The organism is Mesorhizobium sp. ISC15 (genome assembly GCF_037162615.1).
Lineage (GTDB): Bacteria > Pseudomonadota > Alphaproteobacteria > Rhizobiales > Rhizobiaceae > Mesorhizobium > Mesorhizobium mediterraneum.
Map to the genome: position 1 here is coordinate 3,654,314 of NZ_JAVSPX010000001.1, position 57,671 is coordinate 3,711,984.

Here is a 57,671-nt window from a genome sequence, read left to right on the forward strand (position 1 = left end):
GAACACGCCCGCCATGACGTGAAGGCCGAGGACGACGATGTAGACATATTGCATGATCGCTTTTCCTCCTGTGCCCGCCGCTGCCCCAAAGATTGGATATCAAATGATTAGATGTCAATGTATAAGACGTGGGCCAGTTCCATCGACCTTTCCCTTGCTCTAGTGTCGGATCATGACGCCATTTGACCGCCCACCAGTCGGGATGAATCTTGCCCGGACCGCAAAGGTGGTCGCTCAGGCCTTCGATGCAGCGCTGGTCGAGGCGGGCGGCACGCTGCCGGTCTGGGTCACTCTGTTGTCGATCAAGTCGCGCGAACTGGCCAACCAGCGCGAGCTCGCTGGCATGATCGGAATCCAGGGCGCGACACTGACCTATCATCTGAACGCGATGGAGACGCAAGGCTTGCTGAACCGGCGCCGCGATCCGGAAAACCGCCGGGTTCACCAGGTCGAGCTGACCGAGGCCGGCGAGGCGCTGTTCCTGAAGTTGCGCATCGCCGCGTTCGCCTTCGACAAGCGGCTGCGGAAGGGGCTGTCCGACGACAGGCTGGCGGAGTTTGCTGCGGTACTGGCGGCGTTGCGGGCGAATGTTGAAGGTTAGGAACGGACAGGCCTAGGACAATGCCATGCGCGAAATTCAGTTGAAGGATGCCAGTGCTACGCTTTCAGCATTGGTCGATCAGGCGGTCGCGGGAGAACCCGCCATCATCATGCGACATGGCCGCAGGCAGGCCGTGATCCTGTCATTCGAAGAATACGAACGGTTGGCGCGTATGCCGAGCTTCGGACAATTGCTGGCGGCTTTTCCCGGTGATGACGACGATGTTCCGCCTCGTTCCGGCAAGCCGGCTTGCAATACTAGATCATAACGAGGAGAATCTGCTCAGCCGTCATAGCCGGAGATCGCGCCGAAGGTGTAGCGGCGCAGCTTCAGCGCTTTGATCAGGGCCGTCAGGTTCGCCTTGCCGTCGAACACGTTCTGGAACATCTCGTCATGCATCAGCAGGATCAGCTTGCCGGGCTTGACGAAGCGGCCGTAGCCGAACAAATGATCGATCTCGCTGACCAGATGGTCGATGGTCTGCACCGGCTTGCCGCTGTTTTCGTGAACCCATTCATGATCCCAGCCGTAGAGATAGAAGCCAGACGCGGCGACGAACTCATAGTCGGGATCCTCACGGCCCTCTTCGGCCAGTCCGAGTGAAGTGTCGTTCTTCGACATCGAGAGCAGCCTGAACACGTCGCGCCCCGGCAGCCGTGCATGGACCGACGGTTTCAGCCCCAGCGCCGCGTTGGCCCGCAGCATGTCGGCGACGACCCCTTCGGTGTCCCCATAGAAGTGCCGGTAGTGATTGTATGCGTGGCTGTAGCTGTGGTTGCCGATCGTCACCAGCGGCATCCTCTTGGCGCGCTGCACCAGCGCCTTGTTGAGCGCGCTCGCCTGCGCATGCATGCCAACCATAAAGAGCGTCGCCGGAACCTGCTCGGCCTCGAGCACATCGAGAATGTTATTGGTGCCGGTCAGCGGGCCATCATCGAAGGTGAGATAGATGGTGCGATCGGCGGCGCCTGCGGGGAGAGCAAAAAACAGCACGATCAGCACGGCAAGGCGAAGCGGCACCAGCATCCGGAATATCCGTTTCCGATCATGACAAGCGGCCATTTCTGAGGAGGCTTGTCAAGGTTGGCGCCTTACGCCAGGCTTCCCCGTAGCACCGTCAGCCTGGCTTTCTTCGGTGCCCGCGCGACCAGCCATTCGCGTGCCTTGTCCTGCGGCATCGGGAAGGCGATGGAATAGCCCTGCACCTGGTCGCAGCCGATCGCCATCAGCGAGTCGAGCTCGGCTTCGGTTTCGGCGCCCTCGGCGACAATCGAGATGCCGAGGCCACGGGCGAGTTCGGTGATGGCTCTCACGATCTTGGTATTGTCGCCGTTCTCATTGATGTTCTGGACGAAGCGGCGATCGATCTTCAGTCGGTCGATCTCGTTCGGGTTGACGTGGCTGAGCGACGCGTAGCCGGTGCCGAAATCGTCGAGCTCGAGATGGACGCCCGCGGCGCGAATATGCCGAAGCTTTGCCGCGATGCCGGTCTTCTCGTCGTCGAGGATGACGGATTCGACGATTTCCAGCGACAGTTTTTGTGGCGGCAGGCCGGCCTTTTCAAGCGTATCGAAGAGAAACGCGTCGAAATCGGGCTCACGCAGTTCGGAGCCGGACACGTTGACGGCGAGCCGTCCGAAGGCAACACCGGCGCGGTCCCACTCGGCCGCCTCGCTGATTGCCTTGGCGATAACGATGCGGCCGACCGCGGACATGAGGCCGCATTTCTCAGCGACGGGAATGAACTCGCCCGGTGCGATCATACCGCGCTCGGCATGTTTCCAGCGAACCAGCGCTTCGATGCCGCCGATCGTGCCGTTCGACAACGAAACCTGCGGCTGGAAGTAGACCTGGAACGCCTCCTCCGAGATTGCGATCCTGATGTCGCGCTCGAGCTGCTTGCGGTAATCGAGTTCATGCCGCAACTCCTCGGAGAAGAATGAGAGACTGCCGCCGCTTTGCTTCTTGGCGGCGTGGAGCGCGAGGTCGGCATGGACGAGCAGATCCTGCGCATTGTCGGCGTCGACCGGATAGACGGCTACGCCGGCGCTGGCGCCCGGAAGGATGGTAGTGCCCCGAAAAACGATCGGCTCGTTGATCTGCGTCAGCACGCGCCTGGCGACCATGTTGATATCCTCGGTGCCGCCGGCACCATTGAGGATCATCACGAACTCGTCGCCGCCGAGACGCACGCAGAGATCCGACGCCCGGCAGGAATCGCGCATCCGCTGCGCCGTCACCACCAGCACATAGTCGCCGGCAGCGTGGCCGAGAGTATCGTTGATCTGCTTGAATCGGTCGAGGTCGAGCTGGACCGCCGCAAGCCGTTCTCGCCGACGTTGCGCACCCTTGATCAGCGCTTCGAAATGGTCGGTCAGGAAGGTGCGGTTGTGCAGGCCGGTAAGGCCGTCATGCACGGCGATGAAGGCCATCGAATTGCGGGCATCGATCAGTTCGTGCGTCTTGCGCAGAATGGTGTTCGACATCGGCCTGAAGATGAAAAGTGCTACCAGCACGATGACGCCGATGGTGGTGTAGAACAGCGTTCGATGGAGATCGAGAAGTGTTTCCGATCGTGCGTCGGCATGGGCGCTGATGCGCTGGCCGAGTGCCGCATAGCCCGACAGGGTCGCATTGGCGATGGAAGCGTCGAGGTTGACGCGTTCGCCGCCGCCTTTGTAGCCGCCATTGTCGGCCATGCCGAATTGTGATTCAAACGCCGAAACCAGTCGTTCGCCGTTGGCGATGAGCCCGACCGAGAAGTAATCGAGATGAAACGGCTTGGTGAAAAGTACGCTTTCGACTGATTTTGGATCGAACCTTGCCGGTGACGCCGGGTCGGCGACGACCCGCTCGAGCAGAAGGTCGTAGTTCCTCTCGAACTCCGCCGTTGCCTGTTTGAACGCGGTGACCAGAGCCGGTTGTTGGTCACGCGAAGCAGCACCTGCCGCGTTGGCAAGGAAGACAATGCGTTGCGACAGCGTCTTTTGCATGCCGACAATGTCGAGCAGCGTGTCGTTGTGCCGTTGGGCAGCCATCATTTGCTGGAGAAGGATGAAGGAGGCCATCACCATGGCGGCAATGATCAGCAGCGCCAGCCAATAGCCGGCCTTGATCAACAGGACGAGCCTGCCCGAAATGGTTTGCGCCGGTTGCTGCGACATTTTCTGGGGCGGTCCCTCTCGCCGACAGATTTTTGGGTGCGAGAACCATTGGCTTGAAAATGTTAACAGCTTTGGAAGTCGACAGAGCGGCGATAGCGGTAGCGGTGGAAAGCTCGCGAAATGGTTATCGCGTTCTTTCGCGCCGCACACGCATTTGAGCATCCGCCGTTGGCGGCATTCTGGCCACTGGCCGTCGCGTCACCGAAACGGTCGCTTTTGCGGTGGATTTTTCGCCCGCGTGGGGCGACAGTCCATTCAATCTCAACAGGGCCTGGTCATGAGCGCGGCATTCCTCTCCCATATCGATAGCGAGCTTCAAGGGCTGAAATCTGCCGGCCTCTACAAATCCGAGCGGGTGATCACCTCGACGCAGTCGGCCGAGATCGAGGTGGGCGGCGAGAAGGTGCTGAATTTCTGCGCCAACAACTATCTCGGCCTCGCCGATAGTGCCGAATTGCGCGATGCGGCCAAGCAGGCACTCGACCGCTATGGTTATGGCATGGCGTCGGTGCGTTTCATCTGCGGCACGCAGGAAGAGCACAAGCAGCTCGAGGCGACGATTTCTGGCTTCCTCGGCATGGAGGACACGATCCTCTACGGCTCCTGCTTCGATGCCAATGGCGGCTTGTTCGAGACGCTGCTCGGCGAGGAGGATGCGGTCATCTCCGACGCGCTGAACCACGCCTCGATCATCGACGGCGTGCGGCTGTCAAAGGCGAAGCGCTTCCGCTACGCCAACAACGACATGGCCGATCTGGAATCGCGGCTGAAGGAGGCAATGGATTGCCGTTTTCGGCTGATCGCCACCGACGGTGTATTTTCCATGGACGGCATCATCGCCAATCTAAAGGGCGTTTGCGATCTCGCCGAGAAATACGACGCGATGGTGATGGTCGACGACAGCCATGCGGTCGGCTTCGTCGGCAAGAACGGCCGCGGCTCGGCCGAGCATTGCGGCGTCGAGGGCAGGGTGGACATCATCACCGGCACGCTCGGCAAGGCATTGGGCGGCGCATCTGGCGGCTACACATCGGGCAAGAGCCAAGTGGTCGACTGGCTGCGCCAGCGCTCGCGGCCCTATCTGTTTTCCAACACGCTGATGCCGGCGATCGCAGGCGCCTCGATCCGGGTTTTCGAACTGATCGGCAATGGCGATGCGCTGCGTCAGCGCCTCTATGCCAATGCGGCACGCTTCCGGTCTGAAATGGGTAAGCTCGGCTTCACGCTGGCCGGCGCCGACCATCCAATCATCCCCGTCATGCTGGGCGATGCGACACTGGCGCAAGAAATGGCGGCGCGCATGCTGAAGCGCGGCATCTATGTCATCGGCTTCTCGTTTCCGGTAGTGCCGAAGGGCCAGGCGCGCATCCGCACGCAAATGTCGGCCGCCCATTCCAGCGCCGACATCGACCGTGCGGTCGAGGCGTTCGGCGCGGTCGGGCGCGAACTCGGTGTGATTTCCTGAACGGCCGGAACCGAAAAGCGCTTCCGGATCAATAGATTCAAGGGACAAAAGAATGTCGAACATGATGAAGGCGCTGGTCAAGGCCAAGGCCGAGCCGGGCATCTGGATGGAAGAAGTGCCGGTGCCGGAAATCGGCCCGAACGACGTTCTGATTAAAATCAAGAAGACCGCGATCTGCGGCACCGACGTCCACATCTACAATTGGGACCAGTGGGCGCAAAAGACCGTGCCGGTGCCGATGGTGACCGGTCACGAATTCGTCGGCACGGTCGCCGACTTCGGCGCGGCGGTGACCGAGTACAAGGTCGGCCAGCGCGTTTCGGGTGAAGGCCACATCGTCTGCGGCCATTGCCGCAACTGCCGGGCGGGCAGGGGGCATCTGTGCCGCAACACACTCGGCGTCGGTGTCAACCGGCCGGGCGCCTTCGGCGAGTATCTGGCAATCCCTCAGCACAATGTCGTGCCGATCCCCGACGACGTGCCCGATGAGATCGCCGCGATCTTCGATCCTCTGGGCAATGCCGTGCACACGGCATTGTCCTTCGATCTCGTCGGCGAGGACGTGCTGGTCACCGGCGCCGGGCCGATCGGCATCATGGGTGCGCTGGTGGCGCAGTGCGTCGGCGCGCGAAAAGTGGTCATCACCGACATCAACCCGGTGCGACTGGCGCTGGCGAAAAAGCTCGGCGTCCAGCATGTGGTCGACGCATCGAAGGAAAAGCTGCGCGATATCATGCCGGCACTCGGCATGACCGAAGGTTTTGACGTCGGCCTTGAAATGTCGGGCGCCGCACCCGCCTTCCGCGACATGATCGACACCATGAACAATGGCGGCAAGATCGCCATTCTGGGCATCGCGCCGACCGGCTTCGAGATCGACTGGAACAAAGTCATCTTCAAGATGCTGCATCTCAAGGGCATCTACGGCCGCGAGATGTTCGAGACCTGGTACAAGATGATCGCGCTGGTGCAGGGTCCGCTCGACGTCAGCGGGTTGATCACCCACCGCATCGGCATCGACGACTTCCAGACCGGGTTCGATGCGATGCGCAGCGGCAATTCGGGCAAGGTGGTGATGGACTGGTGAGCACCTAATCCTTGCCCAGAGCCTTCTTAAGCGCAACCAGTCCGTTGGTGATCGCGGTGCGCTCGCCAGCGCCTAGTTTTGCCAGCAATTCCCGTTCGAATGCCTTCGCCAGCGGCACCATTTCGCGATAGGCGGCATGGCCGGCCTTGGTCAGCATCAGATGCTCGATCCGGCGGTCTTTTTCATCAGGTGTGCGAGTCAGCCACCGCCGCCGTTCAAGCTCGGCGACGGCGCGCGAAACCTTGGTCTTGTGCATGGCCGACTGCTCACCGAGCGCTGTCGCGGTCATGGTCCCGTGCTGTCCGAGCCCGGCCAGCGTGCGCCATTCGGGCCGCGTCAAGCCGTGGCGATCTTTGTAAATCCTGGAGAATTCGCGGCTGACGGCGTCGGCAAGGCGATAGAGTCGGTAGGGCAGGAAGCTTTCAAGTTCGAGGATTTCCGGTTCGTTAGAGATCTCGCGCTTGGTTGTCATTTTCGCAGTCGCCGCATCTCTTAAGTCAGTTGATGGTTACATTTTCAATGGTTACAAATGAAACCAGTTTGGTCAATCCAGAGCTGCCGCGCGTCCTCGTGGACGCGCAGAGGCCGCTCTGGCACTGTGGATTCGGGAGGAAACCATGGCCTTTTCCTACATGCCGGGGTTCGGCAACGACTTCGAAACCGAAACCCTGCCAGGTTCGCTGCCGCAAGGGCGGAATTCGCCGCAGCGACCGGCCTACGGCCTCTACGCCGAGCAGCTTTCCGGCTCGCCCTTCACCGCGCCGCGCGGCACCAACGAGCGCTCCTGGCTCTATCGCATCAGGCCGAGCGTCAGGCACACCGGCCGCTTCAAGCCGGCGAGTTATCCGCTGTGGAAGAGCGCGCCGAATGTCGGCGATCACGAGTTGGCGCTTGGTCAATATCGCTGGAATCCGGTGCCGATGCCGAAGGAGCCGACCGACTTCATCGCCGGCATGCGCAGCATCACCACCGCCGGCGACGTGCTCGGCCAGACCGGCATGGCCGCCCATGTCTATGTTGCCAACCGTTCGATGGTCGACGATCATTTCTTCAACGCCGATGGTGAGTTGCTGGTCGTGCCGCAGATCGGCAGCCTACGCCTCGTTACCGAGATGGGCGTCATCGAATTGCGACCGGGCGAGATCGCGGTGCTGCCGCGCGGCCTCGTGTTCAAGGTCGAACTGGTCGATGAAACAGTGCGCGGCTATGTCTGCGAGAATTACGGCGCCAAGCTGACGCTGCCGGATCGTGGCCCGATCGGCGCCAATTGCCTGGCCAATCCGCGCGATTTCAAGACGCCTTGCGCCTGGTTCGAGGAGAAGGAGACGCCGTGCCGGCTGATCGTGAAATGGTGCGGGCAGTTCCATGTCACCGAGCTTGATCATTCGCCGCTGGATGTGGTGGCGTGGCACGGCAATTATTCGCCCTATAAATATGATCTTGCAACGTTTTCGCCGGTCGGCGCGATCCTGTTCGACCATCCCGATCCGTCGATCTTCACGGTGCTGACCGCGCCGAGCGGCGAGGAGGGCACCGCCAACATCGACTTCGTCATCTTCCCGCCGCGCTGGCTGGTCGCCGAAAACACGTTCCGCCCGCCCTGGTATCACCGCAACATCATGAGCGAGTTCATGGGCCTGATCCACGGCCAGTACGACGCTAAGGAGGAGGGCTTCGTTCCCGGCGGCATCAGCCTGCACAATCTGATGCTGGCCCACGGGCCCGACGCGTCTGGCTTCGAAAAGGCCTCGCGCGCCGAGCTGAAACCAGTCAAGCTCGACAACACCATGGCCTTCATGTTCGAGACGCGATTCCCGCAGATGCTGACCCGCTACGCCGCCGAGGTTGAAACCCGGCAGGACAACTACATCGACTGCTGGGCCGATCTGAAGAAGCGCTTCAACGGCACGCCCGAGGGCGACTGGTCTTGAGCGCTGATCCAACGCGGTTGGTGCTGCTGGGCTCGAAAGGCGGCCCGGCGCTCCGGCCGGGCGGGCCGTGGCCGAGTTCATCGCTGCTGGAGATCGGCGGCCGCACCATCGTCGTCGATCGCGGGCTTGGCGTGACGCGTGGGCTGGCCGACGCCGGCACCAGCCTGAAGACGCTGGATCTGATCTTCATCACGCATCTGCATTCCGACCATGTGCTGGAACTCGGTCCGCTGATCCACACCGCCTGGACGGGGGGTCTGGCGACACCGCTCACTGTGTTCGGCCCGCCCGGCACCGGCCATTACTGGCAGCGCTTTTGCCAGGCGATGGAATTCGACATCGAGATACGCATCGCCGACGAAGGCCGGCCGGATATTCTCGACATGGTTTCGATCGTCGAGTTCGGCGAAGGCCGGGTGATGGAGGAGCGCGGCCTGAAGGTTTCAGCGCTGCGCGTCGACCACCCGCCGGTGACCGACTGCTTTGCGCTGCGTTTCGAGCATGCCGGACAATGCGTCGTGTTCTCCGCCGATACGGCATTCTTTCCGCCATTGGCCGATTTTGCCAAAGGCGCCGACATCCTCGTCCATGAAGCAATGCTGGAAGAAGGCATCGAGCGGCTCGTCGCGAAAACCGGCAACGGCGCGCGGCTCAGAGAACATCTGCTCGCCAGTCACAGTTTTGCCGGGGAGGCGGGGCGCATCGCGACCAACGCCGGGGTCGGGCGACTGGTGCTCAACCACCTCATTCCGGCCGACGATCCCGAGATCGGCGAGGCCGACTGGATCGCCGCTGTCAGGAAAACATGGGCCGGTGACTTGACGATCGCCCGCGACGGCCTTGTTGTGGCGTTAGGCGGCACCAAAGCCGCATCAGGAGAGGAAACCGCATGAAGCTTGCCACATTGAAGGACGGGTCGCGCGATGGGAAACTCGTCGTCGTCTCGCGCGACCTGACGCGGTTCACCGACGCCTCGTTTCTGGTGCCGACGCTGCAGGCGGCACTCGACGACTGGAGCCGGATCGCGCCGCATCTGGCCGCCATGGCGGAATCGCTGGAGAACAATGCGGTGCCGTCAGCGCGCTTTCACGAGCATGACGCCCATTCGCCATTGCCGCGCGCCTATCAATGGGCGGATGGCTCGGCCTATGTGAATCATGTCGAGTTGGTGCGGAAGGCGCGTGGCGCCGAGATGCCGGCAAGCTTCTGGACCGATCCGCTGATCTATCAGGGTGGTTCCGACAGTTTCATAGCGCCACGTGATCCGATCCGGGCGACCGACGAGGCTTTTGGCGTCGACATGGAAGGGGAGATCGCCGTCATCGTCGATGATGTCCCAATGGGAGCAAGCCTGGATGAGACGCGGGCCGCGATCCGGCTGGTTATGCTGGTCAACGACGTCACGCTGCGCTCCCTGACTGCGCCAGAGCTAGCCAAGGGCTTCGGCTTCTTCCAATCAAAGCCGTCCTCGGCCTTTTCGCCGGTCGCGGTAACGCCGGACGAACTCGGCGATGCCTGGGATGGCGGCAAGGTCAGCCTGCCGCTGCTGGTCGATCTCAACAGCAAGCCGTTTGGCCGGGCGAACGCCGGCGTGGACATGACCTTCGATTTTCCGGCGCTGATCGCACATGCCGCGAAAACCCGGCCGCTGGCCGCCGGCACGATCATCGGTTCGGGCACAGTCTCCAACAAGCTCGACAGCGGCCCGGGCAAGCCTGTCTCGGCGGGCGGCGCCGGCTATTCCTGCATTGCCGAGTTGCGGATGTTCGAGACGATCGAGGCTGGCGCGCCGAAAACGCCATTCCTGCGCTTTGGCGACACGGTGCGCATCGAAATGAAGGACAGAACCGGACATTCGATTTTTGGTGCAATCGAGCAGAAGGTCGAGAAATACGAGAGCTAGGACAATGACAGGCACGTCTTTCTATATGCTGTGCGGTGTCTGGGCCCTGGTCATGCTGGCGATCTTCATCCAGGCAATCCGATTGAGCTACCGTATCGAAGCACGCTCTCCCGACCTGGCCAACCGCAGCGGCTTTCCGCGCAACGCGATGATGTTCCATACCGTAACCAACGCGAACGTGGCGCGGGATCAGGAAACGCAAGCCATGCGGCGGCGCATGAACCGGCTGCTGCTGATCGTTCTCGCCGGATTTGCGCTTCTGTGGGCGGGCGTGTCCTTGGTCCAGTCAGTGGAGTGAAGTCATGGACTTGCTGAACCATTTCCGCCGCATGGCAGCCAACAATCTCTGGTCGAACGACCGGATCTATCGCGCTGTGTTGCAGCTTCAGCCCGGTGAATTCGAGGCCGAGCGAACCAGCTTCTTCCCATCGATCAAGGCAACGCTCAACCACATTCTGGCGGTCGATCATCTCTATCTCGATTTTCTCGAGGAGGGCGGCGTGGGTGCCGCCGCCCATGACGATTTCGTGCCCTTCGACCGAGCGCAGGCGCTGTTTGCCGCCCAAGTTGTGGCCGACCGGCGGCTGATGGCCTTTTGCGACCGTCTATCGGCCGACGATCTCGATCGCCGCGTCATCACCGACCGGCGCGAGGACGGAAGAATACCGGAGCGCATCGGTGACCTGCTCGCCCACCTCTTCATCCACGATATCCATCATCGCGGCCAAGTGCACGCAATGCTGTCCGGCACGTCGGTGAAGCCGCCGCAACTCGACGAGTTCTTCCTCGACTATGACCTGAAGCTGCGGAAAGCGGAGGTCGAGAGGTTGAACCTGGAATGATCAAACCAACGCAACGTCATAGGCTGAAAAATGCCGATCCGCTGTGACCAACGTCAGGCCTTCAATTTGAGCCTGTGCGATGAGCAGACGGTCGAAAGGATCGCGGTGATGGAGCGGCAAATGCTCAAGCCTCGCCGCGTGTAGTTCATTCACACTGAGGATCGGAATGCCGTTCGATCGCAAGATTTCCACTATGTTGCCTGTCAGCGTGACTTTGCCGAGCGATTTCTTGATGGCGATCTCTGCTACCGAGACGGCGCTGACGACCACATCCTCGCCCGCAAGAAAGATGTCGCGATGGTGGTCCGAAAGGCGTGAGTCTGCGTTGAGTACCCAAAGCAGAATATGAGTATCCACCAGATATTGGTGGCTCATTTAGTGTACTCGTCCCATTCGGGACCGAGTTCATCAAAATCATCCGATATCCGAATTTGGCCTTTCAGGGCCCCAAAAAGGCCCTTGCTCCCGCCAGCCCGGGCGGGCGCGCTCAAGGTCGCCACCACCTCTCCATGCCGCGTCAGATGGATCTCTTCGCCGGCCTGGGCGCGTTTCACCAACTCGGAGAGTTGGGCCTTTGCTTTTGCCATCGGAACATTCATGGTCAGACCTCTTATGACCAGAATTTAGGTCATAACTGATCAAACCACAAGGCACCCTCGGCCGAACTGGCTACGCCGCCTTGCCGTCCACCTTGATCACACCGCGCTTGATCTGGTCCTGCTCGATCGATTCGAACAAAGCGCGGAAATTGCCTTCGCCAAAACCTTCGTCGCCCTTCCTCTGGATGAATTCGAAGAAGATCGGGCCGATCACGGTTTTTGAAAAGATCTGCAGCAGGATCTTGGTCGTGCCGCCATCGACCACGCCTTCGCCATCGATCAGGATGCCGTGCTTTTTCATGCGCTCGATCGGCTCGTCATGGCCGTGCACGCGGGCATGGGACATATCATAATAGGTTTCCGGCGGACCGGGCATGAATTTTAGCCCGCTGGCGGCCAGCCTGTCGGTGGCGCCGTAGATCTCGTCCGTGCCGACGGCGATGTGCTGGATGCCTTCGCCATTATACTTCTTCAGATATTCGGCGATCTGGCTGGTCTCGTCCTTGGATTCGTTGAGCGGGATGCGGATCTTGCCGCAGGGCGAGGTGATGGCGCGGCTGACCAGCCCGGTGATCTTGCCGTCGATGTCGAAGAAATGGATCTGCTTGAAGCCGAACAGGTCGCGGTAGAAGTCCCACCATTTGTCCATGTTGCCGCGATAGACATTGTGGGTGAGGTGGTCGAGATAATAGAAGCCGACGCCTTCCGGCTTCGGGTCGCGCGCGCCCAGCCAGTTGAACTCGGCATCATAGGCCGAGCCCTTCTCGCCATAGACCTCGATGAAATAGAGCAGCGAACCTCCGATGCCGACGATGGCCGGCACCTCGAGCGCCTTGTCGGTGCCTTCGTAAGGCGTGGCCCCTTTGGCGACGGCGTGATCGAAGGCATGCCTGGCGTCAACCACCCGCCAGGCCATAGAGGCCGCGCAGGGGCCGTGCTTGTCGGCGAACTTCATCGCATGCGAGCCGGGCTCGGCATTGACGACATAGTTGATGTCGCCCTGCCGCCAGACGGTGATTTTCTTTCTGCGGTGCTTGGCCACCGGCACGTAACCCATGCGGGTAAAAAGCTCGGCGAGCTTTTCCGGTTCGGGATGGGCGAACTCGACGAATTCGAAGCCGTCTGTGCCGGCGGGGTTGGCCTTGCTGATCTTTGCGGGCGGTGCATCGTGCGGGAAGGGACCCATGGCATTGTCCTCCAAAAAGCTTGGCGTGGCCGGAAAGGCCATTTCGGCGCTATTATAGCGCGGAGCAGGTGCATGGTGCTTGCATTCAAACGCTTGAAATGATCAGATTATGCGGGAATTGTGCATGATCGAAGGAAACTTCATGGATAACGCGCGCGTTGATCAGTTTGACCGCAAGATAATGGCTCTACTGCAGAGCGACGCGCGGCTGACCAACAACGATCTATCGGAACGGGTGAACCTGTCGGCGTCGCAATGTTCGCGCCGCCGCCAGAGGCTGGAGGAGGACGGCTATATCAGGGGCTACAGGGCTTTGCTCGACCGCGACAAGCTCGGCTTCTCGCTGGTCAACGTCATCTCGGTGACGCTTGCCACCCACAACCGCGACAATGCACAGCGGTTCGGCGAATTGGTGGCGCGGCTGCCGGAGGTGCAGGAGGCGCACGCGCTGACCGGCGAGATGGACTACATCCTGAAAGTGGTGACGCCGGACCTGAAGTCGCTGTCGGAATTCGTCAACGGCGTGCTTCTGCCGCACGAATCCGTGCAGCATGTGAAGACGGCGATCGTGCTCGAAACGCTGAAGGAAACCGGCGCGCTGCCGATTTAACCCTTCGATTGCTGGATCAGCCCATAAAGGTTGGTGCAGCGTGCGCCGGAACGGCAATAGGCGAAGATCGGGCCTTCGAGTTCGTCGAGCGCCTCGGCTTGATCCTCGACATTCTCATGCGTGATCTGGCCGCTGATGACGGGGATGTAGCGGAAAGCGAGCCCGGCGGCTTCGACCGCCGCCTTGACACTGTCCGCCGAAGGCTGGCCGGGCTGCTCGTCATCAGGTCTGTTGCAGATGACGCTCTTGAAGCCGGCGGCCTTGATGGCGGCGACTTCTTCGGGTTGGATCTGGCCGGAGACCGAATAGTCCTCGCTGATCTGACGATATTCCATGATGGCGTCCTCGCAATGTTCGATGCCTGCTGGCCAGGGGCGGAGTCTTGCCGCTCCCAGGCCTGGGCGGCAATCCGCGCAGAAAGAAATTCCCCTGCGCAGATAGACATTCTCATGCGGGAAATCCAGCCGGGCTACCTAAGGCGCCGTGCGTCCTTTGGATGCGCAAAGGACGCTGTAGCACTTTGTTGCCCGCACGTGCGCAAGCCCCACCGAGCGAACGGCGTCGACCGCTCAGCTTCCGAGGATCGCGCCTTTGATCTGGGCGATGTTGTTGTGCATCAGGTCGATATAGGTCGAGGCGGGGCCGTCGGGTTGCGACAGCGCGTCCGAATAGAGCGTGCCGCCAACCTTGATGCCGGTCTCGCTGGCGATCTGCTCGATCAGCCGCGCGTTGGTGATGTTCTCGATGAAGACCGCCGCCGCCTTGTCCTGCTTCACCTGGCTGACCAGCTTGGCGACGTCGGCAGCGGAAGGCTCCGACTCGGTCGACACCCCTTCGGGGGCCAGGAAGGTGAGGCCATAGGCCTTCTCGAAATAGCCGAAGGCGTCATGCGAGGTGATGACGACGCGTTTCTCTTCCGGTATGGACTGGATTGCCGCTTTCACTTCGCCTTCGACCGCATTAAGCTTCGCTGTGTATGCGGCGGCATTGGCCTTGTAGCTGTCGCAACCCTCAGCGTCGGCCGTGCAGAAGGCATCGGCGATGTTCTTCACATAGATCTTGGCATTGGCGATCGACTGGAAGGCATGTGGATCGGTGTCTGCACCTTCAGCGGCGTCGGCATCGGCGAATTCGGGTTTGAAGTTGATCGGCGTGACGTCCTTGGTCAGAACGGCGATTGTCGCCTTGGTGGCGCTGGCGTCGACCAGGCGCTGCAGAAAGCCTTCGAAATGCAGGCCGTTGACCAGCACCACGTCCGCCCCAGCCATTGCCACCGCGTCCGCCGGGCTCGGCTCGTAGACATGGGCATCGCCATCCGGCCCGACGATGGTGGTCAGATTGATGCGGTCGCCGCCGACATTTTTGGCGAAATCGGCGATGATGGTGAAGCTGGCGACCACTGTCAATGGCTCCGCGAGAGCCGCCGATGCGCCAAAGGCGGTTAATGTTATAACGCTCATTGCCAAAGCGGCGCGGATCGATTTCAGCATGGACGGGTCTCCTTTGTTGGGATCAGGCGGTTCTGTGGCGGTGATGGATGATACGGGCGCGCAGGATGCCGCGCGTGCCGAACAGGATCGAGGCGAAATAGACGACGCCTGCAGACAGGATGATCGCCGGGCCGGAAGGCAGCGACACGTGATAGGACAGAAGCAGCCCGGCGACGCAGGAGGCAAAGCCGATCAGCACCGCCAGCGCGCACATCGGCTCGACGCGCATGGTCCAGAAGCGGGCGGCGGCTGCAGGCAGCATCATCAGCCCGACCGACAGCAAAGTGCCGAGCGCCTGGAAGCCGCCGACAAGATTGAGCACGACGAGGCCGAGGAAGATGAAATGCACCGGGCTGCCCAGCCGGCTGACTGAGCGCAGGAACAGTGGATCGAGGCATTCGGCGACCAGTGCCCGCCAGAAGATGGCGAGGCTGACCAGCGTGACCACGACGATGCCGCCGATCAGTGTCAGCGCTTCATTGTTGAGTGCCAGAACGGTTCCGAACAGCACATGCATGAGATCGACGCTGGAGCCGCGGATCGACACCATCAGCACGCCGATAGCCAGAGAAATCAGGTAGAAGGCCGCCATCGAGGCGTCCTCGCGCTGGATGGTGAAGCGCGAGACGGCGCCGGCGCCGAGTGCGACGATGATGCCGGCGATCAGGCCGCCGATGGTCATCGGCAGGATCTCCAGACCATAGAACAGGAAACCGGCCGCAGCGCCCGGCAGGATAGCGTGGGCCATGGCGTCGCCGGAAAGGCTCATGCGCCGCAGCATCAGGAACACACCGACCGGGCAGGCGCCGAGCGACAGCATCAGCGACCCGAAAAGCGCGCGCTGCATGAAGGCGAAGTCGGCGAACGGAGCGATGAGAAGACCGTAAAGCGTGTCCATCATGCCGCCCTCGGCCCGGAACCGTGCTGATGGTCGTGAGCGTGATCACCGTGCTCATGGTTGTCGGGCTCGCACCAGGGCGCGTTCTCCTCCCAGGCTTCGTGGAAGCGGCGCGCGCGCAACAGGTTTTCCGGCCGCAGCGTTTCCTTGGTCTCGCCCCAGGCGATCGGCTGGCGTGCCAGCAGCAGCGTCTCGGGGAAATTCTGCCGCACCAGATCCAGATCGTGGACGACGACCATGATGGTGCGCTCCTCGCCATGCCAGCGCTTGATCATCGCGATCAGATCGCCGACCGTCTTGGTGTCGACGGCGTTGAACGGCTCGTCCAGCAGGATGAGGTCGGCATCCTGCAGCAGAACGCGGGCAAACAGCGTGCGCTGTAGCTGGCCGCCCGACAGCGTGTCGATCGGGCGCTTCTCGAAGCCGCCGAGGCCGACGGCCATGAGCGCCTGGCTGACCGAATCGCGATCTTCCTTGGTATGGCGGCCGAGCAGCCCGCGCCGTGGCCACAGCCCGAGCGAAACCAGGTCGACAACCCTGGCCGGAAAGGAGCGGTCGAGTTCCGACTGCTGCGGCAGATAGGCGGCGCGCACGCCGGGCGCGCGGACAACCGTGCCGGCCATCGGCTTCAACACGCCGACGATACCCTTCATCAGGGTCGACTTGCCCGAGCCATTGGCGCCGACGACGGCGGTCAGCGATCCCCGGCGGATCGTGCCGTCGAGATGATGGATCGCCGGATGGCTGTTGTAGCCCAGCGTCAGGTCGCGGAAGGTCAGGCAGGTTTTGGTCATGTGACGATCCGTGGGGGCACGACTGGTACGGCGGCGATTGGATATGTGATGTTATTACATTAGTCAACAAGTCAATCGGGCGGAATTGCGGCGACCGAGGCAATTTGCCCTGTGCTCTTTGGCGGTTGGCTCAAGAGGATTCGCTCGTGCAACCTTGCCCCCGGCGAACCGCGACTCTAAAGAGGCGCGACCCACAAAGGAAGGAAACGTCCCATGAGCATTCGTCGCATCGATGTAGGCCCGCGCATGAGCCAGATCGTCATCCACGGCAACACCGTCTATCTGGCCGGTCAGGTCGGCCAGCCGGGCGGAAACGTCGGCGCCCAGACACGTGACATTCTGGTGGCCATCGACGAATTGCTGGCCAAGGCCGGCACCGACAAGACCAAGATCCTGCAGGCGATCATCTGGCTGGCCGACATGAGCACGTTCGCCGAGATGAACGCGGAATGGGACAAGTGGGTGCCGCAGGGCCACACCCCGGCCCGCGCCACCGGCGAGGCCAAGCTTGCCGGACCGGAATATCTGGTCGAGATCATCGTTACCGCTGCTATCTGAGATGCGGCTCTTTACCCTCCCCCTTGAGGGGAGGGTCGGCGAAGTAGTCGGAGCGAAGCGGAGATTGCGAGACGGGGTGGGGTCGGCGAGGTTGCACCGACCCCACCCCGCGTCACAAAATGCCGCCAGGCGGCATTTCCTCCGCGACCCGCCCCTCAAGGGGGAGGGTATTCACCCCTGCGAAGGCGTAAACCGTGCGACCAGCGCGTGGCTCTCGGCCGCATAGGTGAACCGGACATGGGTGACCGGGTGCTCGGCGCTCCATGTCCGTCGCTCGACCACCAGGCACGGCGCACCGGGCCCGATGTCGAGCGCGGCCGCAATGTGCCTGTCGGCGGCGACTGCGCGAATGCGGTGCTCGGCGGCACTCCACGGCACGCGGGCAATCAGCCACGGCCCGGGCGCGATGGCATGAAATTCCTCGTCGGCGGCCTCGGCCACGGCGGCCAGGTTGATCAGCCGCTGTTCGTGGGCGAACGGCCGCTTGCCGGCGAAATGCTGGCATTCCAGCGCCAGCACTGGTCCGGCGGAAGCGAGCTCCAGCAACGCGCGATCCTCCGTAGTGCTGCGCCTTTTATGTCGCGCCACACGCTCGTAGCGATAGGGCAGACCAAGCGCCTCGACCTCGATCCTGATATCGTGGATTTCCAGTACCGCGGCTTGTGACTGCGGCCGCCGGACAAAGCTGCCGGAGCGGCGACGGCGCTCGATCAGCCCGGCCTTGGCAAGCTGCGACAGCGCCTTGTTGACCGTCATGCGCGAACATTTGTACTCGGCCGTCAGCTCGTGCTCGAACGGAATGCGGTGGCCGGGCGCCCAGGCGCCGGACAGGATCCGTTCGCTGATGTCGGACAGGATGCGCTGATGCAGCGAGACAGACTCGCCGACGTCCACATCCACTGCCTCGATTGTGCTCATGCCGAAAGCGCCGTCATCACCTTGCGAAAACGCTCGGCAATGGCATCGCGCCTTGCATGCCTGCCGCCGCTGACCAGTTTCTTGCCATGCACCCAGGCGCAATCGACCTTGGCGCCGTTGGCGAAGATCCAGGCGTCGAGCACCGCATCGCCCGTCTTGCCGGCCAGCGAAGGGTGCTTGCCATCGAGCGAGACGAAATCGGCTGAGGCACCAGCGGCGATCCGCGAGGGGCCAGCACCAAGGGCGGCACTGCCGCCGTCGAGCGCTGCATCGAACAGCGCGCGGCCGGTCGAGCCGCCGGCGACCGCAAGCACATTGCGGGCGTGATGGGCGAGGCGCTGCGAGTATTCAAGCTGTCGCAATTCGTCCGGCAGGCCGATCAGCACGTTGGAATCGGAGCCGATGCCGAAGCGGCCGCCATGTCGTTTGAATAAGGGTGCAGCAAAGGTGCCATCGCCGAGATTGGCCTCGGTGATTGGGCAGAGACCGGCGATTGCCCCGCTTTTCGCCATGCCAATCGTTTCCACATCGGTCATGTGGGTGGCATGGATCAGGCACCAGCGCTCATCGACCTTGGCGTTGGCGAGCAGCCATTCGACCGGTCGCGCCCCCGACCAGGCAAGGCAGTCCTCGACCTCCTTCACTTGCTCGGCGATATGGATGTGGATCGGTCCGCCGGGCACCATTGCCGCGATGTTTTCCAATTCTTCCGGTGTCACGGCGCGCAGACTGTGTGGTGCGACGCCAACGACGCCTTGATTCAAGGCGCGAACGGATTCGCGGCATTTCTCAACAAGCCGCGAGAACCGATTCACATCGTTGATGAATCGCCGCTGGCCTTCATTCGGCGTAGCGCCCCCGAAAGAGGAATGCGCATAGAACACCGGCAGCAGCGTCAGCCCAATGCCGGTGTCAGCAGCAGCGGAAGTGATGCGTTCGGCCATTTCGGCGATGTTGGCATAGGGCTGGCCGTCACGATCGTGGTGGAGATAGTGAAACTCGCCGACGCGCGACAAGCCGGCCTCCAGCATCTCGACATAGAGCTGCGCGGCGACCGCCTCGACCTGATCCGGCGTCATCGACAGCGCGAAACGATACATCACCTCGCGCCAGCTCCAGAAACTGTCGGCTGAAGGGCCACGCAGCTCGGCAAGGCCGGCCATGCCGCGCTGAAAGGCGTGGCTATGCAGGTTCGGCATGCCTGGCAGCAGGATGGCATGGCGTTCGTCGCCGGGCCGAGATGTGGTGTTCGGCTCGACCGTGGCGATGCGGCCATCACTGACGATGATCCGGGCATTGGAATGCCAGCCGTCGGGCAGAAGCACCTGTTCTGCAAAGATCGCCGTCACGTTTTTCTCCAAAATCCCATTTGGCAGTATGATCATAGCACTTGCAGCGCCTTTCAATATGTATATACATAATCGCCATCGATTGAAACGGAAAAGATCATGGCTGGAGAGAGCAAAAGCCGGGCAGGGGAGGTTCGCCTCTGGCGCAATGCGCGTCTGGCGACCATGGTTGAAAGTGCTACCGGACTGGGCATCGTCGAACACGGCGCGATCGCAGCACGCGATGGCCTGATCGTCTATGCCGGCCCGGAGGCCGACATGCCGGCAGCACTTTTCCAAGGCGCCGAGATTGTCGATTGCGAAGGCCGCTGGATCACGCCCGGCCTGATCGACTGCCACACCCATCTGGTCCATGCCGGCAACCGCGCCAACGAATTCGAGATGCGGCTGGCCGGCGCTACATATGAAGAGGTCGCCAAGGCAGGCGGCGGCATCGTCTCGTCGGTCAGGGCGCTGCGCGCTGCCAGGGAGGACGAGCTGGTCGCCCAGTCGCTGCCGCGCCTCGATGCGCTGATCGCCGAAGGCGTCACCACCATCGAAATCAAATCGGGCTATGGCCTCGATCTCGAAAACGAGAAGAAATCGCTGCGCGCCGCGCGGCTCCTGGGCGAACATCGTCCGGTAACGGTGAGGACGAGCTTCCTCGGCGCCCATGCCCTGCCGCCCGAAGCGAAAGGCGACAAGGAAGCTTTTATCGATCTGGTCGCAAAGGAGATTTTGCCGGCGGTCGCTGCTGAGGGCTTTGCCGATGCCGTCGACGGCTTTTGCGAAGGCATCGCCTTTTCGCCCGAGCAGATTTCTCGCGTGTTCGACGCGGCGAAAGCAGCAGGCCTGCCGGTCAAGCTCCATGCCGACCAGCTTTCCAATCTGCACGGCGCCGAACTCGCGGCACGCTATGGCGCCCTGTCGGCCGACCACCTCGAATACACCGACGACGCGGGTGCGGCGGCGATGGCGAAGGTAGGAACCGTGGCGACGATCCTGCCCGGCGCCTATTATTTCATACGTGAGACCAAGAAGCCGCCGATCGGTCTGTTTCGCCAGCACGGCGTCAGGATGGCGGTCGCCACCGATTGCAATCCCGGCACCTCGCCACTGACTTCGCTGCTGCTGACCATGAACATGGCGGCGACTTTATTTGGCCTGACCGTCGACGAATGCCTGGCCGGTGTCACCCGTGAGGCCGCCCGCGCGCTCGGACTTCTCGGACAAACCGGCACGCTGGAGGTCGGAAAATCGGCCGACCTGGCGATCTGGGATATTGGGCGCCCGGCCGAGCTCGTCTACCGCATGGGCTTCAACCCGCTGCATGCCCGCATCTGGAGAGGACAATGAGCCAACTCAAACTCAAGCCGGGCAACACAACCCTGGCCGACTGGCGCGAAATCTATCGTGGCGCCGTGCCGAAGCTAGACGCTGCCTGCCGACCGAAGATCAAGGCCAGCGCCGAAGCGGTTGCGCGGATCGTCGCCAGGGGTGAGCCGGTGTATGGCATCAACACTGGTTTCGGCAAATTGGCCAGCGTCCGCATTCCCGCCGCCGACCTCGAGACCCTTCAACGCAACATCGTGCTGTCGCATGCCGCCGGCGTCGGCGAGCCGATGCCGGTTGCGATCGTCCGGCTGATGATGGCGCTGAAGCTGGCCAGCCTGGCGCAGGGCGCCTCCGGCGTGCGGCCGCACACCATCGAATTGCTGGAGGCGATGCTCGCCAATGACGTCATTCCGGTGGTGCCGGCGCAAGGCTCGGTCGGCGCCTCAGGCGACCTCGCGCCGCTGTCGCACATGACGGCTGTCATGATCGGCGTCGGCGAGTGTTTCACCCCGCATGGCCGCTTCCCGGCCAAGGTCGCTTTCGTCTCGCACGGACTGGAGCCGGTGACGCTCGGCGCCAAGGAAGGCCTGGCGCTGCTCAACGGCACGCAGTTCTCGACCGCCTATGCGCTGGCCGCCCTGTTCGATGCCGAAGTTCTCTATCAATCGGCGCTGGTTGCCGGCGCGCTGTCGACCGATGCTGCGAAAGGTTCCGACGCCCCATTCGATCCACGCATCCATCTCTTGAGAAAGCATCGCGGCCAGATCGAGACGGCAGAGGCGCTGCGCAATTTGATGGCCGGCAGCGCCATTCGTGAATCGCACCGGGTCGGCGACGAACGCGTGCAGGACCCGTATTGCCTGCGGTGCCAACCGCAGGTGATGGGCGCGGCGCTCAGCGTGCTGCGCCAGGCCGCCGAGACGCTGGGTACCGAGGCTAACGGCGTCACCGACAATCCGCTGATCTTCGCCGAGGACGACACCGCACTTTCCGGCGGCAATTTCCACGCCGAGCCGGTGGCCTTCGCCGCCGACATGATCGCGCTCGCCGTCTGCGAGATCGGCTCGCTGTCGGAACGTCGCATTGCCATGCTGGTCGATCCGGCACTGTCGGGCATGCCGGCTTTCCTGACGCCGAAGCCCGGTTTGAATTCCGGCTTCATGATCCCGCAGGTGACGGCGGCAGCACTCGTCTCGGAAAACAAGCAGAAGGCCTATCCGGCTAGCGTCGATTCGATCCCGACCTCGGCCAACCAGGAAGACCACGTCTCGATGGCAGCACACGGCGCGCGCCGGCTGATCGGCATGGTCGAGAATGCGACGGCCGTCATCGGCATCGAATTGCTGGCCGCCGCGCAAGGCTGCGATTTTCATGCACCGCTGGCGTCGAGCGCAGCACTCGAGGCAGTGCGCAGGCTGGTCAGGGCTGAGGTGCCGCATCTCGACAATGACCGGCATTTTCACCCCGACATGGAAAAGGCCATCGCCATGGTGCGCAGCGGCGCGGCAGTGAAGGCGGCGGGCAAGGTGGCGCTGCCGGGAATTGCGTCATGAGAGCGCACACCTCGATAGGTCGCGATCCTTCGCGCCCCTCTCTGTCCTGCCGGACATCTCCCCCACTTGGGGGGAGATCGGATGTCACACCGGCTTTCGCCAATCGCCAAGGTTGCAGGGTTGAGCGGGGCGCCAAAGCTGCCAATCTCCCCCCAAGTGGGGGAGATGTCCGGCAGGACAGAGGGGGGCGCCGTAGAACTCCAACCCGCGGAGATCTCTCATGACGTCATCCTCCTGGCTCACAGTCACTCAGGGCACGGCACCCCTGCTGGTCTCGATCCCGCACACCGGCATCGATCTCGCCGGTCTTGAGAACCGGCTGGTGTCGCCCTGGCTCGGCCGCCGCGACGCCGACTGGTGGATCGACAAGCTCTATGATTTCGCCGAAAGCCTCGGCGCGACCATCGTCCACACCGCCATCTCGCGCACCGTCATCGACGTCAATCGCGACCCGTCGGGCGCCTCACTCTATCCCGGCCAGGCGACGACAGGTCTCTGCCCGACCGAGACCTTCGATGGCGATCCGCTCTATCGCGCCGGGGAAGAGCCGGGACCATCGGAGGTCGACGAGCGCCGCGAAAAATACTTTGTGCCTTACCATGCCGCCTTGCAGGCCGAGATCAACAGGCTGCGCGCCTTGCACCAGAAGGTCGTCCTCTATGACTGCCACTCGATCCGCTCGGTGCTGCCACGCCTGTTCGAGGGAACGCTGCCGGTGTTCAATCTCGGCACCAATGACGGCAAAAGCGCCGACCCGGCCTTGCAGGCGATGGTCGGCCAGATCCTAGCCGAAACCGGCGAGACCTTTGTCATCAATGGCCGCTTCAAGGGCGGCTGGATCACACGCCATTTCGGCCAGCCGCAAAACGGAGTTTATGCGCTGCAGATGGAGCTCTCCAACCGCGGCTATATGCGCGAGCCCGAGGGCAAGGGTGCGCCGGACAATTGGCCGGTATCCTACGATGCCGATTTTGCCGCGCCGATCCGCGTCACGCTGAAAAAGATCCTCGAAAACGCGATTGTCTGGGCACACGGCTGAACGCGCAACGCCGCATCTCATTCGAAAGGGACTGACGCCATGACCGATCCTCGCCACAACATCCGCGAAGTCCGCAGCCCGCGCGGCAGCGAGCTCAACGCCCGCTCATGGCTGACGGAAGCGCCGTTGCGCATGCTGATGAACAATCTCGATCCCGACGTCGCCGAAAACCCCAACGAACTGGTCGTCTATGGCGGCATTGGCCGGGCGGCGCGCACCTGGAACGATTTCGATCGCATCGTCGCCTCTCTGAAGACGCTTGGAGATGACGAGACGCTCCTGGTGCAGTCCGGCAAGCCGGTCGGCGTGTTTCGGACGCACACCGATGCGCCTCGCGTGCTGATCGCCAATTCGAACCTCGTGCCGCACTGGGCGACCTGGGAGAAATTTAACGAGCTCGATAAGAAGGGCCTGATGATGTACGGCCAGATGACGGCCGGCTCGTGGATTTACATCGGCACGCAAGGCATCGTGCAGGGCACCTACGAGACCTTCGTCGAGGCCGGCCGCCAACATTATGGCGGCAATCTCAGGGGCAAATGGATCCTGACCGGCGGCCTCGGCGGCATGGGCGGCGCCCAGCCGCTGGCCGCGGTCATGGCAGGCGCTTGCTGCCTGGCGATCGAATGCGATCCCGACCGCATCGATTTCAGGCTGCGCACCCGCTATGTCGACGAGCGCGCCGACACGCTCGACGAGGCGCTGGAAAAGATCGAGCGCTGGACCAGGGCCGGCGAGGCGAAATCAGTCGGCCTGGTCGGCAACACCGCCGACATCGTGCCGGAACTGGTGCGGCGCGGCGTGCGCCCCGACTTGGTCACCGACCAGACGTCGGCGCATGATCCGCTCAACGGCTATCTACCCAAGTGCTGGTCGCTCGCCGAATGGCGCGAGAAGCGCACCAGCGACCCGAAGGCGGTCGAGAAGGCGGCGCGCGCTTCGATGCGCGAGCATGTCGAGGCGATGGTGGCGTTCTGGAACGCCGGCGTGCCGACGCTCGACTATGGCAACAATATCCGCCAGGTGGCGAAGGAGGAAGGGCTCGAGAACGCTTTTGCCTTCCCGGGTTTCGTGCCGGCCTACATCCGACCGCTGTTTTGCCGCGGCATCGGCCCGTTCCGCTGGGCAGCCCTCTCAGGCGATCCCGAGGACATCTACAAGACCGATGCCAAGGTCCGCGAGCTGACACCTGGCAACACCCATCTGCACAACTGGCTCGACATGGCGCGCGAGCGCATCGCGTTCCAGGGCCTGCCGGCGCGCATCTGCTGGGTCGGTCTCGGCGACCGCCACCGGCTCGGCCTCGCCTTCAACGAGATGGTGGCGAAGGGCGAGCTCAAGGCGCCGGTGGTCATTGGCCGCGATCATCTCGATTCCGGCTCGGTTGCCTCGCCGAACCGCGAGACGGAATCGATGAAGGATGGCTCGGACGCCGTATCCGACTGGCCGCTGCTCAATGCGTTGCTCAACACCGCCTCCGGCGCAACCTGGGTGTCGCTGCATCATGGCGGCGGCGTCGGCATGGGCTTTTCGCAACATGCCGGCATGGTCATCGTCGCCGACGGCACACGCGAAGCGGCCAAACGCCTTGAGCGCGTGCTGTGGAACGACCCGGCGACCGGCGTCATGCGCCACGCCGATGCCGGTTATGACCTCGCCATCGACTGCGCCAAGGAGCACCAACTCAACCTGCCAGGCATCCTCGGCTGAGCCGCGCCTTGCACGTCCTCCGGGAAGCCGAATACCGGTCTATGCCGTGGAAGAATGGCGGCGGGGTGACGACGGAAATCGCCGTCTCGCCCGCAGGTGCTGCGCTCGACGATTTCGACTGGCGCGTCTCCATGGCGCGCGTCGAAAGCGGCGGGCCATTCTCCGGGTTTGCCGGAGTGGATCGAACCTTGGCCGTGCTGGAAGGCGAGGGGATTATCCTTGATATCGCCGGCCACCCGGCGGCTACGGTGACCAAGGCTTCCGCCCCGCTTTCCTTTCCGGCCGATGCGCTGACGCAAGCGGCGCTGATCGCCGGCCCGATCATTGATCTCAATGTCATGACGCGGCGCGGACGGATGACCCACGCTGTCGAGCGCGTGGTGATTTCGGCCCCGACGGACATCCACTCAGTGGCCGATGCGACCCTCATCCTGTGTTTTGATGGCGAGATCACGGTTGCCGGCGCGGCGCCTGTCCGCATCGGACGGCGCGACACGCTGTTGCTCAGGCCGGACGCTCTGAAACGGCGCCTAGAGCCTGCCCGAACGGCGACGCTGTTCGTGATCCGTATCGATCGCGTTGCTGCAAACGATTAACGCCTGTTTCGAAACATGATCGCAGCACCGGCGAAATATATCGTAAGCTCAAGTCCACATCACGAAAAAGCCCGAATCCTTCCGTCGATCAAGTCCCGACGGGAGCGAAGGGGTGAACGTCTGAAAGTTGTGGTGCGAAAACAAACTTTCGGCCCGTGTTTCGATGCAACCAATTGCATTTGAATCGGTTTTAGGGACATTGCCGTGGCGGTGACGCCGCTATGCGTCCCCCATACGGAATTTTCAATGAATATCCAGACGAACCCCACCCAAATGGAAAAGACGAGCGCGAGCTTCCCGGCCATCACAGAAGAGCCGATACGCTCCAATTTCCTGCCGGAAGAGCGCCTGCGCACGCTGGGTACAAGCCTCGCCAAGGGTGACGTCAAGGATCTGTTCGGCCTGGAGCCGTTCGATTTCCAGCCACGCGTCCGCGACAGCGCCAGCAAGATCCTCGAAGTCTACCGCTCGACCAATGCCGCGCAGGCGAGGGGCGAGACGATCACGCCGGCGGCGCAATGGCTGCTCGACAACAACTATCTGGTCGAGGAAACCATCTTCCAGGTCAAGCGCGACCTGCCGCGCCGTTTCTATCGGCAGTTGCCGACCCTGAAGCTGTCCGACGGCGCCAGCGTGCCGCGCGCGCTTGCGCTGGCCTGGACCTATGTCGCGCATTCGGACAGTTCCGTCTCGGCGACCATGTTCAAGGCGATCGTCGAAGGCTTTCAGTCCGTCGAGCCGCTGAAAATCGGCGAACTTTGGGCTCTGCCATCGCTGCTGCGCTTCGTTCTGATCGAAAATCTTCGCCGGATCGCGGTCCGGGTCAATCGTACCCGGCAGATGCGCCAGATTGCCAACGAGGTTGCCGATCGCGTGCTGGCGATCGACGACAACGCCGACCGTCAGGCGATCCTGTCGAACTACGCAGCCCATGCGCAGGACACCACCTTCGCCACCCAATTGCTCTACCGCCTGCGCGACGGGTCGCAGAATGCCGGCAGGGCGCTGGAATGGCTGGAGGGCGAGCTTGAAGAGTCCGGCTCCGATGCCGAGGAAATCATCATCAGCGAGCATCGCACGCTGTCTGGTGGCAATGTAACCACCGGTAACATCATCCGCGGCCTCAGACTCATCAACGATATCGACTGGACGGTTTGGTTCGAAGGCGTCAGCCGCATCGACACCTTGCTGCGCGAGCGCACCGATTTCGCCGCGCTCGATTTCTTCTCGCGCGACCAGTACCGGACCGCGATCGAGGAATTGGCGCGCCGCTCCGATCGTTCCGAATTCCGCGTCGCCGAAAAGGCGATCGAACTTGCCGGCCACGCCGCTGTCGCCGATACTTCCGGCACCGGTCCGACCGCTCACACCGACGTCGGGTTCTTCCTGGTCGGCCCGCGCCGGCTGGAACTGGAAAAGGCGATCGGCTATCGGCCGACCGTCAGCGTCACGACCAAACGGGCGTTCCGCAAAACCGGATGGTTGGGCATTGTCGTGCCGGTGTTCGCGCTGACCGTCCTGCTTCTGCTCGTCTCCGGCAATGCCCTTGCCAATCTCGGCCTGTCCGTGCCGTCGATCGCCTTGATGCTGGCGCTGTTTGCCGTGCCGGCCAGCGAAGGCGCGCTTGCCTTCTTCAACACTGTCGTATCGTTGTTCCTCAAGCCAACGCGCCTCGTCGGCTACGACTACAGACGCGGCATGCCGCCCGAGGCGCGCACGCTGGTGGTGGTGCCGTCGCTGATCGGCTCGCGCGACGACGTCGAGGAAAACATCCGCAACATCGAAGTGCATCACCTGGCCAACACGGCGGACGAAATCCATTTCGCTCTGCTTTCTGACTGGCCGGACTCGAAGACCGAAATCGATGCCGCGGATATTGAGATCCTCCAATATGCTCGCGACGAGATCGCGCGGTTGAACGCCCGCTATCCCAGCGAAGGCGCGCCGCGTTTCTACGTCCTGCACCGCCGGCGGCTCTACAATGAATCCCAGGGCGCCTGGATGGGCTGGGAACGCAAGCGCGGCAAGCTGCACGAACTGAATCTTCTGCTGCGCGGTGACAGCGACACCACCTTCCTGCCGCTGGATGTGCCGTTGCCGGAAAACGTCATCCATGTGATGACGTTGGACGCCGACACACGCACCACCCGCGATGCCGTCGCCAGTTTGGTTGGCAAGCTTTGCCATCCGCTCAACCGCCCGCATTTCGATGTCACAAAGCGCCTTGTCACCGCCGGCTACACCATCCTGCAGCCGCGCATCACCGCATCATTGACCAGCGGCGACGACGCATCCTTCTTCCAGCGGGTCTTTTCCGCCAATCGCGGCCTCGATCCTTACGTCTTTGCCGTCTCGGACATCTACCAGGATGTCTTCGGCGACGGCTCCTTCACCGGCAAGGGCCTCTATCATGTCGACGCCTTCGAAGCGGCGCTGAAGGGCCGCATCGACGAAAACACCATCCTCAGCCACGATCTGCTCGAAGGGGCATTGGCCCGCGCGGCGCTGGTCACGGACGTCGAACTGGTCGAGGACTATCCGACCCGCTATTCGGTCGACGCATCGCGCCACCATCGTTGGGCACGCGGCGACTGGCAGCTTCTGGGCTTTCTTCTCGATCCGCGCTCTGGCGTGCCGGCGCTGTCGCGCTGGAAGATGGTCGACAATCTGCGCCGCTCGCTGACGCCGATCTTCTGGGTGATGGCGGCGATCGCCGGCTGGACGCTGCTGCCCTTCACACAGGCCGCGCAATGGCAGGCGCTGCTGATCCTCACATTGTTCATGGCGCCAACGTTCGACATCATCCACGCCATCCTGCCGAAAAGCGGCGACCAGACACCGCGCGGCCATTTCTCGGCACTGGCACGCGATGTTGTCTTCGGCACCGCCCTGGTGGCTCTGAAGATCGTGCTGATGGCGCATCTGGCCTGGATGATGGGCGACGCTATCATTCGCACGCTCTACCGCTTGTTCGTCAGTCGGCAGAACCTGCTCGAATGGCGCACGGCCTCGCAGGCGCACAAGAACGGCGACAATGATCTCGGCTCCTACTACGGCATGATGTATGGCGCGGTGATTATCGGCGTCGTCGGCCTTGCAATTCCCGTTCTGGCCGATTCCACCGGAGCTTTCGTCGCTTTCTTCTTCGCGCTGTTCTGGATCGGCTCGCCGGCCTTCGCCTTCTGGATCAGCCGCTCGGCCGAAACCGAGGATCGCTTGCGCATATCGGCGGCCGACATCCATGCGCTGCGCACGGTCGCGCGGCGCACATGGCACTATTTCGAGACTTTCGTGACGGCCGAGCATCACAATCTGCCGCCCGACAATTTCCAGGAAAGTCCGGCGCCCGTCGTTGCGCCCCGCACCTCGCCGACCAATATCGGGGTTTATCTCCTGTCGGTGATTTCGGCGCGCGATTTCGGCTGGATAAGCCTGTCCGACGCCACCACCCGCATCGACGCCACGATGTCGACCATCGAGAGCATGCCGCGTGAACGCGGCCATCTCTTCAACTGGTATGACACGACGACGCTGAAGCCGCTCTATCCGCTCTACATTTCCGCCGTCGATAGCGGCAATCTCGCCGGCCATCTGGTGGCGGTGGCAGCAGCCTGCGCCGAATGGGCGGAAGCGCCTGCGGTCCACCTTCAGGGCGATTTCGAAGGCATCCTCGATACGGTGACGATCCTCGACGAAAGCCTGGCGGAGTTGCCTGACGACCGCCGTCAGTTGCGGCCGTTGCGCCAACGGCTCGCCGATCGCCTCGACGGCATGCGGCGGGCGGTCGAATCGATCAAGGCACAGCCCGAGATGGCATCGATCCGCACCATCAACCTGGCCGTTCTGGCCGGCGAGATCCGCAAGCTCGCCATCGCCATCCATACCGAGGCCGCATCGACACAGAGCGACACCATCGCCGACTGGGCGGCAAGGCTGGAAGCCACCTGCGAGGCGCATGTTCATGACGCGCATAGCGACGACAATGCCGTCGAAGCCTTGCGGGCCAAGCTTCTTTCGTTGCGCGAGCGCACGCGCCGCTTCGCCTTCGAGATGGATTTCTCCTTCCTCATGCGGAAGGAACGCAAGCTCCTGTCGATCGGCTACCGGGTCGAGGAGCATCAGCTCGACGAAAGCTGCTACGACCTCCTGGCTTCCGAGGCGCGGCTGACCAGCCTGTTCGCCATCGCCAAGGGCGATCTGCCGACCGAGCACTGGTTCCACCTCGGCCGGCCGATCGTCGAGATCGGGTTCAAGGGCGCGCTGATGTCCTGGTCCGGCTCGATGTTCGAGTATCTGATGCCGCCGCTGGTGATGAAGGAGCCGCAAGGCTCGATCCTCAACCAGACCAGCAAGCTTATCATCAAGCGCCAGATCCAGTACGGCCGCTCGAAGAACGTGCCCTGGGGGATTTCGGAAGCGGCCTACAACGCCCGCGACCGCGAGCTGACTTACCAGTACACCAATTTCGGCGTGCCTGGGCTCGGCCTGAAGCGAGGTCTTGGCCAGAACACGGTGATTGCGCCTTATGCGACCGTGCTGGCGGCGCAGTTCACCCCGCGTGAATCGGTGCAGAACCTGGCCAGGCTGAGGCAGCTCGGCGCCCTTGGCCGGCACGGCTTCTACGATGCGGTCGATTTCACGCCGCAGCGCGTGCCGGAGGGCACCGATCATGTCGTCGTGCTGAACTACATGGCCCACCATTCCGGCATGTCGATCGCCGCCGTTGCCGACGCCATCTTCGAAGGACGCCTGCGCGATCGCTTCCACAGCGATCCGGTGATCGAGTCGGCCGAGTTGCTGCTGCAGGAAAGGGCGCCGCGCGACATCCCGACCGCCACCGTCAGGACCGAGGCCGACGAACGGTCGAAGGACGAAACGGAAGTCGAGAGCCCCGATACGCGCATCGTGCTCAACCCGCTCAAGGCGCTGCGTTCGACCAGCGTCATGTCCAATGGCCGCTACTCGGTCATGGTCACCGCGACCGGCTCTGGCTATAGCCGCTGGGGCGAGCTTGCGATCACGCGCTGGCAGCCGGACCCGACCGAGGATCGGCTTGGCTCTTATATCTTCCTGCGCGACGCCGGCACCGGCGACTGGTGGTCGGCCACCGCCGAGCCGAAGCGTGCCACCGGCGAAGAGGTGCAGACGCTTTTTTCGGATGACAAGGCGAGCTTTGTCAAATCGGTGGGATCACTGCGTTCGGAGGTCGAATGCATCGTCATCTCGGAAGGAAACGGCGAAGGCCGGCGGGTGACGCTTTACAATGACGGCCCGGTCGACCGGCATATCGAGGTGACCTCCTTTGCCGAACTGGTGCTGGGCTCAGAGGCATCCGATAACGCGCATCCGGCCTTCTCGAAAATGTTCGTGGAAACCGAGATCGCTGCGAATAACGGGGCGATCTTCGCCACAAGACGCAAGCGGGAAACGGACGAGCCTGACGTCACCCTGGCGCATTTCGTTACCGACCCGTCTGGGTCGACGCGCGACGCCGAGGCCGAAACCGACCGGCGCGCCTTCATCGGCCGCGGCCGCACCATTGTCGAGGCTGCCGCCTTCGATCCCGGCGCCAAGCTTGGCGGCCATTCTGGCTTCACGCTGGATCCAGTCGCAGCGCTTCGCCGACAGGTGCGCGTGCCGGCCAACAAGAAGATCTCGCTGACCTTCTGGACTGCCGTTGGCGCCAACCGCGCCGAACTCGAAGACGCCATTGCGCGGCTCGATCATCCGGAAGCCTTCGCCCGCCAGGCGATGCTCGCCTGGACCCGCTCGCAGGTGCAGACCCGTCATCTCGGTCTCAGCCTTGCCGATGCCGCCAATGTGCAGAATCTGGCGCGCTATCTGATCTATCCTGATCCGTTCCTGCGCCTTCCGGCCGAATCGATCGCTTCCGGGCTCGGTAAGCAGTCCGGCCTGTGGCCGACCAGCATATCCGGCGATTTTCCGATTTTCCTGGTCAGGATCGGCGATGTCGCCGACCTCGAGATCGTCGCCCAGGCGCTCCGCTTCCAGGAATATATGCGCGCCCGCGGCATGATGATCGACTTTGTCGTCGTCAACGAGCAGGCTTCATCCTACGTCCAGGACCTGCAACGGGCGGTCGAGACGCTGTGCGAAAACAGCCGCCTGCGCGGCAAGGAGCTTGGACCCCGCCAGCACATCTTCGCGGTGCGCCGCGACCTGATGGACGAGACGACCTACAAGACGCTGCTCGCCGTCGCCCGCGTCGTCCTGCACACGCGCAACGGCACCATCTTCGATCAAATCGAGCGCGCCGAGGCCGCTGCGCTGCAAGCGCGGGACGCCTTGCAACCAGCGGATGCAGCAGCGCTTCGTGAACCGTCTTCGCCGGCCCCGCAGGCGTTGGCTGCCCAAGCCTCGATCGAAGGCAGTGCCGACGGCAGCGGGCTCAGCCAGTGGAACGGTTTTGGCGGCTTCGAGGGCGACGGACGCCACTATGTCGTGCGCCTTGCAGGGCGGCTCACGACGCCGCAGCCCTGGATCAACGTCATTTCCAACACCTCGTTCGGTTTCCATGTTTCGGCTGAAGGCGCTGCCTTCACCTGGAGCCGAAACAGCCGCGATTATCAACTGACGCCGTGGGCGAACGACCCGGTCACCAACCGGCCCGGCGAGGGCATCTATATTTACGATCATGCCAGCGGCCGGGCGTTCTCGCCGTTGGCCGCCGTGGTGCGCGATCCTGCCATGACCTACGAAACATGGCACGGGCAGGGTTTTTCGACCTTCCGTTCGACGCGCGGGCCGCTGTCGATGGATCTTACCCATGTGGTCGATCCTGTCGATCCGGTGAAAATCTCCCGATTGCGAATCCAGAATTCGGGTTCGGTGCCGGCGCGCCTGCGCGTCTATGCCTATGCGGAATGGGTCCTTGGCAGCCATCGTTCGCGCACGGCGGCGACCATCGTTCCGTCCAGGGATGCTGAGACCGGCGCGTTGCTGGCGCAAAATCCCTACGGACTCGACTTCAGCGAGCGGGTCGCCTTCCTGGCCGCCGACAGCGCGGCTCATTCGGTGACGGCCGACCGCGGTGAGTTCATCGGCCGGCACGGCACCAGCGAACTTCCGCATGCCGTGCTCAACGGCGCCAGCCTATCGGGCCGCGTCGAGGCCGGCGATGATCCTTGTGCTGCAATTGCGCGCGACATCGACATCCCTGCCGGCGGCGACGTGACGCTGCTCTGGCTGCTCGGCGATGCAGCTTCTGCCAAGGAAGCCAGCGCCCTGGTGCAGCACCATAGCAGCAAAGATTTCGATCAGCGGCTGGCTGACAATGAACGCACGTGGCGAGGGTTTCTCGACACCATCCAGGTCGAGACGCCGGACAAGGCGCTCGACGCCATGGTCAACCACTGGCTGCCCTATCAGAGCCTTGCCTGCCGCATCCGCGCCCGCTCCGCCTTTTACCAGGCGAGCGGCGCCTTTGGCTTCCGTGATCAGTTGCAGGACACGCTGGCCCTGCTTGTCCATGATCCGAAACTGGCGCGCGACCAGATACTCAACGCGGCGCGGCGGCAATTCCCCGAAGGCGATGTGCAGCACTGGTGGCTGCCGCGCACCGAGGCAGGCGTCCGCACTATGATTTCCGACGACGTGGTCTGGCTCGCCCATGCCACGGCACGCTACTTGCTGGTGACCGGCGACACCGCGATCCTCAGGGAACAATTGCCCTTCATCGACGGGCCGCCGCTGGAAGAAGGCGAGCATGATGCCTTCTTCACCCCGGAGATATCGAAGAAGACCGCTTCACTCTATGATCATTGCGCGCGTGCACTCGACCTTGCCATCAAGCGCAGCAGCCCCGCCGGACTGCCGCTGATCCTCGGTGGCGACTGGAACGACGGCATGAACCGTGTCGGCGAGCACGGCAAGGGCGAGAGCGTCTGGCTGGGCTGGTTCCTGCTGAAGACGCTGGGCGACTTTGCGCCTGTCGCCAAGTCGGAAGGCGACACCAAGCGCGCGCAAGCCTGGACAAAACACGCCGACGTGCTGAAGCGAGCGCTGGAAAGCACGGCCTGGGATGGTGAATGGTATCGTCGTGGCAGCTTCGACGACGGCACGCCGCTGGGGTCGCGCGGTTCACAGGAGTGCAAGATCGACTCGATTGCCCAGTCGTGGAGTGTGCTGTCGGGCGAGGGCGATCCAGCGCGGTCGACGACGGCGATGCAGCAGGCGATGAAGATGCTTGTCGACGACGAGCTCAAGATCGTCAAGCTTTTCACCCCGCCCTTCTCCAAGACGGAAAAGGACCCGGGCTACATCAAGAGCTACCCGCCGGGTGTCCGTGAAAACGGTGGCCAGTACACCCATGCGGCGTCATGGTTCGTCATTGCGCTCGCCGAAATGGGGCGCACCGATGATGCCTACCGTTGTTTCTCGATGCTCAACCCGGTCAACCACGCGCTCGACGAGGCCGCTGCCGAGCATTACCGCGTCGAGCCTTACGTGGTCGCCGCCGATGTCTATGCCGGGCAAGGCAAGGGCGGCCGCGGCGGCTGGACCTGGTATACCGGCTCGGCCGGCTGGCTTTATCGCGCGGCGGTCGAAGGCATCCTCGGCATTGAGCGCAGGGGAGCGCGCATCCAGTTCAAGCCGAAACTCCCCAGCCATTGGGAGGGTTATGCGGCAACCCTCAAGGTGCTTGGGGCCGAGCTCAGGGTTCGCGTTGTCCGTGACGCCAAGGTCAAAGCCATCTCTCTTGAGATAGATGGTAAAAAGACGAAGGCTTCGTCTTTCGAACCGAAAGCCGGCGACAAGGCCGAAGTGGTCGTCAGGATACCGGCGTAGTTTCAAGGATTTGGAGCGTCTTTACACATCTTGGGGACGCGCGTTGTTTAAGGATGTTCTAGCAATTCTACCGCGCGTAAGCTTTCCGAAAAGCCGATGCAGGCTTTAGAAACTCATACATAACCATTTGCTGATTAAAATTGCGGCAGTGCTTGCGGCCTGCCATGATTTTGCCGTAAGGCTGACATTTCACCTTTTTTCTCAAACTGTTAGGTGATCACGACAGATTTCGCAGCGTCGCCATCTTTTGTTCGCGAATTGGGAACTGAAGGGGTACACGAGCATTGTTTCGCGACACGTCAACGGGTACGAGTCAGAAAATGATGCAGTGCACAATAACAATTTGCCGGAGTAGCTGAAGTGTCCCTTCTGCAAATCTACTGGAGAGCGCTCGGTTATCTCGCTGCCGACAGGAAACGCGTGGCGTTTATCTGCGGGGCGAACATCGCGCTTGCCATTATCGCCATCCTTGAGCCGATCATGTTCGGACGGGTGATCGATGCTATTTCGGACGGCGGCTCGGTCTTTTCGACGCTCGGCGTGTGGGCCGGTATCGGCGTCTTCAACGTCGTCGCCTTCGTTCTGGTGGCGCGCGGCGCGGACCGCTTTGCCCATGCACGGCGCAGCGAGGTCCTTTGCCAGTCATTCGAGCGCGTGATCACCATGCCGCTTGCTTGGCATCATCAGCGCGGCACCTCCAATTCCCTGCATACGCTTCTGCGCGCGGTCGAGACCTTGTTCAGCCTCTGGCTCGAGTTCATGAGGCAGCATTTGTCCACTGTTGTCGCGCTGGTTCTGCTGGTGCCGACGGCGATCAGCATGGATATTCGCATGTCGATGGTCCTGCTGGCGCTGGGTGCGCTCTACGTCGGAATCGGGCGGCTGGTGATGCGTCGTACCAAGGAAGGCCAAGCGTCCGTGGAGCGGCACTTTCACAAGGTGTTCGCGCATGTGAGCGACTCGGTCAGCAATGTCGCCGTGCTGCAGAGCTACAATCGCATCGGCCACGAAACCGACGCCTTGAAGCGTTATGTCAAGAATCTGCTTGATGCCCAATATCCGGTGCTTGACTGGTGGGCATTGGCCAACGCCCTGCATCGCCTGTCGTCGACCATTTCGATGATGGTCGTGCTGTTGATCGGCTCCTATCTGGTCATGCATGGCCAATTGCGTATCGGTGACGTCATAGCCTTTACCGGCTTTGCCACGCTGCTGATTGCCCGGCTCGACCAGATGTCGGCCTTCGCCAATCAGATTTCGGAAGCCAGGGCCAAGCTCGAGGAATTTTATCGCCTTGAGGACTCCGCGGCCGACGCCGCCGAGCCGGACGGGTTGCGTGACCTCGGCAACGTCACTGGTCATGTGCGTTTTGAAAACGTCAGCTTCGAATTCGCCAATTCGGGCCAGGGCGTGAACGACGTATCGTTCGAAGTTCACGCCGGCCAGACCGTGGCCATCGTCGGTCCGACGGGCGCAGGCAAGACCACGCTCATAAATCTTTTGCAGCGCGTCTTTGCGCCGTCCAGCGGCCGCATCCTGATCGATGGCATCGACACCCGCACGGTGACCCGCAAGTCGCTGCGCCACTCGATCGCCACGGTGTTCCAGGATGCGGGCCTGCTCAACCGCTCGATCGAGGACAATATCCGCGTCGGGCGCGCCGAGGCGACCTATGATGAGGTCCACGCTGCCGCCAATGCCGCTGCCGCGCAGGATTTCATCCTGTCGAAGAGCAATGGCTATGACACGGTCGTCGGCGAACGCGGCGGACAGCTTTCGGGCGGCGAGCGCCAGCGTATCGCGATCGCACGCGCCGTGCTGAAGGATTCGCCCATCCTGGTGCTCGACGAAGCGACCAGCGCGCTCGATGTCGAGACGGAAGACCGCGTCAAGGAAGCGATTGACGAATTGCGGCGCGGCCGCACCACCTTCATCATTGCCCACCGCCTGACCACCGTTCGCGATGCCGATCTGGTCGTGTTCATGGACAAGGGCAAGGTGGTCGAACTGGGTGGCTTCGCCGAACTGTCGATGCGCAATGGCCGCTTCGCCAGCCTGCTGCGCGCCGGCGGCTTGCTCAACGACGAGGAAGTCCGCCGCCTCAGCCGGACCATCACGGACGAGGCCGCCTGAGTTCTTTCCCTTCTCCCACCTGTGGGAGAAGGGAAAGCCCCGCCTGCGACACCACCGCTCGATTGCCCCAAACGCGTCGCCGGTTTATGTAAAGCCGCATGAGTGACCTGACTTCACGCCTCAGCGGCTGGATGGATTTCGCCAACCCGACGCGCTTTGTCGGTTTGGCCGACAGGGTAGTGCCATGGCTGGCGACCATCGCCACACTCCTCCTGACCGCCGGACTCTATATGAGCTTCACGGCGCCGGAGGATTTCCAGCAAGGCATCACCGTGCGCATCATGTATATCCATGTGCCCTTCGCCTGGCTGGCCATGATGTGTTTCACGCTGATGGCGGTTTCCGCGTTGGGCACGCTGGTATGGCGCCATCCGCTGGCCGATGTCGCGCTGAAGTCGGCGGCACCCATCGGCGCCGTCTTTACAGCGCTCGCGCTGATCACCGGTTCGATCTGGGGCAAGCCGATGTGGGGCACCTGGTGGGTGTGGGATGCGCGGCTGACCTCGGTCTTCGTGCTGTTTCTGATGTATCTCGGCATCATCGCGCTGACGCGGGCACTCGACGATGCGGCGCGCGCCGCCTGGGCCGCCGCAATCATCACCCTGGTCGGCTTCATCAACATCCCGATCATCAAATTCTCGGTCGACTGGTGGAACACGCTGCATCAGCCGGCTTCGGTGTTCCGGCTCGGCGGGCCGACCATCGATCCCAGCCTGTTGCGGCCGTTGCTGGTGATGGCTCTGGGTTTTACCGTGCTGTTCTTCGCGCTGCATCTGATGGCGATGCGCACGGAAATCCGACGTCGCCGTGTCATTTCCATGCGCCGCGTTGCGGCCCGGCAGGCCGATAAACACCATTAGAGGCGCCTGACTTGGCCGTCATTTCACTCTAATTCGCCGACAACCACGTGTCTGCCGTCAACATTGTCTGTGACTGGCCGAAGTAGGCATGTTGCAATGCTGCAACAGCGATCTCTATAACCTCGATCCCACCCCGTTTTCACTGTTGACAGCTAAGCCATGCACCGGAAGTGATGCATTATATTTGCCTGTTAATTGTCGTGGGGGATTTTGTCGATGAAAGTGCGTCTGCTTGCCGGTGTCTCCGCAATAGCCTTGACGCTTGGCTGGAACTCAGCCAATGCCGCCGACGCGGCGGTCGAAGTTCCGGCGGCCCAGGATCTCTGGTATGTCACACTGTTTGGTGGCGCCAGCTTTCCGAATGACGTGAAAACGCATTCCGACACCTACAACAATGACTTTTCGATGGACTTCGACACCGGCTTCGTGATCGGCGGCGTCGTCGGTAAGCGGCTCAACGATGTGTTCCGCGTCGAAGGCGAACTGTCCTATGCGCGATACAAGGCGAGTACGTATGACGAGGGTATCTTTCACGGGTATCCGGCTGACGGCGATTTGTCCGCCACCTATCTGCTCGCTAACGTCTGGGCCGACGTTGCTCATTTTGGAGATGCCAAGCTCTATGTCGGCGGCGGCATCGGCGCCGCCTATGTGACCGCCGACACAACCTGGGGCGGTCACGAATATGGATACGGATCTGGTGGGTGGGGTTTTGCCGGCCAGGTGGGAGCCGGCGTCACTTACGCGCTGGCGCAGAATATCGACCTCGATTTCGGCTACAGGTTCAAGGCCGTCTCCGCCGTCGACTTCGATTCCTCCCGCGAAGGCGATGCTGTATTCTCGGACGGGAAGTTGAATTCCCACAATCTGCAGCTCGGCGTTACATTCAAATTCTGATTGCTTCGAATTCTTGCTGAAGGCTGACTGCCGTTGCAGGCGATTGGGGGTGAAGCATGCCGCTCTTGCCACGCCGGCAGCCTGTCGGTCTACCGGCCATGGTCCAGGACTTTCTCCCGGCCGCCGGCGAGTCGGCGCCGGAGACGTTGCAGCGCGGTATCGACCTGCAGCGCCGTAAGCGCTTTCGCGAAGCCGAGTTCTGCTATCAGACCGTGCTTCGCCGGCAGCCCAAAAATGCCATGGCGCTCAATCTGATGGGTACGCTGGCGATCGAGGCCCAACGAATTGAGACGGCCATCGACTTTATGAAGCGTGCGGTCAAGCTCGAACCGGGCAACGCCATTTTCCGCAACAATCTCGGCAACGCCTACAACCTGGTCGGCAACATCGAGCAGGCGCGCAAACAGCTGAAAAAAGCGATCGAGCTCGACGGGCGGCTTGTCGAGGCCTTATGCAATCTCGGCAAATCCTACCGGAGCCAGCTCGAGGGCGACATCGCCGAGGGTTTCTATCGCCGTGCACTGGCGGTCGACGGCCAGTCGCTGACAGCGCTTGTCGGCATGGGCGAGTTGCTCACCGACATGGGCCGGCAAGCCGAGGCGGTCGAATGCTTTGGTCGCGCCATCGCCATCGACAAGGCGAATGTCGAGGCGCTGTCCGGGCTGGCGCTCGCGCGTCGGGCCGTCAAGGGCGATCCAGCTCTGGCTTTGGTGCGGGGCCGCCTCGAACTGCCGATGACCACCGATCGCGAGCGGGTTATCCTGCATCACGCCGCCGGAAAAATCCTCAACGACCAGCGCGAGTATCGCCTGGCTATCCACCATTTCGCCCGGGCCAAGGCAATCTCCGGCAATGATTTCGACATTGCCCTGCACACGCGGCTCTATGACAGTTTCATCGAGACTTTCGACGCCGGTTTTTTCGAAGCGCGGCCAAAATTCGGCAATCCGTCCGAACGGCCGGTCTTCATTGTCGGTATGCCACGTTCAGGAACGACGTTGACCGAGCAAATATGCGCCAGCCATCACGATATCCATGGTGCCGGTGAACTGCCGACCATCCGTTCATTGGCCGGCGAACTTGGATTCGACCAGCTTGATCCGGCGATTTTCGCCAAGGCCATGGCGGCGCTCACACCGGCGAAGGCGAGGGAGCTTGGCTCGAAATATCTCGACCATCTCAACAAGCGCAACGGCAAGGCGGCGTGTGTCGTCGACAAGATGCCGCATAATTTCGAGCTGCTGGCTTTCATCAGCCTGATTTTGCCGAATGCCCGCATCGTCCACTGCAGGCGTGACCCGATGGACAATTGCACGTCCTGTTTCATGCACAATTTCTCCGATACCCACGGCTACAATGCCGATCTGACCAAGCTTGGGCAGTATTACCGGCAATATGATCGCCTGATGCGCCATTGGGCCAAGGTCGTGCCGCTTGCCATCCATGACATGCCCTACGAAAAAACGGTGGCTGATTTCGAGACCCAAGCCCGCGGATTGATCGGATTCCTTGCCGTCGAATGGGACGATGCGTGTCTTCGTTTCCACGAAACCGAGCGCACGGTGCGCACGCCGAGCCGCTGGCAGGTACGCCAGCCGATCTATTCGTCCTCGGTCGAGCGCTGGAAACTGTACGGCGATGCCCTCGATCCGCTGAGGGCTGCGCTGGGTCCGCTTGTCCAACCCTGATCCAAACGGTCGTTCGGTCCGAACGGCCTCGATCTCAGCTCATGCGGCCGCGTGCCGCCACCGGCAGCGTCTCCAGCACCCGTTCTCCGTCGACCAGATGCACCTCGTCGAACAGGTTGGTGACCACACAGCAATGGTCGGGCACGACGCGCACGCGCTCGCCGATACGCAGCCTGGCGTCGCCGGAAAGCGTGATGTTGCCGTGCTCCTCGCTGAGGCCGGTGACGGTGGCGCCCGGAACGCCGAGCAATTCGCCGAAATCAGGCAGCCCCAGTGTGTCGCTGGACAAGGCTTTGCTGCCGGCATCGAGGATGGCCCGTGTCGGCGTCGGATGGCTGACCACCGTCGACAGCACCGTCAGCGCGCAATCGTCGAGGCTTCCGACGCCTTTGGCGACCTGGTAGCGGTCGAGATAGATGTAGGTGCCGGGGCGGTACTCGGTGACGACGGAAGCCTCGCTTGAGCGCCACATATCCGGCGTGCCGCCGCTGGAGATGCGTTCGCAGGCAAGACCGGATGCAGCGAGCGCCTGGCGTGCATCGGCGAGCCATGCCTCAGCCTCGGCAGCGCGGCCTGCCGCGGGATAGGTCATAAGCCCGCCGAAGGCGAGCCCCTTGGCCTTGTCGATCTCTCTGGCCAATGCGACCGCCTCGCTGGCCGACTGGACGCCGCAGCGGCCCATGCCGGTATCGCATTCCACCAGCACCTGTAGCGGCTGGCCTGGATCGGTGAAGGTGGCGGCGAGACCCCCGAGCGTTTCCATGCTGTCTGATGTCACCGACAGCGTCACACGGCCGTGCAGCGCCTTGAGGCGCTCCAGCTTGGCCTTGCCCAGAATGTTGTAAGGGAGAAAAATGTCGGTGAGGCCGGCATCGGCCATCACCTCGGCCTCACCGATCTTCTGGCAGGTGATGCCGACCGCACCCGCTGCGATCTGCTTCTTTGCCCAGTAAGGCAGTTTGTGGGTCTTGATGTGCGGCCTGAGCTTCAGACCGTGCCGGTCGGCATGGGCCTGCGCCCGCGCGATGTTGGCTTCGGCGCGGGCGGCGTCGATCAGGATTGCCGGTGTATCGAGGTCATCTATGCTGCGCATGGATTATCACCCTGGGGATTTGCCTGGACTTATGGCCTTGATCGGCCCGGATGTCATGAGGCCAGCATGCGCTTTACGTCGACACCGGAGCGGTGTTCGGTTATGCGCTGTAGGCCCGCCTGAAGAAGGATCACGATCATGAAACGTTCAACCGTCAACGACATCATCCGCGATGCCGATGCCTTCATCCGCTCGTTCGGCTACATCATGCCGCCCTTCGCCTATTGGTCGCCGGAAGAGATGAAGGCGCGTCGGCAGGATTCGTCGGCCATCTTCTCCTCCCGGCTTGGCTGGGACATCACCGATTATGGCCAGGGCAAGTTCAACGAACTCGGCCTCTTCCTGTTCACCGTTCGCAACGGCCGCTATGAGGACATGAAGAAGGGCATGGGCATGCTCTATGCCGAAAAGATCATGATCTCGCGCAAGGATCAGCTGTCGCCGATGCACCGCCACAACATCAAGGCCGAAGACATCATCAACCGTGGTGGCGGCAGGCTGGTGCTGGAACTGTTCATGCATGATCGCGATGGCGGCATTGATCCGAAGGCCGAGGTATCGGTGCCTGTCGACGGAACCATCCACAGGCTGCCGGCGGGCGGGCTCCTGAAGCTCGACCCAGGCCAGAGCGTCACGCTTCTGCCGGGCGTCTGGCACGCCTTCTGGGCCGAGGGCAAGGATGTGCTGATCGGCGAGGTGTCGACCGTCAACGACGATCTTACCGACAATGTCTTCCGCGAACCGATCGGCCGCTTCGCAGACATCGACGAGGATGTCGCGCCGCTGCACCTCTTGGTGTCCGACTACGAGAAGTGGGTAGGGTAGCTTTTCCCAATGGCGGGCGCCGCCCTTCATCTGGCCCCCGCCTACCACATCATGAAGGAAGCGACGTCCGCGTCGGAGACCTTGCCTGCCATCACGTCGGCGATCGCCTGGTCGACGATGGCCACGCCCTCAGCCACCTCGTGCTCGGTCAGCGTCAGCGGCGGCATGAATTCGAGCACATTGGCCTTCAGCCCGACATAGGTGAAGGCCGCACCCAGTTCGTAGCCGCGATAGATGATCTTGGCCGTCGTCGTCGCCGCGACCGGCTCGCGTGTCTTGCGGTCCTTGACCAGATCGACACCGACGGCAAGGCCACGCCCGCGCACGTCGCCGATGATCTCGTGTTTTGCGCCGAGCGCCCGCAGCGAATCTGTAAACAGCGTGCCGACGCGCGCCGAGCGCTCGACCAGGCCTACGCTGTCGATCGTTTTCAGCACGGCGTTGCCGGCGGACGCCGCCACCGGGTTGCCGGCGGTGGTCTGCAGCGCGAAGGCTGGCGCATGGTCCATGATCTCCTTCGGGCCGACAACGGCCGAAAGCGGCAGGCCGCCGCCGATACCCTTGCCGAACACGACCAGATCGGGCGTCAGTCCTTCGTGCTGGAAACAGTGCATCATGCCGCTGCGGGCCAGCCCGACCTTGACCTCGTCGACGACTATTCTGATGCCGTGCCTGCGGCAACGCTCTTGCAACGCTTTGAGGAAGCCGGGCGGCGGCACGATCAGCCCACCATCCGACATCAGTGGCTCGATGAATACGGCAGCCACCTGATGCGGCGGGCAGGTGGTCTCGAACTGGTAGTCGAGGAGAGCAAGAACAGCCTCGGCGCTGAACTGCGGCCGGTACGGATCGGGGTAGGGGAGCAAAAGCACCCCTGGCCTCGGCAGCGTGTGGGTCATGGCGGTATGGCCGCTGATGCCCATCGAGCCGGAGAGATTGCCGTGATAGGAGCCGATGAAGGAGATGAAGCGCGAGCGGCCTGTCGCGGCCTGCAGAACGCGCACGGCGCAGTCATTGGCGTCCGACCCGGAATGGCCGAACCAGACGCGCCGTTCGCCGTTGCCCGGTGTGATCGCCAGCAGCCGCTCGGCCAGCGAAACTGCTGGTTCGTTCGGGTAGAGCAGGAGACTGGCGCCCGCCATGTCGCGGATCGACGCTTCGACCGCGGCGACGATGGCCGGATGGCCGTAACCGAGGATTGCCGGACCGGCCGAGCCGGACAGGTCGAGCAGCGAGCGGCCGCCTTCCTCGATCAGCCGATTGCCCTGGCCGCCGACGACGCTCAGCGGCGAGAAACGCAGCTTGCCGATTTGGGCGATGGTTGCCGCGTCGCGCTCGCGCAGATTGCTCATGACGCCTTCTCCTTCTGCTGCGCGGGCAAGGCGGCGGCCAGACGGTTCGCCCACGCCTCGATGCCGGAGCGGCTCGACAACAGATCCTGCCGGATCTCTATGAGAACGGCGGGAATACCGCGATCGTCGCCATGGATGGGCACCGCGTAGTCGGCGTCGCGGCTGATCACGTAAGGCACGTTCGCCCCGACATTGAGCGCGCCGTCGACACCTAGGCCGGCGAGGATCGCTTCGCCGAAATCGCCGGCGCGATCGTAAAGCACGCCGGCATGCCAGGGCCTGGGAACCCCGAGGAAGACCGGCGTGAAGCTGTGGATCGTCGCGATCCGCGTCGGCCGGCCGTCCTTCGCCCGGCGGTCGAGATGAGCGGCCACCCGATCGTGGAAAGGCATGAACATGATTTCGGCGCGCCGGGCCTGCTCCGCCGGGTCGAGCCTGACATTGCCGGGAATGTCGGTATCTTCAGACAGGACAGGAATGCTGCCGCTCGTGCCCAGCGGCCGGTTGAGGTCGATCAGCAGCCGTGAATAGCCGCTGAGGAAGGCGGGCGCATCGAGCAGCACCGACAGACGGCGCGTCACTTCGGCGGCGCCGATGTCCCAGGCGATGTGGCGCTGCAGATGGCTGATATCGAGCCCGAGCTGTCCGTATTCCGCCGGAATGTGATTGGACGCATGCTCGCACAACAGCACGATATCGGAGCGTCCATTTTCTTTGAGCACGTCGACGGCAGCCGGCCACTCAGTTGCAAGCTGCGCAGCCATCAATAAAGCGTCCGGTAGAGGTCGCAGACAGCCACCGGATCGAGACCGGCAAGGCGCTCGGTCTCATGCCGCTTGAGGCCGACGAAGGTCTCGACGAAGACCGGTGCGAACCACCCGGTGACGGTGCTGTCGGCGGTGAGCGCATCGAGCGCCGCCGGCAGGGTTTCCGGCAGGCGTATGAGACCAAGCTTCTTGCGCTCCGCCTCACTCATCAGCGTCGGGTCGCCGGTGACCAATGGCGGCGTCGGCAGCTTGGCCTTCAGCCCTTCCAGTCCCGCGCGCACGATGGCCGCCAGCGACAGATAGGGATTGCCGGTGGCGTCGGCGGCCCGGTACTCGATATTGTATTGCCGCGCCGGATCGCGCCCGCCGATCGTCACCGTCGGGCAGATGCGTAAGGATGCCTCGCGGTCGCGATCGGCAAGCCAAGTGTAGGACGAGCTCCAGCTATGCGGCTTCAGCCGGTAGTAGGACGACACGCTCGCCGCCGTCATGGCGGTGATACCAGGCAGATGGCGCAGCACGCCGGCACAGAAGGCACCGGCCTGGCTGGAAAGACCGCCTGGTCGCGTCGGATCGTAGGTCGCCGGCTTGCCGGCGTCGTCGACGAAGCTGAAATGGATGTGGACGCCGTTGCCGACGGCATCGGGAGCGGGTTTGGGCGTGAAACTGGCGCGCCAGCCGGCATTGCGTGCAACTTCGCGGGTGATCTCGCGGATGGCGACAGCGCGGTCGGCTGCGGCAAGCGCATCAGCTGGCTCGTGTGTCACCTCGAATTGATCGATGCCGAACTCGGCGATGACCACTTCGGGCGCGACGCCGGCTTCTTCCAGCGCCGCCATCAAATTGGGAGCAAAGGGGTCGGCGCGGCGCAGCGCAGCGAACGACAAAGAATGACCTGGCGCGTAGCCGGCATCGGCGATGTGGAACTCATGCTCGAAGGCGGCGATGACGGAAAGCCCGGTTGCTGCCTTCAGCTCCGCCAGCGCATCGCTGAGCAGGGTTCGCGTGCAACCCACCCACGGGCTGCCGTCGAGTTCGACGATGTTGCCGGCGACCATGTCGAACGGCGTCGTCGATCCGGTCAGCGCTGTCCGAAAACGGGCGTTGAGATCAGGCACCAGCCGCACATCGCCAGACGAACCCCAGGGATTGGGATCGACGATGGAATTGAACGGCGTCAGCGACAGATTGGCCTGCAGCCAGCCGACGCCGGTGGCGGCGATCTTCTGCAGCTTGCTCTCGACGACCGAGCGGCCGCGCGTGATGGCGGAGAGATCGGTGGTGACGACGGCAACGAGCGGTTCGACTGTCGATGTCATGCAGCTTTTCCCAAGGCTTCGAAGCGCGCGGCGACGGTGGCGGTATCAGTGACCCAGCAATAGCCGCCAAACGCCTTGAGGGCACCATCATGGCGCTCCTGCGTGGCGGCCGCGCAGGCATCAGACACGCAGGTGACGAGGTAGCCGCGATCGGCGGCGTCGCGCACCGCCATGTCGACGCACTGGTCGGTCATGATGCCGGCAACGATCAGGTAACGCACGCCGAGGTTCTTCAAGACATAATCGATGTTGGTCGAGTTGAAGACGCCAGACGACGTCTTCGGCAGCATGATCTCGTCGCCGACCGGCGCCAGCGACGACACTGGCAGGCCTTCCGGCCGGCTGGGCGCGATATGGATCGGCGTCAGCTTGTGGTCGAGCGAGCAGTCGCGGCCGTCTTCCGTCAAGCTCTGGATGATGGTGTGGATCACCTCGACGCCATTGGCGCGGGCGGCCGCCAGCAGGCGTTCCTGGTTGGGGATCGTCTGCGACGCCGTCTGCCGGTAGAAATAGTGGTCAGGGCCGCGCTCCGGATGCGCCGGATCGGCGCCGGGCTCCAGCCAAACACGTTGCATGTCGACCAGAAGCAGCGCGGTTTCGCCGGCCCGGAAGGGCTCGTTTCGTTTTGGCAATGCCTGCGTCATGCTTTCTGGTCCTGCTTCACTGATTTGGATTGGACTGATTTAGGTTGGGCTGATTTGGGCCCGGGCATCCTGCGTGTCCCGGTTTCTTCGGGGCCGGCACTGTCGAGGGTCACGGCATTCGCATGCCGCACCTCCTCCAACTTTTCGATGCGTTCGCGGGCGCCATCGCTTAGCGTGGACACGATATGGGCGACCAGCGCCTCCATCTGCGCAATCGCCGGCGCCAGCGTGTCGTATGGGGAGGCGACTTCCAGCGGGCTGACGATGGTGACCTCGGCGAGATCGGCGATCGGCGACAGCCATTGATCGGTGAACAGCACGATGCGCACGTCGCGCGCCGCCGCCTGCCGGGTGTAGTCGATGACGTCGAACTGGTAGCGGCGATAATCGAAAACGACCAGCACGTCGCGGCGGCCAAGATCGGCCAGCGTGTCGAAGGCCTGTGCCGACAACGTGCCGAGGTCGCGCACACCCGGCCTGAATTGCAGCATGTAGCCGGCGAACATGCTGGCGATATGGCGGCTGAAACGGCCGCCGAGCATGACCGCCTCGCCCTTGGCTTCCATCAGCAAACGGGCGGCGCGCTCGTAACTCTGCAACGGCGTCAGGCTGACCGATTTCTCGAGCGCAGCACCGACCGAGCCGAGATAGGCGAGGATGGCGCTATCTTCCGCGCCTGTCGGCCGCTTGGCTTCCATCATAAGCAGGGGTGAATGCAGCCTGGCCTCGACTTCGGCCAGAAGCTTCGCCTGGAAGTCCGGAAAGCCATCATAGCCGAGCTTCACCACCAGCCTGACCACGGTCGGGTCGCTGACGCCGGCACGCCGGGCCAGTGACGAAGCGGTGCCGAGGCCGGAGGTCGGATAGTCGGTCAGAAGCAGCCGGACGATCTTTTCCTCCGACGGCGTCAGCGCAAAATCCCCGCGCATCAGAACATCGCGTATCGACATTGGCCTCCCCAAAATCGGTGTTGGGCTTACCTGCCTCGTTGTGTCGAATTTATTACAGAGATTTTAATTTCGGTCAACAATGAAGAGATATTGACATAACCGGACGACTGGTCTTAGCTTTGTCGGAAAGCAGCCAAGAGACTGTGGGGAACAGCCATGCGGACTGGAAGCGACGTCATCGTCGTCGGCGCGGGTATCGTTGGATCGAGCGCGACCTATCATCTGGCCGCGTCCGGTGTCGAGGTGACGCTTGTCGAGCAGACGCACCCCGCCGGCGGGCCGTCCGGCAAGTCCTCGGCGCTGCTGCATGCCTTCTATTTGATGCCGGAACTGTCGCAGCTTGCCATTCGTGGCCGCGAGATCCTTGTGTCCTTGCCGGAGATATCAGGCGAGGGCTCCTTCGTCACCGAGATCGGCATGATGTGGGTCTGCGGCAACGACAATGAAGCGAGCTGGAAGGCCGCCGCCGAACGCATTCGCGGCGAGGGCGCATTGATCGAGACGCTGTCGCCACAGGCCTTCGCCAATGCCGCGCCCGGCTTTGCGCTGAACAATGTGGCGCTGGCGCTATGGGAGCCCGAGTACGGCTATGCCGACGCCTTCGGCGCAACCAATGCAATTGCCCGCGCCGCCAAGGCACGCGGTGCCAGGATCATGCAGAACAGCCTCGTCGAACGGCTTGTGAAAGAGGGCGACCGCATCAGCGGCGTCGCGCTCGCCGATGGAACGGTGCTGAAGGCCGATGCCGTGGTGCTCGCCGCCGGGCCATGGACGCGCCGGCTGCTGGCGACGGTCGGCCTCGATCTGCCTCTGCATGTCGAGCGCCACCCGATGGCCGTGCTCGACGCCGCCGGCAAGGCGCGCCAGGTCATGCCTTTCGCTTGGTGCGACGACATCTCCTGTAACTATGCGCGGCCCGACAATGACGGCGTCATTCTTGCCGGCACCTGGGCCGGCGGCGGCACCGGCTTGCGTCATGAGCACGCAGGCCGTCCGCGTTTCGTCGATAACCCCGACGACTACATGGAAGGCGTCGAGGAATCAGAATCGGTCGAGATCCTCGAGACCTTCGCGACGCGCGTGCCGGCGATGGCCGATCTTGGCATCCGCCCCGGCTATGCCGGGCTTTACGACATGAGCCCCGACGACCTGCCGGTGATCGGCGCCATGCCTGGCATCGACGGACTTTTCGTTTCGGCCGGCTCCTCGGGCCACGGCTTCAAGACCGGCCCGGCGGTCGGCGAAGCGGTGGCAAGACTGGTCACCGAAGGCGCCCAGCCGATCCTGGCACCGTTTTCGCCCAGCCGCTTCAAGGCCGCCTGATGGCGTCGGCGGCGATGAGCGAGGGCAGGGCGCGGTCGTTGATGCCGGCCGCGTTTCGCAACGCCTCAGCCGATGCGCTTTGCATGGTGGCGGTGCTGCTGCTGGCGGGGCTCATTGTCTTCTTCTTCGGCGGCGCCGCCATGCAGCGCGTCGTCACCTATGCCGCGATCATGCTGACGGCGGTGCTCGGGCTGCAGATATTCTCCGGCAACAGCGGCATCGTCTCCTTCGGCCACGCCGCCTTTGTCGGTCTCGGCGCCTATGCCACCGGCATCCTGACCATGCCGGCGGCGCTGCAGCGCACCGCGTTGCGCGACCTGCCGCAGTTTCTCGCTGGCTATGAACTCTCCTTCTTCGCCGCGCTCGCCGTCGTGCTGATCCTTGCGATCGTCATCGGCCTGCTGACCGGCACGCCTCTGCTCAGGCTGTCCGGATCGAGCGCTTCCATCGCCACGCTCGCCATGCTGATCATCGTCTACACGCTACTGGTTGCCGGACGCGAGATCACCCGCGGCAGCCAGCCCTTTTACGGCGTGCCGCGCGAGGTCGGTCTGTGGACCGCTATCGGCGTCGCTTCGGTGGCGCTGGTCGTGGCGAGGCTGTTCCGCGAGACTGCCTTCGGCCTTGCCACCCGCGCCGCCGCCAATGACGAGCGCGGTGCCGCCGCCGTCGGCGTCGATCAGCGCACCTCGCGGCTGGCCGCTTGGGTGGTGGGCGCGGTCGCCGCCATGGCCGCGGGCGCCATGATGGCGCAGTTCCTTGGCGCCTTTTCGCCGCGCGACTTCTATTTCGACCTCGGCTTCACCTTGCTGGCCATGCTGATCGTCGGTGGCATGAGCTCCTCGCTCGGCGCCTTTGCCGGCGTCGTCGTCACCATCGTCGTTATCGAGGTGGTGCGTCGCTTCGAAGGCGGCGGCGAGGTGTTCGGCCTGCATCTGCCGGTGCTGTTCGGCCTGACCCAGGGCGTGCTCGCCATCGCCATGATCCTGGTCATCTGGCGGCGGCCGACTGGCCTGTTCGGCGAGCGCGAATTGAACCTTTTGCGCCGGCCCGCCCGCCAAGTCGCGACTATCCCGGCTGCGCCGCTGCTGCATGCCGAGCGCGACCGGCTCACCGCCGATCATCTGTCGCGGCGCTATGCCGGCGTCGTCGCCGTCGACGACGTCACGCTCGCCTTCGACACCGATAGCATCACCGGCATCATCGGCCCGAACGGCGCCGGCAAGACGACGCTGCTCAACATGCTGGCCGGCGACGTCGAGCCGAGCGCCGGCAGCGTGTCGATCGGCGGTTCGGTGAGGCGGGCCTCGGCTTTCCGCTTCGCCCGCTCCGGCGTTGCCCGCACTTTCCAGAACATCCGCGTCTTCCCGCAAATGACTGTACTGGAAAATGTCGTGGTCGCCGCCCGCTCGGTCGAGCCCGATCTTGCCAGTGCCGAGGCGGCGGCAATGCGCGAGCTTTCCCGCATGGGCCTGGAGAAATTTGCCGATCAGCCCGCCGCCGGGCTCGCCTATGGCCAGCGCCGCCGGCTGGAGGTGGCGCGGGCGCTGGCGCTGAAACCGCGCTTCCTGCTGCTCGACGAGCCCGCCGCCGGCATGAACGCGGTCGAAACTGGCGAGCTGGTTTCCATCCTCTCGGCCGTCCGCACCGAGCGGCGCATCGGTGTCGTCCTGATCGAGCACGACATGCGGCTGGTGATGAACCTGTGCGAACGCATCGTCGTCATCGACCATGGCCGGGTCATCGCCGACGGCACGCCCGCCGAAGTGCAAAAGAACCCTGCCGTCATCGCCGCCTATCTCGGCAGCCGCACCGCCCGCGCCAAGACGGGACAAGAAACGCCCGCCAACGAAACACCTGCAAGTGAAACCGCATAGCCAACGATAACAAATCCAGAAGGAGAACCGACATGCCAAAGCTTTATCGCCTTCAACGCGCCGCCCTCTATGCAGCGGTGTTCGGCACGACCGTCGCCATCGTTTCCACGGCTTCCGCCGAGGAGATCATCATTGGCGCCGCGACCGCGCAGACCGGCGGCCTTGCTCCCTACGACCAGCCGGCACTTGCCGGTCTGCGCATGGCGCTCGACGAACTCAACGCCAAGGGCGGTCTCGCAGGCAAATACACCGTCAAGCTAATCATCAAGGACACCCGCTCCGACACGGCGCAGACCGCCACCGTCGCGCAGGAACTGATCGACGCCGGCGCCAAGATCATGATCACGCCGTGTGACGCCGACCCCTCGATCTCGGCCGGCCAGCTCACCCAGCCGCTCGGCATTCCGACATTGACGCTGTGCGGCTCCGCCCCGGTGCTCACCGCCGCGGTCGGCGACGTCATGTTCGGCACCTATCCGGCCGACAATGTGCAGGCGACCGCAGTCGCCGACTTCGCCGTCGCCGAAGGCAAGAAGAAGGTCTTTCTCTTGACGTCGCCGGATTCCACCTACACCGCCAACCTGCCCGAATATTTCGGCAAGGTGTTTGAAAAGAAGGGCGGCGCTGTCGTCGGCCGCGGTACTTTCACCATGGGCCAGCCGGACTTTTCTGCCGAGATCACCAACATCAAGAGCCTCGCCGACCAGCCGGACCTGATCATGACGGCCGCCTACGAGCCTGATTTCCCGGCCTTCATCCAGCAATTGCGCGGCGCCGGCGTCACCATTCCGGTCTATGGCGCCGATGCCATCGGCACACCGACCATCAAGGGATTGGGCAAGCTGGTCGACGGCGTCGTCTACACGGCGGCCGGCTATGCCGAGCCGGGCAGCAAGCTGGAGGCCTTCAACGCCGCCTTCGCCAAATATGCCGGCCACGCGCCGGAATCGACGTATGAGGTGAATGGCTACGAGATCGGGCTGATCCTCGACCAGGCGGTCAAGACGGCCGGCTCCGATGATCCCAAGGCGATCCGCGATGCCATCGCCGGCCTCAAGGACTTTGACGGCATCACCGGCAAGATCACCTATGCCGGCACCGACCGCATGCCGCTGAGGCCTGTGGCGCTGATGCGCTATGAGAGCGGCGAGGGCAAGCACATCCAGACCATGATCCCCGACGCCGCCGACGTGCCGGCGCCGTGACATCATGCTGAGCGTCGAAGCCCTGAAAATACGCTACGGCGAGGTCGAGGCGGTGCGCCGCGTCGATCTTGCCGTCGACAGTGGCGAGATCATCGCGCTGGTCGGCGCCAATGGCGCCGGCAAGAGCTCGACGCTCGGCGCCATCGCCGGGCTGGTGCCTGTCGTATCGGGGAAAGTGATCTTCGACGGCGTCGACATCACCGGCCTGGCGCCGGAGGCGATCGCCCGCAAGGGTGTGTCGCTGGTGCCGGAAGGCCGGCGCATCTTCGCTGGCCTGACCGTGGCCGACAATCTGCGTCTCGGCGGCGCGATGCACCTGCCGGCGGTGGAGGCGAGGGCGCGCGAAGAGGAGATGCTCGAGCTGTTTCCGATCCTGCGGCGCTACCATCGCGTCAAGGGCGGCAATCTCTCCGGCGGCGAGCAGCAGATGCTGGCCATCGCCCGCGCATTGATGGGCAAACCGCGCATGGTGCTGCTCGATGAGCCGTCGCTTGGCCTTGCCCCGCAGCTGATCGACACCGTCTTCGACCTGATCGCCGAATTGCGCCGCAACGGCCTGACCATCCTTCTGGTCGAGCAGAACGTGGCGCTGGCGCTGGAGATCGCCGACCGCGCCATCGTGCTCGCCAATGGCGAGGTGGTGCTGTCGGGCACCGCGAAGGAGCTCGCCACCTCGGACCTTGTCCGCCAAGCCTATCTCGGAGCCTGAACCATGATCGCGCAGCAGATCATCAATGCGGTGAGCCTCGGCGGCGTCTATGCGCTGCTGGCACTGGGGCTGGCGATCGTCTTTTCCATCGTCGGCCTGATCAACTTCGCCCATGGCGAGCTGATGACACTGTCGGGCTATGCCTTGCTTGCCGCGCTGGTTTTCGGTCTGCCGTTTCCGGCGGCGGTGCTCGTCGCCGTGTCCTGCGGCGCGCTCGCGGCAGTTGCCATGGAACGCGTCGCCTTCCGGCCGATGCGCGGCGCCAGCGTCACCAGCCTGCTTCTGACCAGCTTCGCCGTTTCGAGCCTGCTGAAGGTCGTCTTCCAGAACGGCATCTCGGCCCGGCCGCAGGCCGTCGCCATGCCCAGCTGGATGACCGGCGCCTTCTCGTTCGGCGATTTCACCATCGGCGTCGGCCCGAGCATCTCCATCGTCGTCTCGGCATTGGCCCTGATTGCGCTGGAACTCTTCCTGCGCCGCACCGTGACCGGCACGGCGATGCGCGCCGCGGCCGAGGATTTCAATGTCGTCCGGCTGATGGGCATCCCGGCCAGCCGCATCATCGCCACCGCCTTCCTGCTCTCCGGCCTGCTGGCCGGGCTGGCGGCGATGCTGTGGGTGGCGCAGCGCGCTTCCGTCGATCCGCTGATGGGGTTCACCCCGGTGCTGAAGGCCTTCATCGCCGCGGTCGTCGGTGGGCTGGGCAGCCTGCCGGGCGCGGTCGCCGGCGGCTTCCTGCTCGGCATCATCGAAGTGCTGCTGCAGGCGACGCTGCCGGCAGCGGTCGCACCTTATCGCGACGCCATCGTGCTCTCCGGCGTCATCGCCGTGCTGCTGGTGCGGCCGCAAGGCCTGATCCCGGCGGTTCGCGTGCAGAGAAGCTAGTTCCTTAGTGCAAAAGTTCTGAAAGGTCGGATAGTGCTTACGTTGGCAGATCGCAAGCCTTGGAGATTGGCTGAAAACACCCATCGCTTCGTCATCCTGGGGCGGAGCAAGGAGCGAAGCGACGCGGCGCAGACCCCAGGATCCATGCCGCGACTTCAGAGCGCTGCTACGGTGCAGAATTCTGCTCCGCGGCGCCCTTCGGCCAAGATTACGGCATGGATCCCAGGGTCTCCGCGACGGAGCTCCGCTCCTGCTTCGCCCAGGGATGACGAAGTTGGAGAAGCCTCGGCCAATCCCGAACGTTGGAGATGGCCAGCACGGCAGCGACTGTCAAGATCACTCATGTCGAGGAACTAGCCCCATAATGTACACCAAGCCCGAATTCGCGCCGCTCTCGCAGGACGACGTCTTCGGCCTGATCGAGGCGGCGGCCTTCGCCACGGTGGTGACGTCAGGGCCGGAGGGACTCGTCGCCTCGCATCTGCCTATCGTGCTCGACCGAAAGCGGGGAGCGAACGGCACGCTGGTGTCGCATCTGGCCCGGCAGAACCCGCACAGCGCGTTGATTGCGGAGGGCCGGGAGACGATCGCAATCTTCCACGGGCCGCATGGCTATATCTCGCCGTCCTGGTATCCGCGCAACCCGGTGCGCGACAGCGCGCCGACCTGGAACTTCGCCGTCGTCCATTGCCACGGCCGGCCGGCGCCACTCGACGATCACGCCACCGCCCGGCACCTCTTGCGGCTTGTCGACGTGCTGGAAAAGGGCCGCGCCGACCGCTGGCGCATGCGCGAGCTCGGGCCGGGCGGCATGGAGCGGCGCATACGGCACATCCTTGGCTTCGACCTGCCGATCGAACGGCTCGAGGCCAAGTTCAAGATGGGGCAGGACGAGCGGCTCTACGACACCAATGCCGCGATCGGCACGCTGGAGCGGAGCGATCCGGCACTGGCGACGATGATGAAGGCGCACAACGCGCATCGCAAGGACTGACCGTCGCAGCAATGCGGGCAAGGACAAAAATGATCCCCAATCTCAACATCGTCCCTTTCGTCAGCGTCGACCACATGATGAAGCTGGTGCTGAAGATCGGGGTCGAGCGTTTCCTCACCGAGCTCGCCTTCTACATCGAGGATGATTTCCGCCGCTGGGAGGCCTTCGACAAGTCGCCGCGCGTCGCCTCCCACAGCGCCGAGGGCGTCATCGAGCTGATGCCGACCAGCGACGGCGAGGTCTACGGCTTCAAATATGTCAACGGCCACCCCAAGAACATGCGCGAGGGCCGCCAGACCGTGACCGCCTTCGGGATGCTGGCCGACGTCCACAATGGCTACCCCGTGCTGCTGTCGGAAATGACCATCCTGACCGCGCTGCGCACCGCGGCGATGTCGGCGCTCGCGGCCAAGCATCTGGCGCCACCCGGCGCTGACTGCATGGCGCTGATCGGCAATGGCGCCCAGGCGGAATTCCAGGCCCTGGCCTTCAAGGCCTTGCTGGGTGTGCGCAAGCTGCGCTTCTTCGACATCGACCGCTCGGCGACGGAAAAGTGCATCCGCAATCTCGCTGGTTTTGGCTTCGAAATGGTCGCCTGCCGCTCTACCGAAGAGGCCGTCGAAGGGGCTGAGATCATCACTACCGTCACCGCCGACAAGCAGTACGCCACCATCCTCACCGACAACATGGTCGGCTCGGGCGTGCACATCAATGCGGTTGGCGGCGATTGTCCAGGGAAGACTGAACTGCATCGCGATATCCTGCTGCGCTCCGACATCTTCGTCGAGTACCCGCCGCAGACCCGCATCGAGGGCGAGATCCAGCAGCTTGCTCCGGACCATCCCGTGACCGAGCTGTGGCAGGTCATCACCGGCGTCGTACAAGGCCGGCGCGACCCGGCCCAGATCACGCTGTTCGATTCGGTCGGCTTCGCCATCGAGGATTTCTCGGCGCTGCGCTATGTCAGGGACCAGCTGCGATTAACCGGCCTCTACCAGGAACTCGACATGCTGGCCGACCCGGACGAGCCACGCGACCTGTTCGGCATGCTGCTAAGAGCGGCAGTGGTGGCGAAGGCGGGTTAGGCGGCGGTGTAGCGCCGGCAGGCAGTACCCCTAGCGACAGGGGTGACAGCAGCAGCCGAATAGCGTATATTGACATAAAGATGTCTTTATGTGACTTAGGCGCGACTGTCGCCCCGAGGACGAAATATGTCGCAAAACCCATCATCGTTGGATGATTTATTCGGCCCCGTCGCGGCCAAGCCCGACGGTTCGGAAGTGCTTGCAGCACTGACGGCGGCGGCGCGCGAACGCATCCTCATCCTCGACGGCGCCATGGGCACGCAGATCCAGGGCCTCGGCTTCGACGAGAACCACTTCCGTGGCGACAAATTCGCGGAGTGCGCATGCCATCAGCAGGGCAACAACGATCTGCTGATCCTGACGCAGCCCCAAGCGATCGAGAAGATTCACTATCAATACGCCATATCAGGCGCGGATATCCTCGAGACCAACACCTTCTCCTCGACCGCCATCGCCCAGGCGGATTACGGCATGGAGGACGCGGTCTATGCGCTGAACCGCGACGGTGCACGGCTGGTACGCAGGGCCGCGGTGCGGGCGCAGCAGGAAGACGGCAAGCGTCGCTTCGTCGCCGGTGCGCTGGGACCGACCAACCGCACCGCCTCGATGTCGCCGGATGTCAACAATCCCGGCTACCGCGCCGTGACCTTCGACGAATTGCGCCTCGCCTATGGCGAGCAGCTGCGCGGTCTCATCGACGGCGGCGCCGACATCATCCTGATCGAGACCATTTTTGATACGCTGAACGCCAAGGCGGCGATCTTCGCCTGCAACGAGATTTTCATCGAGAAGGACGTGCATCTGCCGGTCATGATCTCCGGCACGATCACCGACCTGTCCGGCCGCACGCTGTCCGGCCAGACGCCGACGGCTTTCTGGCATTCGGTCCGTCACGCCAACCCGTTCACGATAGGCCTCAATTGCGCGCTGGGCGCCAAAGCCATGCGCGCCCATCTGGACGAAATATCAGGCGTCGCCGACACCTTTGTCTGTGCCTATCCCAATGCCGGCCTGCCCAATGAATTCGGCCGTTATGACGAGAGCCCGGAATTCATGGCCGCGCAGATCGAGGATTTCGCGCGCGACGGATTGGTCAACATCGTCGGCGGCTGTTGCGGCTCGACGCCGGACCACATCCGCGCCATCGCACAGGCGGTGAAGAAATACCCGCCGCGCGCTGTTCCCGTCATCGAACCGAAGATGCGCCTGTCGGGGCTCGAGCCGTTCACGCTGACCGACGAAATTCCGTTCGTCAATGTCGGCGAGCGCACCAATGTCACGGGCTCGGCCAAGTTCAGGAAGCTGATCACGGCCGGCGACTATGCCGCCGCGCTCGACGTCGCGCGCGACCAAGTCGCCAACGGCGCGCAGATCATCGACATCAACATGGACGAAGGGCTGATCGATTCGAAGAGGGCGATGGTCGAATATCTCAACCTGATCGCCGCCGAGCCTGACATAGCCCGCGTTCCCGTGATGATCGACAGTTCCAAATGGGAGATCATCGAAGCCGGCCTGAAATGCGTGCAAGGCAAGCCGCTGGTCAACTCCATTTCGATGAAGGAAGGCGAGGAGGCCTTTCTGCACCATGCGAAGCTCGTCCGCGCGTATGGCGCGGCGGTGGTCGTCATGGCTTTCGACGAGGACGGCCAGGCCGACACCCAGGCGCGCAAGGTCGAAATCTGCACCCGCGCCTACAAGCTCCTGACCGAGCAGGCGGGATTCCCGCCCGAGGACATCGTTTTCGATCCGAACATCTTTGCCATCGCCACCGGCATCGACGAGCACAACAATTACGGCGTCGACTTCATCGAAGCCGCACGGCAGATCACCGCGACGCTGCCGCATGTCCACATATCGGGCGGCGTGTCGAACCTCTCCTTCTCGTTCCGCGGCAATGAGCCGGTGCGCGAGGCCATGCATGCCGTGTTCCTCTACCACGCCATCCAGGCCGGCATGGACATGGGCATCGTCAACGCCGGGCAGCTTGCCGTCTACGACACCATCGATCCGGACCTGCGCGAAGCCTGCGAGGACGTCGTCAACAACCGTCAGCCGAAGGGCGGCGGCACGGCGACCGAACGCATGCTGGAACTCGCCGAGCGCTTCAAAGGCACGGCGGGCAAGGAGGCGCAGGAACGCGATCTCGCCTGGCGCGACTGGCCGGTCGAGCAGCGCATTTCGCACGCGCTGGTCAACGGCATCACCGAATTCATCGACGCGGACACGGACGAAGCGCGACTTGCCGCCGAGCGCCCGCTGCATGTCATCGAAGGTCCGCTGATGGCAGGAATGAATGTCGTCGGCGATCTGTTCGGCGCGGGAAAAATGTTCCTGCCGCAAGTGGTGAAGTCCGCCCGCGTCATGAAGCAGGCGGTGGCGGGCCTGCTGCCGCACATGGAGGCGGAGAAGTTGGCGAACGCCGCCAACGGCGTCGACACCGGCGAGCGCCAGACCGCCGGAAAGATCCTGATGGCGACAGTGAAGGGCGATGTCCACGACATCGGCAAGAACATCGTCGGCGTGGTTCTCGCCTGCAACAATTACGAGATCATCGACCTCGGCGTCATGGTGCCGGCGGCGAAGATCCTGCAGACGGCGCGCGAGCAACAGGTCGACATCATCGGCCTGTCCGGCCTGATCACGCCCT

49 protein-coding genes (2 of these 49 running past the window's edge) are annotated in these 57,671 nt (G+C 63.1%); 30 read left to right on the forward strand and 19 right to left on the reverse strand.

All coding sequences use genetic code 11. The features are described 5' to 3' along the window. Positions 1–54, reverse strand: the 5' portion of a protein-coding gene (locus RPG13_RS17555) for a hypothetical protein (protein ID WP_127290549.1). The gene continues 354 nt to the left of window position 1, outside the view; 54 of the gene's 408 nt are visible here — the first part of the coding sequence; it begins with the start codon at positions 52–54; the stop codon falls past the left edge of the window. A gap of 148 nt (positions 55–202) precedes the next feature. Between RPG13_RS17555 and RPG13_RS17560 the strand changes: the two genes are divergently transcribed. After that, entirely contained in the window at positions 203–601 is a 399-nt protein-coding gene (locus RPG13_RS17560) for a MarR family winged helix-turn-helix transcriptional regulator (protein WP_337125634.1), read from the forward strand. Between the two features lie 25 nt (positions 602–626). After that, complete coding sequence (locus RPG13_RS17565) at positions 627–869, forward strand: type II toxin-antitoxin system Phd/YefM family antitoxin (protein WP_292220742.1); 243 nt, start codon at positions 627–629, stop codon at positions 867–869. A gap of 14 nt (positions 870–883) precedes the next feature. Here RPG13_RS17565 and RPG13_RS17570 read toward each other — a convergent pair whose 3' ends face one another. Then, the gene (locus tag RPG13_RS17570) at positions 884–1,627 is read right to left on the reverse strand and encodes a polysaccharide deacetylase family protein (protein WP_185928215.1); all 744 of its coding nucleotides are present in this window, start codon (positions 1,625–1,627) and stop codon (positions 884–886) included. A 65-nt stretch (positions 1,628–1,692) separates the two neighbouring features. Further along, positions 1,693–3,765 carry a putative bifunctional diguanylate cyclase/phosphodiesterase gene (locus RPG13_RS17575; RefSeq protein WP_095485678.1) on the reverse strand — a complete coding sequence of 691 codons (2,073 nt, stop codon included), beginning with the start codon at positions 3,763–3,765 and terminating at the stop codon, positions 1,693–1,695. 277 nt (positions 3,766–4,042) lie between these two features. Between RPG13_RS17575 and RPG13_RS17580 the strand changes: the two genes are divergently transcribed. Beyond that, on the forward strand, positions 4,043–5,230 hold the full coding sequence (locus RPG13_RS17580; RefSeq protein ID WP_095485679.1) for a glycine C-acetyltransferase: 1,188 nt from the start codon (positions 4,043–4,045) through the stop codon (positions 5,228–5,230). 52 nt (positions 5,231–5,282) lie between these two features. After that, positions 5,283–6,317, forward strand: coding sequence for an L-threonine 3-dehydrogenase (tdh, locus tag RPG13_RS17585; RefSeq protein WP_128335231.1), 1,035 nt, complete (start codon positions 5,283–5,285; stop codon positions 6,315–6,317). A 4-nt stretch (positions 6,318–6,321) separates the two neighbouring features. Here tdh and RPG13_RS17590 read toward each other — a convergent pair whose 3' ends face one another. Continuing rightward, complete coding sequence (locus RPG13_RS17590) at positions 6,322–6,789, reverse strand: MarR family winged helix-turn-helix transcriptional regulator (protein WP_128243899.1); 468 nt, start codon at positions 6,787–6,789, stop codon at positions 6,322–6,324. A gap of 145 nt (positions 6,790–6,934) precedes the next feature. Here RPG13_RS17590 and hmgA point away from each other — a divergent pair, with 145 nt between their 5' ends. Genes hmgA through RPG13_RS17615 form a run of 5 tightly spaced genes read left to right on the forward strand, consistent with a single transcriptional unit; the run spans position 6,935 to position 10,993 of the window. Continuing rightward, on the forward strand, positions 6,935–8,248 hold the full coding sequence (hmgA, locus tag RPG13_RS17595) for a homogentisate 1,2-dioxygenase (protein WP_292712576.1): 1,314 nt from the start codon (positions 6,935–6,937) through the stop codon (positions 8,246–8,248). After that, positions 8,245–9,141 (forward strand): MBL fold metallo-hydrolase, encoded by an 897-nt coding sequence (locus RPG13_RS17600; RefSeq protein WP_337125635.1) that lies wholly within the window; start codon positions 8,245–8,247, stop codon positions 9,139–9,141. The genes hmgA and RPG13_RS17600 overlap by 4 nt, the downstream gene beginning before the upstream one ends. Then, entirely contained in the window at positions 9,138–10,151 is a 1,014-nt protein-coding gene (locus RPG13_RS17605) for a fumarylacetoacetate hydrolase family protein (protein ID WP_292712572.1), read from the forward strand. The genes RPG13_RS17600 and RPG13_RS17605 overlap by 4 nt, the downstream gene beginning before the upstream one ends. A gap of 52 nt (positions 10,152–10,203) precedes the next feature. Next, complete coding sequence (locus RPG13_RS17610; RefSeq protein ID WP_337125636.1) at positions 10,204–10,449, forward strand: hypothetical protein; 246 nt, start codon at positions 10,204–10,206, stop codon at positions 10,447–10,449. A gap of 4 nt (positions 10,450–10,453) precedes the next feature. Continuing rightward, positions 10,454–10,993, forward strand: a complete 540-nt coding sequence (locus RPG13_RS17615) for a DinB family protein (protein WP_292712567.1) — start codon at positions 10,454–10,456, stop codon at positions 10,991–10,993. On the opposite strand, the gene RPG13_RS17620 is transcribed toward RPG13_RS17615, so the two are convergent. The 3 genes from RPG13_RS17620 to hppD all read right to left on the reverse strand — a co-directional run bounded on the left by RPG13_RS17620 (position 10,994) and on the right by hppD (position 12,778). Next, positions 10,994–11,368: a type II toxin-antitoxin system VapC family toxin gene (locus RPG13_RS17620; RefSeq protein WP_095485688.1), complete on the reverse strand. Its 375-nt coding sequence runs from the start codon at positions 11,366–11,368 to the stop codon at positions 10,994–10,996. Beyond that, on the reverse strand, positions 11,365–11,592 hold the full coding sequence (locus RPG13_RS17625; RefSeq protein WP_095485689.1) for a type II toxin-antitoxin system Phd/YefM family antitoxin: 228 nt from the start codon (positions 11,590–11,592) through the stop codon (positions 11,365–11,367). Before RPG13_RS17625 ends, RPG13_RS17620 begins: the two co-directional genes overlap by 4 nt. 70 nt (positions 11,593–11,662) lie before the next feature. Beyond that, the gene (gene hppD, locus RPG13_RS17630) at positions 11,663–12,778 is read right to left on the reverse strand and encodes a 4-hydroxyphenylpyruvate dioxygenase (protein WP_292220763.1); all 1,116 of its coding nucleotides are present in this window, start codon (positions 12,776–12,778) and stop codon (positions 11,663–11,665) included. A 142-nt stretch (positions 12,779–12,920) separates the two neighbouring features. On the opposite strand from hppD, the gene RPG13_RS17635 reads away from it, so the two are divergent. After that, positions 12,921–13,388: an Lrp/AsnC family transcriptional regulator gene (locus RPG13_RS17635; protein WP_292712602.1), complete on the forward strand. Its 468-nt coding sequence runs from the start codon at positions 12,921–12,923 to the stop codon at positions 13,386–13,388. Here RPG13_RS17635 and RPG13_RS17640 read toward each other — a convergent pair. The 4 genes from RPG13_RS17640 to aztA all read right to left on the reverse strand — a co-directional run bounded on the left by RPG13_RS17640 (position 13,385) and on the right by aztA (position 16,570). After that, the gene (locus RPG13_RS17640) at positions 13,385–13,723 is read right to left on the reverse strand and encodes a TIGR01244 family sulfur transferase (RefSeq protein WP_126106965.1); all 339 of its coding nucleotides are present in this window, start codon (positions 13,721–13,723) and stop codon (positions 13,385–13,387) included. The genes RPG13_RS17635 and RPG13_RS17640 overlap by 4 nt on opposite strands. A 234-nt stretch (positions 13,724–13,957) precedes the next feature. Continuing rightward, positions 13,958–14,878 (reverse strand): zinc ABC transporter substrate-binding protein AztC, encoded by a 921-nt coding sequence (aztC, locus tag RPG13_RS17645; protein WP_337125637.1) that lies wholly within the window; start codon positions 14,876–14,878, stop codon positions 13,958–13,960. Positions 14,879–14,900: 22 nt separating this feature from the next. After that, positions 14,901–15,776, reverse strand: coding sequence for a zinc ABC transporter permease AztB (gene aztB / locus RPG13_RS17650; RefSeq protein ID WP_127291041.1), 876 nt, complete (start codon positions 15,774–15,776; stop codon positions 14,901–14,903). Then, positions 15,776–16,570, reverse strand: coding sequence for a zinc ABC transporter ATP-binding protein AztA (gene aztA, locus RPG13_RS17655; RefSeq protein WP_337125638.1), 795 nt, complete (start codon positions 16,568–16,570; stop codon positions 15,776–15,778). The genes aztB and aztA overlap by 1 nt, the downstream gene beginning before the upstream one ends. 213 nt (positions 16,571–16,783) lie before the next feature. On the opposite strand from aztA, the gene RPG13_RS17660 reads away from it, so the two are divergent. Beyond that, positions 16,784–17,128 carry a RidA family protein gene (locus tag RPG13_RS17660; protein ID WP_292712562.1) on the forward strand — a complete coding sequence of 115 codons (345 nt, stop codon included), beginning with the start codon at positions 16,784–16,786 and terminating at the stop codon, positions 17,126–17,128. A gap of 171 nt (positions 17,129–17,299) precedes the next feature. Here RPG13_RS17660 and hutC read toward each other — a convergent pair whose 3' ends face one another. Together hutC and RPG13_RS17670 are read right to left on the reverse strand one after the other, a co-directional pair. Next, positions 17,300–18,046 carry a histidine utilization repressor gene (gene hutC, locus RPG13_RS17665; protein ID WP_337125639.1) on the reverse strand — a complete coding sequence of 249 codons (747 nt, stop codon included), beginning with the start codon at positions 18,044–18,046 and terminating at the stop codon, positions 17,300–17,302. Continuing rightward, on the reverse strand, positions 18,043–19,395 hold the full coding sequence (locus RPG13_RS17670; RefSeq protein WP_337125640.1) for a formimidoylglutamate deiminase: 1,353 nt from the start codon (positions 19,393–19,395) through the stop codon (positions 18,043–18,045). Before RPG13_RS17670 ends, hutC begins: the two co-directional genes overlap by 4 nt. A gap of 99 nt (positions 19,396–19,494) precedes the next feature. On the opposite strand from RPG13_RS17670, the gene hutI reads away from it, so the two are divergent. The 10 genes from hutI (at position 19,495) to RPG13_RS17720 (ending at position 39,993) form a co-directional block, all read left to right on the forward strand. Beyond that, the gene (gene hutI, locus RPG13_RS17675) at positions 19,495–20,730 is read left to right on the forward strand and encodes an imidazolonepropionase (RefSeq protein ID WP_292626175.1); all 1,236 of its coding nucleotides are present in this window, start codon (positions 19,495–19,497) and stop codon (positions 20,728–20,730) included. Continuing rightward, entirely contained in the window at positions 20,727–22,262 is a 1,536-nt protein-coding gene (gene hutH / locus RPG13_RS17680) for a histidine ammonia-lyase (protein WP_337125641.1), read from the forward strand. Before hutI ends, hutH begins: the two co-directional genes overlap by 4 nt. Before the next feature lie 220 nt (positions 22,263–22,482). Continuing rightward, positions 22,483–23,301, forward strand: a complete 819-nt coding sequence (gene hutG, locus RPG13_RS17685) for an N-formylglutamate deformylase (protein ID WP_292220778.1) — start codon at positions 22,483–22,485, stop codon at positions 23,299–23,301. Between the two features lie 39 nt (positions 23,302–23,340). Continuing rightward, on the forward strand, positions 23,341–25,011 hold the full coding sequence (gene hutU, locus RPG13_RS17690; RefSeq protein WP_337125642.1) for a urocanate hydratase: 1,671 nt from the start codon (positions 23,341–23,343) through the stop codon (positions 25,009–25,011). 8 nt (positions 25,012–25,019) lie between these two features. Further along, positions 25,020–25,607 (forward strand): HutD/Ves family protein, encoded by a 588-nt coding sequence (locus RPG13_RS17695; RefSeq protein WP_337125643.1) that lies wholly within the window; start codon positions 25,020–25,022, stop codon positions 25,605–25,607. A gap of 246 nt (positions 25,608–25,853) precedes the next feature. Next, positions 25,854–34,415 carry a GH36-type glycosyl hydrolase domain-containing protein gene (locus tag RPG13_RS17700; protein WP_337125644.1) on the forward strand — a complete coding sequence of 2,854 codons (8,562 nt, stop codon included), beginning with the start codon at positions 25,854–25,856 and terminating at the stop codon, positions 34,413–34,415. A gap of 360 nt (positions 34,416–34,775) precedes the next feature. Then, positions 34,776–36,548 (forward strand): glucan ABC transporter ATP-binding protein/ permease, encoded by a 1,773-nt coding sequence (locus RPG13_RS17705; protein ID WP_095485702.1) that lies wholly within the window; start codon positions 34,776–34,778, stop codon positions 36,546–36,548. 98 nt (positions 36,549–36,646) lie between these two features. Beyond that, positions 36,647–37,408 carry a heme ABC transporter permease gene (locus RPG13_RS17710; RefSeq protein WP_095485703.1) on the forward strand — a complete coding sequence of 254 codons (762 nt, stop codon included), beginning with the start codon at positions 36,647–36,649 and terminating at the stop codon, positions 37,406–37,408. 216 nt (positions 37,409–37,624) lie between these two features. Then, positions 37,625–38,305, forward strand: a complete 681-nt coding sequence (locus RPG13_RS17715) for an outer membrane protein (RefSeq protein ID WP_095485704.1) — start codon at positions 37,625–37,627, stop codon at positions 38,303–38,305. A 56-nt stretch (positions 38,306–38,361) separates the two neighbouring features. Continuing rightward, the gene (locus RPG13_RS17720; RefSeq protein ID WP_095485705.1) at positions 38,362–39,993 is read left to right on the forward strand and encodes a tetratricopeptide repeat-containing sulfotransferase family protein; all 1,632 of its coding nucleotides are present in this window, start codon (positions 38,362–38,364) and stop codon (positions 39,991–39,993) included. Between the two features lie 34 nt (positions 39,994–40,027). Here RPG13_RS17720 and RPG13_RS17725 read toward each other — a convergent pair whose 3' ends face one another. After that, entirely contained in the window at positions 40,028–41,086 is a 1,059-nt protein-coding gene (locus RPG13_RS17725) for a D-TA family PLP-dependent enzyme (RefSeq protein ID WP_095485706.1), read from the reverse strand. A gap of 138 nt (positions 41,087–41,224) precedes the next feature. On the opposite strand from RPG13_RS17725, the gene RPG13_RS17730 reads away from it, so the two are divergent. Then, the gene (locus RPG13_RS17730) at positions 41,225–41,911 is read left to right on the forward strand and encodes a D-lyxose/D-mannose family sugar isomerase (RefSeq protein ID WP_095485707.1); all 687 of its coding nucleotides are present in this window, start codon (positions 41,225–41,227) and stop codon (positions 41,909–41,911) included. Between the two features lie 41 nt (positions 41,912–41,952). On the opposite strand, the gene RPG13_RS17735 is transcribed toward RPG13_RS17730, so the two are convergent. From RPG13_RS17735 to RPG13_RS17755, 5 genes are read right to left on the reverse strand one after another with little or no spacing between them, the layout of a single operon-like run. Continuing rightward, on the reverse strand, positions 41,953–43,263 hold the full coding sequence (locus tag RPG13_RS17735) for an aspartate aminotransferase family protein (RefSeq protein ID WP_337125645.1): 1,311 nt from the start codon (positions 43,261–43,263) through the stop codon (positions 41,953–41,955). Next, positions 43,260–44,027: an N-formylglutamate amidohydrolase gene (locus tag RPG13_RS17740; RefSeq protein WP_337125646.1), complete on the reverse strand. Its 768-nt coding sequence runs from the start codon at positions 44,025–44,027 to the stop codon at positions 43,260–43,262. The genes RPG13_RS17735 and RPG13_RS17740 overlap by 4 nt, the downstream gene beginning before the upstream one ends. Continuing rightward, the gene (locus RPG13_RS17745; protein ID WP_337125647.1) at positions 44,027–45,349 is read right to left on the reverse strand and encodes a glutamine synthetase; all 1,323 of its coding nucleotides are present in this window, start codon (positions 45,347–45,349) and stop codon (positions 44,027–44,029) included. The genes RPG13_RS17740 and RPG13_RS17745 overlap by 1 nt, the downstream gene beginning before the upstream one ends. Further along, a complete protein-coding gene (locus RPG13_RS17750; protein ID WP_337125648.1) occupies positions 45,346–45,993 on the reverse strand; it encodes a cysteine hydrolase family protein in 648 nt (215 codons plus the stop codon). Before RPG13_RS17750 ends, RPG13_RS17745 begins: the two co-directional genes overlap by 4 nt. Continuing rightward, the gene (locus RPG13_RS17755) at positions 45,990–46,943 is read right to left on the reverse strand and encodes a MurR/RpiR family transcriptional regulator (protein ID WP_126106946.1); all 954 of its coding nucleotides are present in this window, start codon (positions 46,941–46,943) and stop codon (positions 45,990–45,992) included. Before RPG13_RS17755 ends, RPG13_RS17750 begins: the two co-directional genes overlap by 4 nt. Before the next feature lie 156 nt (positions 46,944–47,099). Here RPG13_RS17755 and RPG13_RS17760 point away from each other — a divergent pair, with 156 nt between their 5' ends. The 8 genes from RPG13_RS17760 to metH all read left to right on the forward strand — a co-directional run. After that, positions 47,100–48,266: an NAD(P)/FAD-dependent oxidoreductase gene (locus RPG13_RS17760; RefSeq protein ID WP_095485713.1), complete on the forward strand. Its 1,167-nt coding sequence runs from the start codon at positions 47,100–47,102 to the stop codon at positions 48,264–48,266. Continuing rightward, on the forward strand, positions 48,266–50,143 hold the full coding sequence (locus RPG13_RS17765; protein ID WP_095485714.1) for a branched-chain amino acid ABC transporter ATP-binding protein/permease: 1,878 nt from the start codon (positions 48,266–48,268) through the stop codon (positions 50,141–50,143). The genes RPG13_RS17760 and RPG13_RS17765 overlap by 1 nt, the downstream gene beginning before the upstream one ends. Before the next feature lie 32 nt (positions 50,144–50,175). Continuing rightward, on the forward strand, positions 50,176–51,348 hold the full coding sequence (locus RPG13_RS17770) for an ABC transporter substrate-binding protein (protein ID WP_128284954.1): 1,173 nt from the start codon (positions 50,176–50,178) through the stop codon (positions 51,346–51,348). A gap of 4 nt (positions 51,349–51,352) precedes the next feature. Further along, entirely contained in the window at positions 51,353–52,057 is a 705-nt protein-coding gene (locus tag RPG13_RS17775) for an ABC transporter ATP-binding protein (RefSeq protein WP_128284955.1), read from the forward strand. A 3-nt stretch (positions 52,058–52,060) separates the two neighbouring features. Continuing rightward, a complete protein-coding gene (locus RPG13_RS17780; protein WP_095485717.1) occupies positions 52,061–52,942 on the forward strand; it encodes a branched-chain amino acid ABC transporter permease in 882 nt (293 codons plus the stop codon). A 364-nt stretch (positions 52,943–53,306) separates the two neighbouring features. Continuing rightward, on the forward strand, positions 53,307–53,936 hold the full coding sequence (locus RPG13_RS17785; RefSeq protein WP_337125649.1) for an FMN-binding negative transcriptional regulator: 630 nt from the start codon (positions 53,307–53,309) through the stop codon (positions 53,934–53,936). Between the two features lie 29 nt (positions 53,937–53,965). After that, positions 53,966–55,021 carry an ornithine cyclodeaminase gene (locus RPG13_RS17790; RefSeq protein WP_337125650.1) on the forward strand — a complete coding sequence of 352 codons (1,056 nt, stop codon included), beginning with the start codon at positions 53,966–53,968 and terminating at the stop codon, positions 55,019–55,021. Positions 55,022–55,147: 126 nt separating this feature from the next. Beyond that, positions 55,148–57,671 carry the 5' portion of a methionine synthase gene (metH, locus tag RPG13_RS17795; RefSeq protein ID WP_292649828.1) on the forward strand. Its footprint extends 1,286 nt past the window's final position, so only the first 2,524 of its 3,810 coding nucleotides appear in the window; the start codon lies at positions 55,148–55,150; its stop codon lies beyond the right edge, outside the window.

Coding starts and splice junctions, on each gene's coding strand:
- RPG13_RS17560 (WP_337125634.1), top strand. CDS start 203: ATGAATCTTGCCCGGACCGCAAAGGTGGTCGCTCAGGCCTTCGATGCA.
- RPG13_RS17565 (WP_292220742.1), top strand. CDS start 627: ATGCGCGAAATTCAGTTGAAGGATGCCAGTGCTACGCTTTCAGCATTG.
- RPG13_RS17570 (WP_185928215.1), bottom strand. CDS start 1,627: ATGCTGGTGCCGCTTCGCCTTGCCGTGCTGATCGTGCTGTTTTTTGCT.
- RPG13_RS17575 (WP_095485678.1), bottom strand. CDS start 3,765: ATGTCGCAGCAACCGGCGCAAACCATTTCGGGCAGGCTCGTCCTGTTG.
- RPG13_RS17580 (WP_095485679.1), top strand. CDS start 4,043: ATGAGCGCGGCATTCCTCTCCCATATCGATAGCGAGCTTCAAGGGCTG.
- tdh (WP_128335231.1), top strand. CDS start 5,283: ATGTCGAACATGATGAAGGCGCTGGTCAAGGCCAAGGCCGAGCCGGGC.
- RPG13_RS17590 (WP_128243899.1), bottom strand. CDS start 6,789: ATGACAACCAAGCGCGAGATCTCTAACGAACCGGAAATCCTCGAACTT.
- hmgA (WP_292712576.1), top strand. CDS start 6,935: ATGGCCTTTTCCTACATGCCGGGGTTCGGCAACGACTTCGAAACCGAA.
- RPG13_RS17605 (WP_292712572.1), top strand. CDS start 9,138: ATGAAGCTTGCCACATTGAAGGACGGGTCGCGCGATGGGAAACTCGTC.
- RPG13_RS17610 (WP_337125636.1), top strand. CDS start 10,204: ATGCTGGCGATCTTCATCCAGGCAATCCGATTGAGCTACCGTATCGAA.
- RPG13_RS17615 (WP_292712567.1), top strand. CDS start 10,454: ATGGACTTGCTGAACCATTTCCGCCGCATGGCAGCCAACAATCTCTGG.
- RPG13_RS17620 (WP_095485688.1), bottom strand. CDS start 11,368: ATGAGCCACCAATATCTGGTGGATACTCATATTCTGCTTTGGGTACTC.
- RPG13_RS17625 (WP_095485689.1), bottom strand. CDS start 11,592: ATGAATGTTCCGATGGCAAAAGCAAAGGCCCAACTCTCCGAGTTGGTG.
- hppD (WP_292220763.1), bottom strand. CDS start 12,778: ATGGGTCCCTTCCCGCACGATGCACCGCCCGCAAAGATCAGCAAGGCC.
- RPG13_RS17635 (WP_292712602.1), top strand. CDS start 12,921: ATGGATAACGCGCGCGTTGATCAGTTTGACCGCAAGATAATGGCTCTA.
- RPG13_RS17640 (WP_126106965.1), bottom strand. CDS start 13,723: ATGGAATATCGTCAGATCAGCGAGGACTATTCGGTCTCCGGCCAGATC.
- aztC (WP_337125637.1), bottom strand. CDS start 14,878: ATGCTGAAATCGATCCGCGCCGCTTTGGCAATGAGCGTTATAACATTA.
- aztB (WP_127291041.1), bottom strand. CDS start 15,776: ATGGACACGCTTTACGGTCTTCTCATCGCTCCGTTCGCCGACTTCGCC.
- aztA (WP_337125638.1), bottom strand. CDS start 16,570: ATGACCAAAACCTGCCTGACCTTCCGCGACCTGACGCTGGGCTACAAC.
- RPG13_RS17660 (WP_292712562.1), top strand. CDS start 16,784: ATGAGCATTCGTCGCATCGATGTAGGCCCGCGCATGAGCCAGATCGTC.
- hutC (WP_337125639.1), bottom strand. CDS start 18,046: ATGAGCACAATCGAGGCAGTGGATGTGGACGTCGGCGAGTCTGTCTCG.
- hutI (WP_292626175.1), top strand. CDS start 19,495: ATGGCTGGAGAGAGCAAAAGCCGGGCAGGGGAGGTTCGCCTCTGGCGC.
- hutH (WP_337125641.1), top strand. CDS start 20,727: ATGAGCCAACTCAAACTCAAGCCGGGCAACACAACCCTGGCCGACTGG.
- hutG (WP_292220778.1), top strand. CDS start 22,483: ATGACGTCATCCTCCTGGCTCACAGTCACTCAGGGCACGGCACCCCTG.
- hutU (WP_337125642.1), top strand. CDS start 23,341: ATGACCGATCCTCGCCACAACATCCGCGAAGTCCGCAGCCCGCGCGGC.
- RPG13_RS17700 (WP_337125644.1), top strand. CDS start 25,854: ATGAATATCCAGACGAACCCCACCCAAATGGAAAAGACGAGCGCGAGC.
- RPG13_RS17710 (WP_095485703.1), top strand. CDS start 36,647: ATGAGTGACCTGACTTCACGCCTCAGCGGCTGGATGGATTTCGCCAAC.
- RPG13_RS17715 (WP_095485704.1), top strand. CDS start 37,625: ATGAAAGTGCGTCTGCTTGCCGGTGTCTCCGCAATAGCCTTGACGCTT.
- RPG13_RS17720 (WP_095485705.1), top strand. CDS start 38,362: ATGCCGCTCTTGCCACGCCGGCAGCCTGTCGGTCTACCGGCCATGGTC.
- RPG13_RS17725 (WP_095485706.1), bottom strand. CDS start 41,086: ATGCGCAGCATAGATGACCTCGATACACCGGCAATCCTGATCGACGCC.
- RPG13_RS17730 (WP_095485707.1), top strand. CDS start 41,225: ATGAAACGTTCAACCGTCAACGACATCATCCGCGATGCCGATGCCTTC.
- RPG13_RS17735 (WP_337125645.1), bottom strand. CDS start 43,263: ATGAGCAATCTGCGCGAGCGCGACGCGGCAACCATCGCCCAAATCGGC.
- RPG13_RS17740 (WP_337125646.1), bottom strand. CDS start 44,027: ATGGCTGCGCAGCTTGCAACTGAGTGGCCGGCTGCCGTCGACGTGCTC.
- RPG13_RS17745 (WP_337125647.1), bottom strand. CDS start 45,349: ATGACATCGACAGTCGAACCGCTCGTTGCCGTCGTCACCACCGATCTC.
- RPG13_RS17750 (WP_337125648.1), bottom strand. CDS start 45,993: ATGACGCAGGCATTGCCAAAACGAAACGAGCCCTTCCGGGCCGGCGAA.
- RPG13_RS17755 (WP_126106946.1), bottom strand. CDS start 46,943: ATGTCGATACGCGATGTTCTGATGCGCGGGGATTTTGCGCTGACGCCG.
- RPG13_RS17760 (WP_095485713.1), top strand. CDS start 47,100: ATGCGGACTGGAAGCGACGTCATCGTCGTCGGCGCGGGTATCGTTGGA.
- RPG13_RS17765 (WP_095485714.1), top strand. CDS start 48,266: ATGGCGTCGGCGGCGATGAGCGAGGGCAGGGCGCGGTCGTTGATGCCG.
- RPG13_RS17770 (WP_128284954.1), top strand. CDS start 50,176: ATGCCAAAGCTTTATCGCCTTCAACGCGCCGCCCTCTATGCAGCGGTG.
- RPG13_RS17775 (WP_128284955.1), top strand. CDS start 51,353: ATGCTGAGCGTCGAAGCCCTGAAAATACGCTACGGCGAGGTCGAGGCG.
- RPG13_RS17780 (WP_095485717.1), top strand. CDS start 52,061: ATGATCGCGCAGCAGATCATCAATGCGGTGAGCCTCGGCGGCGTCTAT.
- RPG13_RS17785 (WP_337125649.1), top strand. CDS start 53,307: ATGTACACCAAGCCCGAATTCGCGCCGCTCTCGCAGGACGACGTCTTC.
- RPG13_RS17790 (WP_337125650.1), top strand. CDS start 53,966: ATGATCCCCAATCTCAACATCGTCCCTTTCGTCAGCGTCGACCACATG.